The 57,671-nt window shown below is 37.8% G+C and carries 48 protein-coding genes and 1 pseudogene (2 of these 49 cut by a window edge); 29 read left to right on the top strand and 20 right to left on the bottom strand.

From position 1 onward, the window contains the following. The 10 genes from ACFINA_RS01680 to panB form a co-directional block, all read left to right on the top strand. On the top strand, positions 1 to 904 hold the 3' end of the coding sequence (locus ACFINA_RS01680; RefSeq protein ID WP_375606310.1) for a RelA/SpoT family protein. Its footprint begins 1,319 nt before the window's first position; the window shows 904 of its 2,223 coding nt (coding positions 1,320-2,223); its start codon lies off the left edge, out of view; the stop codon is at positions 902 to 904. 16 nt (positions 905 to 920) lie between these two features. Next, positions 921 to 1,499 (top strand): orotate phosphoribosyltransferase, encoded by a 579-nt coding sequence (pyrE, locus tag ACFINA_RS01675; protein WP_375606473.1) that lies wholly within the window; start codon positions 921 to 923, stop codon positions 1,497 to 1,499. 91 nt (positions 1,500 to 1,590) lie between these two features. Next, positions 1,591 to 2,181 (top strand): DUF2062 domain-containing protein, encoded by a 591-nt coding sequence (locus ACFINA_RS01670; RefSeq protein WP_375606309.1) that lies wholly within the window; start codon positions 1,591 to 1,593, stop codon positions 2,179 to 2,181. A 20-nt stretch (positions 2,182 to 2,201) separates the two neighbouring features. Further along, positions 2,202 to 2,603: a holo-ACP synthase gene (gene acpS, locus ACFINA_RS01665; RefSeq protein WP_375606308.1), complete on the top strand. Its 402-nt coding sequence runs from the start codon at positions 2,202 to 2,204 to the stop codon at positions 2,601 to 2,603. A gap of 78 nt (positions 2,604 to 2,681) precedes the next feature. Beyond that, on the top strand, positions 2,682 to 3,494 hold the full coding sequence (lepB, locus tag ACFINA_RS01660) for a signal peptidase I (RefSeq protein ID WP_375606307.1): 813 nt from the start codon (positions 2,682 to 2,684) through the stop codon (positions 3,492 to 3,494). After that, positions 3,475 to 4,182: a ribonuclease III gene (rnc, locus tag ACFINA_RS01655; RefSeq protein WP_375606306.1), complete on the top strand. Its 708-nt coding sequence runs from the start codon at positions 3,475 to 3,477 to the stop codon at positions 4,180 to 4,182. The genes lepB and rnc overlap by 20 nt, the downstream gene beginning before the upstream one ends. Next, positions 4,175 to 5,080, top strand: a complete 906-nt coding sequence (gene era / locus ACFINA_RS01650) for a GTPase Era (protein WP_012754937.1) — start codon at positions 4,175 to 4,177, stop codon at positions 5,078 to 5,080. Before rnc ends, era begins: the two co-directional genes overlap by 8 nt. 25 nt (positions 5,081 to 5,105) lie before the next feature. Next, positions 5,106 to 5,852, top strand: a complete 747-nt coding sequence (recO, locus tag ACFINA_RS01645; RefSeq protein WP_375610149.1) for a DNA repair protein RecO — start codon at positions 5,106 to 5,108, stop codon at positions 5,850 to 5,852. Positions 5,853 to 5,875: 23 nt separating this feature from the next. Next, positions 5,876 to 6,736 (top strand): pantoate--beta-alanine ligase, encoded by an 861-nt coding sequence (gene panC / locus ACFINA_RS01640; RefSeq protein WP_375606304.1) that lies wholly within the window; start codon positions 5,876 to 5,878, stop codon positions 6,734 to 6,736. Next, positions 6,733 to 7,548: a 3-methyl-2-oxobutanoate hydroxymethyltransferase gene (gene panB / locus ACFINA_RS01635; RefSeq protein ID WP_375606303.1), complete on the top strand. Its 816-nt coding sequence runs from the start codon at positions 6,733 to 6,735 to the stop codon at positions 7,546 to 7,548. The genes panC and panB overlap by 4 nt, the downstream gene beginning before the upstream one ends. Before the next feature lie 591 nt (positions 7,549 to 8,139). On the opposite strand, the gene ACFINA_RS01630 is transcribed toward panB, so the two are convergent. Next, the gene (locus tag ACFINA_RS01630) at positions 8,140 to 8,757 is read right to left on the bottom strand and encodes a YfbR-like 5'-deoxynucleotidase (RefSeq protein WP_375606302.1); all 618 of its coding nucleotides are present in this window, start codon (positions 8,755 to 8,757) and stop codon (positions 8,140 to 8,142) included. After that, positions 8,750 to 9,622: a YgfZ/GcvT domain-containing protein gene (locus tag ACFINA_RS01625; RefSeq protein ID WP_375606301.1), complete on the bottom strand. Its 873-nt coding sequence runs from the start codon at positions 9,620 to 9,622 to the stop codon at positions 8,750 to 8,752. Before ACFINA_RS01625 ends, ACFINA_RS01630 begins: the two co-directional genes overlap by 8 nt. 64 nt (positions 9,623 to 9,686) lie before the next feature. Here ACFINA_RS01625 and ACFINA_RS01620 point away from each other — a divergent pair, with 64 nt between their 5' ends. After that, positions 9,687 to 11,015 (top strand): dihydroorotase, encoded by a 1,329-nt coding sequence (locus tag ACFINA_RS01620; protein ID WP_375606300.1) that lies wholly within the window; start codon positions 9,687 to 9,689, stop codon positions 11,013 to 11,015. Positions 11,016 to 11,434: 419 nt separating this feature from the next. On the opposite strand, the gene ACFINA_RS01615 is transcribed toward ACFINA_RS01620, so the two are convergent. Next, positions 11,435 to 11,803 (bottom strand): TIGR02301 family protein, encoded by a 369-nt coding sequence (locus ACFINA_RS01615; protein ID WP_375606299.1) that lies wholly within the window; start codon positions 11,801 to 11,803, stop codon positions 11,435 to 11,437. 490 nt (positions 11,804 to 12,293) lie between these two features. Here ACFINA_RS01615 and cysS point away from each other — a divergent pair, with 490 nt between their 5' ends. The 5 genes from cysS to pssA all read left to right on the top strand — a co-directional run bounded on the left by cysS (position 12,294) and on the right by pssA (position 18,178). Beyond that, positions 12,294 to 13,802, top strand: coding sequence for a cysteine--tRNA ligase (cysS, locus tag ACFINA_RS01610; protein ID WP_375606472.1), 1,509 nt, complete (start codon positions 12,294 to 12,296; stop codon positions 13,800 to 13,802). Positions 13,803 to 13,842: 40 nt separating this feature from the next. Then, positions 13,843 to 14,514: a DUF421 domain-containing protein gene (locus ACFINA_RS01605; protein WP_375606471.1), complete on the top strand. Its 672-nt coding sequence runs from the start codon at positions 13,843 to 13,845 to the stop codon at positions 14,512 to 14,514. Positions 14,515 to 14,630: 116 nt separating this feature from the next. Beyond that, positions 14,631 to 16,514, top strand: coding sequence for an ABCB family ABC transporter ATP-binding protein/permease (locus ACFINA_RS01600; protein ID WP_375614967.1), 1,884 nt, complete (start codon positions 14,631 to 14,633; stop codon positions 16,512 to 16,514). Between the two features lie 117 nt (positions 16,515 to 16,631). Beyond that, positions 16,632 to 17,330 (top strand): phosphatidylserine decarboxylase, encoded by a 699-nt coding sequence (locus ACFINA_RS01595; RefSeq protein ID WP_375610157.1) that lies wholly within the window; start codon positions 16,632 to 16,634, stop codon positions 17,328 to 17,330. A gap of 8 nt (positions 17,331 to 17,338) precedes the next feature. Continuing rightward, a complete protein-coding gene (gene pssA / locus ACFINA_RS01590) occupies positions 17,339 to 18,178 on the top strand; it encodes a CDP-diacylglycerol--serine O-phosphatidyltransferase (protein WP_375610158.1) in 840 nt (279 codons plus the stop codon). A 70-nt stretch (positions 18,179 to 18,248) separates the two neighbouring features. Here the strand turns inward: pssA and ACFINA_RS01585 are convergent, their stop codons facing one another. The 10 genes and pseudogenes from ACFINA_RS01585 to rpsF all read right to left on the bottom strand — a co-directional run bounded on the left by ACFINA_RS01585 (position 18,249) and on the right by rpsF (position 28,601). Continuing rightward, on the bottom strand, positions 18,249 to 18,998 hold the full coding sequence (locus ACFINA_RS01585; RefSeq protein ID WP_375614966.1) for an SDR family NAD(P)-dependent oxidoreductase: 750 nt from the start codon (positions 18,996 to 18,998) through the stop codon (positions 18,249 to 18,251). A gap of 2 nt (positions 18,999 to 19,000) precedes the next feature. Then, entirely contained in the window at positions 19,001 to 20,494 is a 1,494-nt protein-coding gene (gene purF / locus ACFINA_RS01580) for an amidophosphoribosyltransferase (RefSeq protein ID WP_375614965.1), read from the bottom strand. A gap of 82 nt (positions 20,495 to 20,576) precedes the next feature. Continuing rightward, positions 20,577 to 21,152, bottom strand: coding sequence for a CvpA family protein (locus ACFINA_RS01575; protein WP_375606294.1), 576 nt, complete (start codon positions 21,150 to 21,152; stop codon positions 20,577 to 20,579). Between the two features lie 142 nt (positions 21,153 to 21,294). Beyond that, positions 21,295 to 22,671, bottom strand: coding sequence for a DNA repair protein RadA (gene radA / locus ACFINA_RS01570; RefSeq protein WP_375607710.1), 1,377 nt, complete (start codon positions 22,669 to 22,671; stop codon positions 21,295 to 21,297). A gap of 6 nt (positions 22,672 to 22,677) precedes the next feature. After that, positions 22,678 to 23,667, bottom strand: a pseudogene (locus ACFINA_RS01565) (DnaB-like helicase C-terminal domain-containing protein); the annotation flags it as partial. A 538-nt stretch (positions 23,668 to 24,205) separates the two neighbouring features. Then, entirely contained in the window at positions 24,206 to 25,696 is a 1,491-nt protein-coding gene (locus ACFINA_RS01560; protein ID WP_375610161.1) for a replicative DNA helicase, read from the bottom strand. 497 nt (positions 25,697 to 26,193) lie between these two features. Next, entirely contained in the window at positions 26,194 to 26,790 is a 597-nt protein-coding gene (gene rplI / locus ACFINA_RS01555) for a 50S ribosomal protein L9 (protein ID WP_273791080.1), read from the bottom strand. Positions 26,791 to 26,815: 25 nt separating this feature from the next. Continuing rightward, entirely contained in the window at positions 26,816 to 27,796 is a 981-nt protein-coding gene (locus tag ACFINA_RS01550; RefSeq protein ID WP_375614393.1) for a hypothetical protein, read from the bottom strand. 149 nt (positions 27,797 to 27,945) lie between these two features. Further along, a complete protein-coding gene (gene rpsR / locus ACFINA_RS01545; protein WP_375606469.1) occupies positions 27,946 to 28,194 on the bottom strand; it encodes a 30S ribosomal protein S18 in 249 nt (82 codons plus the stop codon). After that, positions 28,194 to 28,601 (bottom strand): 30S ribosomal protein S6, encoded by a 408-nt coding sequence (gene rpsF / locus ACFINA_RS01540; RefSeq protein ID WP_375606290.1) that lies wholly within the window; start codon positions 28,599 to 28,601, stop codon positions 28,194 to 28,196. The genes rpsR and rpsF overlap by 1 nt, the downstream gene beginning before the upstream one ends. 346 nt (positions 28,602 to 28,947) lie before the next feature. On the opposite strand from rpsF, the gene ACFINA_RS01535 reads away from it, so the two are divergent. From ACFINA_RS01535 to gmk, 7 genes are all read left to right on the top strand, one after another. Then, complete coding sequence (locus ACFINA_RS01535; protein WP_375614392.1) at positions 28,948 to 29,535, top strand: undecaprenyl-diphosphatase; 588 nt, start codon at positions 28,948 to 28,950, stop codon at positions 29,533 to 29,535. A gap of 77 nt (positions 29,536 to 29,612) precedes the next feature. Beyond that, a complete protein-coding gene (gene fabD, locus ACFINA_RS01530) occupies positions 29,613 to 30,557 on the top strand; it encodes an ACP S-malonyltransferase (protein ID WP_375614391.1) in 945 nt (314 codons plus the stop codon). An 18-nt stretch (positions 30,558 to 30,575) separates the two neighbouring features. Beyond that, positions 30,576 to 31,313, top strand: a complete 738-nt coding sequence (gene fabG / locus ACFINA_RS01525; RefSeq protein ID WP_375614390.1) for a 3-oxoacyl-[acyl-carrier-protein] reductase — start codon at positions 30,576 to 30,578, stop codon at positions 31,311 to 31,313. A gap of 260 nt (positions 31,314 to 31,573) precedes the next feature. Beyond that, positions 31,574 to 31,810 (top strand): acyl carrier protein, encoded by a 237-nt coding sequence (locus ACFINA_RS01520; RefSeq protein ID WP_004860281.1) that lies wholly within the window; start codon positions 31,574 to 31,576, stop codon positions 31,808 to 31,810. Positions 31,811 to 31,911: 101 nt separating this feature from the next. Further along, a complete protein-coding gene (gene fabF / locus ACFINA_RS01515) occupies positions 31,912 to 33,174 on the top strand; it encodes a beta-ketoacyl-ACP synthase II (RefSeq protein ID WP_375610164.1) in 1,263 nt (420 codons plus the stop codon). Positions 33,175 to 33,269: 95 nt separating this feature from the next. Further along, the gene (gene mltG / locus ACFINA_RS01510; protein WP_375606286.1) at positions 33,270 to 34,379 is read left to right on the top strand and encodes an endolytic transglycosylase MltG; all 1,110 of its coding nucleotides are present in this window, start codon (positions 33,270 to 33,272) and stop codon (positions 34,377 to 34,379) included. A 293-nt stretch (positions 34,380 to 34,672) separates the two neighbouring features. Then, positions 34,673 to 35,350, top strand: a complete 678-nt coding sequence (gene gmk / locus ACFINA_RS01505; RefSeq protein ID WP_375606285.1) for a guanylate kinase — start codon at positions 34,673 to 34,675, stop codon at positions 35,348 to 35,350. A gap of 29 nt (positions 35,351 to 35,379) precedes the next feature. Here the strand turns inward: gmk and rsmA are convergent, their stop codons facing one another. The 6 genes from rsmA to lptF all read right to left on the bottom strand — a co-directional run bounded on the left by rsmA (position 35,380) and on the right by lptF (position 42,919). Then, entirely contained in the window at positions 35,380 to 36,210 is an 831-nt protein-coding gene (gene rsmA, locus ACFINA_RS01500) for a 16S rRNA (adenine(1518)-N(6)/adenine(1519)-N(6))-dimethyltransferase RsmA (protein ID WP_375614964.1), read from the bottom strand. After that, complete coding sequence (gene pdxA / locus ACFINA_RS01495) at positions 36,201 to 37,214, bottom strand: 4-hydroxythreonine-4-phosphate dehydrogenase PdxA (RefSeq protein ID WP_375614963.1); 1,014 nt, start codon at positions 37,212 to 37,214, stop codon at positions 36,201 to 36,203. Before pdxA ends, rsmA begins: the two co-directional genes overlap by 10 nt. Further along, the gene (locus ACFINA_RS01490) at positions 37,214 to 38,170 is read right to left on the bottom strand and encodes a SurA N-terminal domain-containing protein (RefSeq protein ID WP_375606282.1); all 957 of its coding nucleotides are present in this window, start codon (positions 38,168 to 38,170) and stop codon (positions 37,214 to 37,216) included. Before ACFINA_RS01490 ends, pdxA begins: the two co-directional genes overlap by 1 nt. 109 nt (positions 38,171 to 38,279) lie before the next feature. Continuing rightward, positions 38,280 to 40,640 carry an LPS-assembly protein LptD gene (locus tag ACFINA_RS01485; RefSeq protein WP_375614389.1) on the bottom strand — a complete coding sequence of 787 codons (2,361 nt, stop codon included), beginning with the start codon at positions 40,638 to 40,640 and terminating at the stop codon, positions 38,280 to 38,282. Continuing rightward, complete coding sequence (gene lptG / locus ACFINA_RS01480; RefSeq protein WP_375610168.1) at positions 40,641 to 41,732, bottom strand: LPS export ABC transporter permease LptG; 1,092 nt, start codon at positions 41,730 to 41,732, stop codon at positions 40,641 to 40,643. Beyond that, a complete protein-coding gene (gene lptF, locus ACFINA_RS01475) occupies positions 41,729 to 42,919 on the bottom strand; it encodes an LPS export ABC transporter permease LptF (protein WP_375614962.1) in 1,191 nt (396 codons plus the stop codon). Before lptF ends, lptG begins: the two co-directional genes overlap by 4 nt. Before the next feature lie 397 nt (positions 42,920 to 43,316). Here lptF and ACFINA_RS01470 point away from each other — a divergent pair, with 397 nt between their 5' ends. From ACFINA_RS01470 to ACFINA_RS01460, 3 genes are read left to right on the top strand one after another with little or no spacing between them, the layout of a single operon-like run. Beyond that, a complete protein-coding gene (locus ACFINA_RS01470; RefSeq protein ID WP_375606278.1) occupies positions 43,317 to 43,763 on the top strand; it encodes a DNA polymerase III subunit chi in 447 nt (148 codons plus the stop codon). Then, positions 43,763 to 43,942 (top strand): hypothetical protein, encoded by a 180-nt coding sequence (locus ACFINA_RS01465; protein ID WP_375610170.1) that lies wholly within the window; start codon positions 43,763 to 43,765, stop codon positions 43,940 to 43,942. The genes ACFINA_RS01470 and ACFINA_RS01465 overlap by 1 nt, the downstream gene beginning before the upstream one ends. Next, on the top strand, positions 43,932 to 44,195 hold the full coding sequence (locus tag ACFINA_RS01460) for a hypothetical protein (protein ID WP_375606467.1): 264 nt from the start codon (positions 43,932 to 43,934) through the stop codon (positions 44,193 to 44,195). The genes ACFINA_RS01465 and ACFINA_RS01460 overlap by 11 nt, the downstream gene beginning before the upstream one ends. Here ACFINA_RS01460 and ACFINA_RS01455 read toward each other — a convergent pair. Beyond that, positions 44,192 to 45,481 carry an MFS transporter gene (locus ACFINA_RS01455; RefSeq protein ID WP_375614961.1) on the bottom strand — a complete coding sequence of 430 codons (1,290 nt, stop codon included), beginning with the start codon at positions 45,479 to 45,481 and terminating at the stop codon, positions 44,192 to 44,194. The two genes, ACFINA_RS01460 and ACFINA_RS01455, sit on opposite strands and share 4 nt — an antisense overlap. Positions 45,482 to 46,052: 571 nt before the next feature. Here ACFINA_RS01455 and bafA (ACFINA_RS01450) point away from each other — a divergent pair. From bafA (ACFINA_RS01450) to bafA (ACFINA_RS01440), 3 genes are all read left to right on the top strand, one after another. Beyond that, positions 46,053 to 51,617, top strand: coding sequence for a BafA family autotransporter (bafA, locus tag ACFINA_RS01450; protein ID WP_375614960.1), 5,565 nt, complete (start codon positions 46,053 to 46,055; stop codon positions 51,615 to 51,617). 360 nt (positions 51,618 to 51,977) lie between these two features. Further along, positions 51,978 to 54,542 carry a BafA family autotransporter gene (bafA, locus tag ACFINA_RS01445; protein WP_375614959.1) on the top strand — a complete coding sequence of 855 codons (2,565 nt, stop codon included), beginning with the start codon at positions 51,978 to 51,980 and terminating at the stop codon, positions 54,540 to 54,542. 830 nt (positions 54,543 to 55,372) lie between these two features. Beyond that, positions 55,373 to 57,671, top strand: partial view of a BafA family autotransporter gene (gene bafA / locus ACFINA_RS01440; protein WP_375614958.1) — the 5' portion only. It continues 269 nt past the right edge of the window; the window shows 2,299 of its 2,568 coding nt (coding positions 1-2,299); its start codon is at positions 55,373 to 55,375; its stop codon lies off the right edge, out of view.

Below are 57,671 nucleotides of genomic sequence, written 5' to 3'. Positions count from 1 at the left end.
ATTAAAAAATGGTGATGAGGTTGATATTATTCGCTCACACGCTCAAATTCCGCCAGCAGCATGGGAATTTCTTGTTGTCACAGGTAAAGCACGTTCAGCTATTCGACGAGCAAGTCGTGCAGCAGTACGTAAACAATATTCGGGTTTAGGATATCGTATTCTCGAGCGTTCATTTGAATATATGGGAAAGCAATTTTCAAAAGACCTTTTGAAGAAAGTTTTGCCACGTTTAGCACGTAAAGATGTAGAGGATGTATTGGCTGCTGTTGGGCGTGGAGAGCTGTTTTCCGCTGATGTGATTAAAGCAGTTTATCCTGATTATCAAGAGCGTGTCGTACAAAAGCCCTCTTTTAAGCCTGGGGAAGAAGGGTGGTTTAATATTGAAAATGCTCAAGGGATGATTTTTAAAGTTCCAGAAAATGAAAAGGATACAATGGTTGAAAATCATCAATCTAAAGCATTACCTATTCGAGGAACTCGTGGAGATATTCCTGTACGCTTTTCACCAGAAGGAGCTGTGCCTGGAGATCGGATTGTTGGTATTATGCAGCCAGGGGCTGGAATTGTTATTTATCCAATACAATCTTCAGCTTTGATGGCGTATGATGATCAGCCAGAACGATGGATTGATGTCCGCTGGGATATTGATGCCCAAATGAATGAACGTTTTCCTGCACGGATGAATATTTTAGTTGTAAATAGTCCTGGTTCTTTGGCTGAAATTACACAAATAATTTCTGCTAACGATGCCAATATCCAAAATTTATCTTTTATCCGTACAGCACCAGATTTTACAGAAATTATGATTGATTTGGAAGTGTGGGATTTAAAACATTTGAATCGTATTTTTTCTCAGTTAAAAAAGGCAGGTTCAGTAAGTACAGTACGGCGGGTTCATGGATAAAAAGAAAGATTTTGCAATGAATACACAAGATGTCATTGATATTTTTAAACAAGCAGATGCTATTCTAGAAGGGCATTTTATTTTAACATCGGGGCGCCATAGTGCGACTTATATGCAAAAGGCGAAAGTATTCATGCATGCTAATTTGACGGAAAAGCTCTGTCGTGGATTGGCTGAAAAAATAAAAGAATCTATCAAGGAATCAATTGATTATGTCGTTGGTCCCGCAATTGGCGGTCTTATCCCTTCCTATGAGACTTCACGTCACCTTGGTGTTCCTTCTCTTTGGGTAGAGCGTGTAAATGGCATCTTTGAATTGCGTCGTTTTGAAATCAAGAAGGGTGCACGGGTTGTTATTGTTGAAGATATTGTAACAACGGGTCTTTCCATTCGAGAGACTGTTGAAGCACTTGTTGCAGCAGGAGCAGAGGTATTGGCCAGTGCATGTATCCTTGATCGTTCTGGTGGTAAGGTCAATGTTGGAGTTCCATTGATTGCGCTTGCTGAATACGAGATAACCTCTTATGCTAGTGATGCACTTCCTGCAGATCTTTCTGTTCTTCCCGCGATTAAACCAGGCAGTCGAAATATTTAATTGTCGTTCTATTTTTTGTGCAAAAGCTTAAAAAGATTAATTTGGATGATATAGATTATTTCATCATCAAAAGATGTATATTGAGAGTCATATGCTTTTTCGTCGTCGAGAACCAATAGATTTTGTAACGCGTATTCGACTTTGGTTATGGCCACGTCGTTCATTTTCTCGCTCATTTTGCTACATACATAAACGTATTTTGCGTATATCAGCAACACCGCATGAAGTAGCATTAGGGGTTGCTGTTGGCGTTTTTTTAGCGTGTTCCCCTTTCTTTGGGCTGCATATTATTTTGGCAATATTTTTTTCTTGGCTTTTGCGTGCAAACTTTGCTGCCGCAATCATTGGGACGATTTTTTCTAATCCACTCACATTTTTATTGATTGTCATGGCTGATTATAAAGTAGGGTATTTTTGTTTATCACTTTTTAGCGATGTCAAAGAGATTTCTCTTTCGCAAATTCGTGCTCTATTTAATGGTTTGACATTGTCAAATCTCTCTCTCCTCTTTAAAGGCGCATGGGACACAATTATGAGTCCTATGATTTTAGGGGGAACTCTTTTAGGTATTGTTTTTGGTGGTTTATCTTATATAGGTGTTTACAGAGCAACGGTTCGTTTTAAACAAAAGCGATATCAAAAGATTATAAAAAAAAGGCGTTTAAAGAAGCGCTCATCGTAGGACAGATCGGGTAATATCTTATGATTATTGGTCTTGGAAATGATCTGGTTGATATACGACGTATTGAGAAAATGTTGGTTCGTTATGGTGAGCGTTTTATCCAACGGATTTTTACGGATATTGAAAGAAATAGATCTGAAAATCTCAAAAAAAGCTCCTCTTCCTATGCAAAAAGATTTGCTGCGAAAGAAGCATGTGCTAAAGCCTTAGGAACGGGAATCGCTTGTGGTATCAATTGGAAAGACATGGGGGTAGTTAATTTGCCATCTGGTAAACCAATAATGCAATTAACAAATCGTGCGCAAATGCAACTTCAAAAGTTATTACCTCCTCATCATGATGCAGTTATTCATCTTAGCATAACAGATGATTTTCCTTGGGCACAGGCATTTATTATTATCGAAGCACTTCCACGTGGATAGATGGCGTGAGAGATTGTGCTTTTGTTATTTGAATATTATGATGAAAAAATTATATCTGTGATGAGAAGGCAGTTGGTGATGATCCCAAAAGATAAAGTGCATAAAAAAGAAAAAAAAGGTGGGCTTCTTGAATTTATTTCTGTTTTAATACAGGCTTTGCTTTTAGCAGCGTTTATTCGGACACTTTTTTTCCAGCCGTTTAGTATTCCTTCCGGTTCAATGCGTCCTACTTTGTTGGTGGGAGATTATCTGTTTGTTTCTAAGTATGCATATGGGTATTCTCGTTTTTCCATCCCCTTTTCTCCTCCTCTTTTTTCTGGACGGATTTGGGCATCTCAACCTCAACGTGGAGATGTGGTCGTTTTTCGCTTACCAAGTAATCCGAAGATTGATTATATAAAACGCGTCGTTGGGCTACCGGGTGATCGTATACAAGTCCGTCAAAGTGTCCTTTATATTAATGATGAGGCTGTTTCACGTCACTTTATGGGGGAGATTGATAATTCTGATATAACAGAAGTGAACTATCCTGTTGAGGTTTATCGCGAGACAATGCCTAACGGTGTTAGCTATGATACACTTGATTTAGCTTTCATCCCCAAAGTTGACGATACAGAAGTCTTTGAAGTTCCTCAAGGACATTATTTTATGATGGGAGATAACCGCGACAATTCAGATGATAGTCGTTTGGATGTAGGCTATGTTCCAGAAGAAAATCTTATTGGTCGCGCGAGCGTGATTTTCTTTTCTATCAGTAATGGTTCAAGTGCTTGGCAGATTTGGCGTTGGCCATTTGATGTGCGTTGGAAGCGTTTGTTTTCTTTCATAAATACGGTTCATGATTTGCCGCTTATCAAGCAAGGAAACAACGATGAAACGTCTAATGATTGATCAGCTTGTCAAGCTGACGGGACATCGTTTTAAAGATGAAGAGAGATTAAAGAAGGCATTAACACACTCGAGTGTACAAGATTCGGAACAAGGAAATTATGAACGGCTAGAATTTCTAGGGGATCGGGTTTTAGGGCTTTTGATTGCAGAAATGCTGTATCAACTTTTTCCTCAGGCAAGTGAAGGTGAATTATCAGTCCGTTTGAATCATTTGGTCAATGCACAGACATGTGCTGATATTGCGCGCGAAATGAAGCTTCCTGACATGATCCACGTTGGTTTTGAGATGAAAAATTTCGAAGAGCGTCGACTCATCAATATGCATGCAGATGTCGTGGAAGCTTTAATTGCTGTGATATATCTCGATGGAGGATTGGAAAGCGTTCGCCCTTTTATTCAAAAATATTGGCAAAGTCGGGCAAAGAAAATGGATGCTGGTCGACGTGATGCCAAGACAGAATTACAGGAATGGGCGCATATCCAAGGCAATGCACAACCACATTATCAGGTTATAAAACGTTCAGGTCCAGATCACGATCCTGTTTTTATGGTAGAGGTAAATATTGCTGGTTTTGCTTCAGAGATTGGGCAGGGAAGCTCCAAAAGATATGCTGAAAGAATGGCAGCTGAAAAAATTTTGCGACGAGAGGGTGTATGGAAAACAGTGGGAAAAAATGATCATGAGTGACGTTATGAAAACGCGTTCTGGATTTGTTGTGCTTATTGGGATGCCTAATGCCGGTAAATCGACACTGGTTAATCAATTGGTTGGAACAAAGGTTTCAATTGTAACACATAAAGTACAAACAACACGAACTTTAATCCGCGGTATTGTCATTCATGATGATGTGCAAATTGTGTTGGTCGATACACCGGGTGTTTTTCGTCCCCATAAGCGCTTAGAACGAGCCATGGTCTCTGCTGCTTGGGGAGGGGCTAAGAGCGCTGATGTTCTGCTTGTTTTAATTGACGCTCAAAGTGGTCTTTCGGATGAAGTTGATATGATGTTAGATATTGTGAACAATATGAAACAAGAAAAAGTTCTTGTTCTTAATAAGGTTGATACAGTTGTTAAATCATCTCTTCTAGCGTTAACCACTAAAATAAATGAACGTGTAAAGTTTGCGCAAACATTTATGATTTCTGCTCTAAACGGTTCTGGTTGCAAGGATTTACTTCATGCGCTGAGTAACATGATGCAGGAAGGGCCATGGTATTATCCAGAAGATCAAATTTCTGATATGCCCATGCGTCATCTTGCTGCTGAAATTACGCGTGAAAAACTTTTTCTTCGTCTTCATGATGAACTTCCTTATTCCTCAACGGTTGAAACAGAAAACTGGGAAGAGCGTTCAGATGGTTCCGTTAAAATTAATCAAGTTATTTATGTCGAGCGTGAGAGTCAGAAAAAAATTGTCTTAGGAGCAAAAGGCGATACAATTAAAGCGATTGGTCAAGCAGCACGTAAAGAACTCATGGAAATTATGGATCAAAAGGTTCATCTTTTTCTCTTTGTGAAAGTGCGCGATAATTGGGATACCGATCCAGAACGTTATCGTGAAATGGGATTGGATTTTTTAAAATAAGATTTTTAAAAATAATTAAAGTAAAATGAAGTGGAAAGAACAAGCCGTTATACTTGGTACACGCCAATATGGTGAAACAAGTGTTATTCTTGAGATTATGACACGTGAACATGGTCGTTATATGGGAGTGGTAAAAGGGGGGCGCTCGCGTCGCATGGCTGCTCTTCTTCAACCTGGAAATTTTGTGGAGGCTGAATGGTGGGCTCGTTTAGACGAACATTTGGGACTTTTTCGGCTTGAAGCTCTTGATTTACATGCGGCACGATTAATCTGTCTACCAGAAGCACTTTATGCTTTGCAATTGATAGCTTTTCATTTGCGGCTTCTTCCCGAACGTGATCCGCACCCCATTTTATATGATATTTTACACCTTTTTATGCAGAATTTTGATGAACCATTTATCAATGCAGAATTGCTTGTACGTTTTGAAATGCGGCTTCTTGAAGAACTTGGTTTTGGTCTTGATTTATCTTGTTGTGCTGCAACAGGTCGTCAGGAAAGGCTTCATTACGTATCACCAAAATCTGGTCGGGCTGTCTGTGAAGAAGCAGGAGAACCTTGGAAAAAAAAGCTTCTCATTCTACCACAATTTCTTGTACAAAGAATGACTCGTCCTGCTGATTTTAGTGACATAATAAATGGTTTTATACTGACGGGTTTTTTTCTTATGCGTCATGTCTGGGAGCCACGAGATATAAAGCAGCCGTCAGTGCGCATGAATTTGATACAATTGTTTGAGCGCCAATTTGGTGTACAGGCATTAATTTGTTGATCTGATGATAATTGAATGGGAAAATGAGAATTTTAAAGACAATTGCTGAAGTTCGCCAATATACTTCAGAGGAACGACGTTTAGGTTTTTCGATTGGTTTTGTTCCAACAATGGGGGCATTGCATGATGGTCATCTTGCATTAGTACAGTATGCAAGAGCAATGTGTGATCGCGTAGTGGTTTCTATTTTTGTCAATCCAAAGCAATTTGGACCTCATGAAGATTTTTCTCAATATCCAAGAGATTTGAAGGGCGATTGTGCTTTGTTAAAAGAAGCAGGTGTTGAATGTGTTTTTGCTCCTTCTGTCGATGAAATGTGGCCACTGGGAAATGAGACAATTGTGAAGGTGGAAAAATTATCACGTATTTTGATAGGAAAATTACGTCCAGGGCATTTTTGTGGTGTAACGAGTGTTGTTGCTAAGCTTTTTAACATTGTCCAACCAGATAAGGCTTTTTTTGGGGAAAAGGATTTTCAACAAATTTTAATTATTCGGCGTATGGTTGAAGATTTGGCTTTTCCTATTGAGATTGTTGGAGTTCCTATTTTACGTGAAGCAGATGGAGTTGCGCACTCTTCACGCAATCAGTTTTTAACATTAGAAGATCGTAAAGCTGCCAAAATTATTCCTAAAAGTGGAAAAGCTGCTGAAAAGCTTTACCATGAAGGTGAACGGTCGGTTGATAAATTATGCAAAACTGTTCGTGATATTTTACAACAAGAAACGCGTGCAATCATTGAAGCAATAGATTTACGGGATATGGAAACTTTATGCGTGATCAAAGGAACATTGAATAAACCGGCGGTTTTACTCCTTACTGTCCGCTTTGGTGAGGTAAGACTTATTGATCAATATATATTGCAAGAGAAGGGTGGAAAATGAGTGTACATAAAACCGTAAAGCGTATGACATCTTCCGAAATACGTGCAAGAAAGGGACAACAGCCAATTGTTTCTTTAACAGCTTATCAAGCTTATACTGCGCGGATTGCTGATCCATATTGCGATATCCTTTTGGTTGGTGATAGCGTTGGGATGGTTGTGTATGGGTTTGAGACAACGCTTCCTGTTAATTTAGATATGATGATTTCACACGGGAAAGCCGTGGTGCGTGGATCTCAAAAAGCTCTTGTTGTTATTGATATGCCTTTTGGGTCTTATGAGGAAAGTCCAGAGCAAGCTTTTTTAAATGCATCGCGCATTCTTGCACAAACGGGGTGTGGTGCAGTTAAGCTTGAAGGTGGCGTTTATATAGCCGAAACAATAGATTTTTTGTGTAAACGTGGCATTCCAGTGATGGGGCATATCGGTCTTACACCCCAAGCAATGAATCGTTTTGGTGGTTTTAAAACACAAGGACGCAAGGAGAATGATTGGCAAAGAATTGAAGCAGATGGAGCAGCGATTGAAGAGGCTGGTGCTTTTGCTGTTGTTTTAGAAGCAATGGTTGAACCTTTAGCGGTGAAACTGACGGATAAACTTTCTATTCCTACGATTGGTATAGGGGCGTCCAATCAATGTGATGGGCAAGTATTGGTTATGGAAGATATGTTAGGTTATGGTGCCCATGTGCCAAAATTTGTTCGTCGTTATGGAAATCTTGAACAAGCCATGGAAATTGCAATCAAGAATTATGCAGAGGATGTTACCTCCCGTGCTTTTCCAGCGGATAATGAGGTTTATAAACTAAAATAAATTTCAGTTTAAGATCAGCAGTTTGAAAAGAGAACATTTGTTGTTTTGATAATGAGTGTCATTATTTCATGTATTTTGTATGCAATTTGAACTGTGATTTTTTCCATTTCTTTAATGAAGTCACGCTCCTCATGCAAAACAGAGCGCCATTGGGTCGCTAATTCAGGTGCTTTTTTAAAGAAAGCTTTCTAAGGCACCCAATCCTATTTCGCGACGGCGTTCGTGAATAGTATAGTGGTAACTCCCTTATGAAATGTATAAAATTTATAGAGCACTTCCGTCTTTACGCTTCATAAGAGAGCAAGCCGGTATCATCATACACTTTTCCAATTTTCAATGCTGCGACAGCGCTTAGCACTTGAGATGGTTCATAAGAAGCATTTTAACTCTTTCTTTAAAAAATTTTACTCACACGCCAGCCCCGCTTGTGGTGTGCAAGAGAATGATTTTGATTGATCCAATATAAACAGATTTGAAATGAGTGAAGCTTACGATATTAGGAGCTCTCATTCAAAATGAAAAAACAATGAATTATTATTATAAGTCAGTGTGATGAGTCTGTAATGACAAGGAATCAACAATGCGAAGGGGCTATAATCTTTGGACATCCAAGTCATTAAAGCGCGTTAAAAATGCGTTTTCAATGTGTTGGGTAGAATAGGAGGATAAATTCAGATCATCGGGTAAAATATTATTGGGAGAGCCAAAATAGCGAAGGGCTTCTTCTGTATTAAATCCAGCAAGCGTAATCGATTCATAATATGCAGCGATACGGTCGGCTTGTTTAATTTTTTTTAAAAGTTTTTGAGAAAGATCAACGGGAAGAGAAAAGCGCATGTGGATAGCATCTTGGATGCGCTTTTCAACGCGTTCATATTGTTTTCCTATGACAGCTTTAAAAGGGGAAATCATATCGCCGATGACATATTCTGGAGCATCATGAAGAAGGGCATAAAGACATTCATTGCTTCCCGATTGTGGAAAAAGTTTTTGAAATATTTGTTCAACCAAAAGTGAGTGTTGTGCAACAGAATAGGCGTGTTCTCCTCGTGTTTGACCGTTCCAACGTGCTACACGAGCAAGTCCATGGGCAATATCTTCAATTTCAACATCAAAAGGAGAAGGGTTGAGAAGATCAAGTCGCCTTCCAGAAAGCATTCTTTGCCAAGCACGTGCTTCTCCATTTTTTAATAATTCAGCTTTAGCCATGCGTATTTTCTACAGTATTTTCAGGAAAGGTAAAATTCATATTTTCAGCAATACTTATGGTGATAGGAATGTTTTTTACAGTAAAGGGGATGTTATGATCCATAGCATCTTTTACGTGGTCAATACGCAGTAAAGCAAGAGCTTCATTGTCTACACATGTTCCCAAGGATCCAAATACTTTTGTTCCTGCTTCAATGCTAGATTGAGGGGACAATTCATGCTGGCCTTTTACAATTAAAATACGGCGACGTGCTGCTTGGCGGTGGTGCATTCGTGAAACAACTTCTTGTCCAATATAACACCCTTTGTTGAATGCAAGTCCATTTATTTGATCGTAATTAATATCATGAGGAAAGACTTTACCAACTTCATAATCTTGACCACTTTCTGCAATTGCATAACGGATACGCAATTGATTCCACATGTTATGATATTCTGAAGCCAAAAAAGATGTTTTGCCATAGATTCGTATTATTTTTTCTTTTTCTGGGAATCGTTTATCAACAAAACTTGAATCAAAATTTAAAGTATCTGATTCATTTTTCCAAGAAACTGTAACAACTTCTTGGAATGGTTGTGTAATTTCTATTTTTTTACGCAGTTTATAAAGCAACAGACGCTTGTAGAGTATATCAGCTAAAGGCATGATAATATCAATCAAATAACCATCTTCTTTTTTGCCAATAAGAAAATCAGCAAGAACCTTTCCTTGAGGGGATAAGAGGGCTCCAGGGAAAATTTCTTGCGGGTTGATTTTTTTTACATCTGTTGTGATTAGGGATTGCAGAAAATCTGTTGCTTCTTCGCCTGTAATTTGAATAATTGCGCGATTTTTTAAGCAAATGGCATTTTGTTTTTCAATCATGGTTCTTGCCTTTCTGCTCAAAGTTACATAATCGATAAGAGAGGAATATGTAAGGAGCGTGGCTATGTTTAAAACATTTGATACAATTTTTAAAGGTGCAACACTTGTGAATCATGATGGAAGAAGCAAGCGTGATATTGGTGTTACAAATGGCCGTATTGCTGAAATTGGCGACCTTACATGTGCATCGGCAGGTGAGGTGATTGATTGTACGGGGCTTCATATTTTACCGGGAATTATTGATAGCCAAGTACATTTTCGCGAGCCAGGTAATGAATATAAGGAGGATTTGGAAAGTGGCTCGTATTCTGCTGTGTTAGGGGGGGTGACAGCAGTTTTTGAAATGCCTAATACCAATCCATTGACAACATCAGAAGCTACATTAAGCGATAAGGTTAAACGCGCATTTCATCGAATGCATTGTGATTTTGCATTTTGGGTTGGAGGAACGCGTGAAAATGCTCATGAATTGTCTGAATTAGAAAGACTTCCTGGTGCAGCTGGAATTAAAGTCTTTATGGGGTCTTCTACGGGTGATCTTTTGGTCGATGATGATGAAAGTGTACGCCTTATTTTGAAGAATATACGCCGTCGTGCGGCTTTTCATTCTGAAGATGAGGCGAGGCTCAAAGAGCGTAAAATACTGCGTATTGAAGGGGATGCATCATCACATCCGATTTGGCGTGATGAAGTTGCGGCATTAAAATGTACGCAGCGTTTGGTAAAAATTGCTCATGAGACGAAGGCTCGGATTCATGTGTTACATCTTTCGACAGAAGAAGAAATTGATTTTCTAAAAAAACATAAGGATGTTGCAACAATTGAAGTGACACAACACCATTTGACGCTCACGGCTGATGATTATAAGCAATTTGGTACATTAATTCAGATGAATCCGCCTATTCGTGAGCCGCGCCACCGTGAAGCTCTTTGGTACGGTGTTCAACAGGGGATTATTGATGTTTTAGGCTCAGATCATGCGCCTCATACTTTGGAAGAAAAGCTTCAATCTTATCCTTCTTCACCTTCAGGAATGACAGGGGTGCAAACAACAGCAGCAATTATGTTGACACATGTGAATGCAGGAAAGATATCTCTTGAGCGTTTTGTTGATCTCACGTCGCATGGCCCTAGTCGTATTTTTGGTATAAGCTGTAAAGGACGCCTTGCTGTTGGATACGATGCTGATTTAACAATTGTTGATCTTAAGCGAGAAGAAATTATTACGAATGGCTTAATTGGTTCGCGTGCCGGTTGGACACCTTATGATGGTAAAAAGGTTAAAGGTTGGCCTGTTGGGACCATTATCCGTGGTATGCGTGTGATGTGGGAAGGTGAAATTGTTACTTCTTCACAAGGAGAGCCTGTTAAATTTATAGAAACTTTGGTGTAAATAGATTAAACTTTATAGGTTTTATTTTATTATGCCATAAAACATCGCCTTTTAGAGCGGTGATATAAGGCATGCTAGCTTCCTTGGCACATAAGTATTTTTTTAAGTGTATGGTGAATATTTTTAGACTTGTTTGTCAAGCCTTTAGTACTTTTAGTTTAAGTAATAACATGGGTGAGAAGCCAAGAAGAATCTGTTCAACAAGAACCCAGCCTATTGATAAACAAGCTCTGAGGGTGGGCAGGAAGCCAAAGAACGATTTTGTTCAGGGGAAAGATGCTCACAAGAATAAAAACGTGTCGAGGAATTATTTTTCAAAAACTTCTCTATTTTCAGAGTAGATTTACAGCTCCCCTCATTTGTGAGAGAACATGGTTGATATTGCTGAAATTGAAGAAGACACTTTTTGTATAGATTAATTATTTATAATGCATGAGGAGGTTTTCGGATAAAGTTCTTCCTTCCTCAACGTATCTTTGATTGGCTTCAATTGCTGCTTGTGTACAATGATGATAATTTTCTGAGAAAGCACGGTATGCTTCATTAAACGCTTCATAAAAATAAGCGCGTCTTTGTGGGATAGGCTTTTCTGCTTCAATCAATGCGTTCATGTAGTCATACCATTGGTTTGTTGGAGTCTCGCAAAGATTTTGAAGAGAATGCAGAGATCCCAAAATTTCCGCTAGTCGGAGTAATTTTTTCTCATAAGGTGGAGATTGTTGCGCAAAGGTTGGCATTGAACTTACAATGAATATTAAAATAATGATGTTCATCAATCTATTACGCATTATTGTTATTGTTTTCCTTGGAATAAAACTCTGTACAAATAAAATAATTGTGTCATGAAAACGATGTCAAAAAATAGGGTTAATTGTTACATTATTCTCACTTACTTATAAAATATAGGGCGTAAGAGACAGTAAGGAAACCATAATGAAATATTGAAAATACTGACGGAGTTTTTTGTAGTGAAAAATTTAAGATTTGCTTCGTGCAATCTATTTTTCACATAAATTTATAGTGTAACGCCTATAGAATTTTTTAAAGCTCGTTTTCTTCAAGGAGAGAAAAAATCTCTATCTACAGAATGTTTTTGTCTAATCAAATAAAATAGATTGTTTTTACGATCAATGATGGATACAGCCGTGAATACAATGGGAAAATGATAAGAAAAATTTACTATAAGATAAAAGTTCTAGCCTAAACCGCATAATGCGATAATTTGAGGTAAGATACATTCAAAAAGAGCGGTGCGTGGTATCGTTCATGGAGCCAATGATGAAAGAGTTGCGATTTTATAATACGCTAACACGTAAAAAAGAAAATTTTACACCAATAGATGCGACAAGAGTACGTCTTTATGTTTGTGGACCGACAGTTTATGATTATGCACATATAGGAAATGCACGCCCTGTCATTGTTTTTGATATTTTATTTCGTTTATTGCGTCATGTTTATGGCAATGAGCATGTTCTATATGCACGTAATATTACAGATGTTGATGATAAAATTAATGCACGAGCAGCTTGCGAATATCCAAACTTGTCACTGAATGACGCTATTCGTCAATTAACAGAACGTACATATTCTCAGTTTCAACAAGATACAATAGCACTTGGTTGTCTATTGCCAACCAGTCAGCCGCGCGCAACCGAGCATTTAGAGGAGATGCGCTCTTTAATTGAAAGGTTGCTTGAAAAGGGGCACGCTTATGAAGCGGAAAATCATATATTATTTTCTGTAAGTAGTATAAAAAATCCTCCCCATTATGGGGCATTTGCAAATCGTTCTTTAGATGAAATGAGGGCGGGGGCACGTATTGATGTTGCTGCTTATAAAAGGGAAGAGATGGATTTTGTTTTATGGAAGCCTTCTGAGGAAGGAGAACCAGGTTGGAAATCACCGGGCGGAATTTCTGTTTTAGGTCGTCCAGGTTGGCATATTGAATGTTCTGCAATGTCAATGGCAAAGTTATTAGCGCCCTATGGTGGTGGTTTAACTTGTGATGATCCGACCGCCAATATTTTTGATATCCATGGTGGTGGACTTGATTTAATTTTTCCTCATCATGAAAATGAGATTGCACAAAGTTGTTCAGCTTTTGGGACGGAGCGAATGGCTAATTTTTGGATGCATAACGGCTTTTTACAAGTTGAAGGTAAAAAGATGTCGAAAAGCTTTGGCAATTTCATAACTATTCGTTCTGTTTTAGAGAATAATTTTTTGGAGTTTAATGGTATTTTATCCGATGAAATGAAGCAAAATTGGGCTGGTTTGTCTGCGCGTTTTTCGATGTTGCAAACACATTATCGTGAACCATTAAATTGGACAGCACAGCGTTTAATACAATCGAGCAGCGAACTGTATCGTTGGTATGAATTGCTTCGCAGCAAAAAGAGTGAGATGAAAAACAATGAAGTAGTTGATGATACTTTGATAGATGCACTTAGTGATGATCTTAATACTCCAAAAGCACTGACTCTTTTGCGAAAATTTTATAAAGAAGGAGATGCTTTGGCTCTTGTTAATGGGATGAATTTATTAGGACTGTTACGAAAAGAATGGATTAAAGAAATAGACTGCCCATTATTTACAAGAAAAACTTTTCTTGATTCAAAATTTATTGATCAGCGCATTGCCGAAAGACTACAGCTTATCCATAATAAAGAGTGGGAAGCTGCGGATATAATTCGTGATGAGCTTGCAGCTGAGGGGGTTCTTTTAAAAGATAGTAAGGATCCGCAGAGTGGTAAGCGCATAACCGTGTGGGAAATAAAGCGACACTAATGTCTCTATTCCAGCAGCTCTCATGAAAAAGGAGAATATGATGGAATTTTTATATCATTATGGGTATGTCGCACTAAAATTAGTTGTAGGCCTTATCGCTTTCCTCTTGATTTTAAGAACCACAGGTCGTGGTAGTCTTAGTCAAATGACGCCAGTTGATTTGGTAAGTAATTTTGTGATGGGAAGTATCATTGGAGGCGTTATTTATAGTCCGGATGTTAGCAGTATTCAATTATTGATCGTCTTATTTATTTGGCAGACTTTGGTCACCACTCTTAATTTTCTGATGCGCTATTCAGTTTTTTTTCGTCGTCTCATTGCAGGACGTCATATTGCATTGGTTTTAGACGGAGTATTTCAAGTGGATAAGATTAAAAACTTAGGTATCAGTGTGAATGATCTGATTACAATGTTGCGTATTAAAGGCTGTAGTTTACACGAAGCTGCTTTCGTTCGTTTAGAAACCAATGGCGATTGTTCCGTTATTAAAAAGGAAGAAGGAAAGAAGTCTATCATTTTAATACAAAATGGCGAAATTCTTGATAAGGGGCTGAAAGAGATTGGTAAAACAAAAAAGTGGCTTCATGCAGAACTGAAAAAAAAGCATGTAAAAGTTGAAAATTTATTTGCAGCAGAGTGGTATGAGAATACAGACCCAAATAATAAATTATATAGTGGATTATTTCTTGTTCCTCTTTCAAAAACAGTCTAACTTCAAACAACGAGTAGGTATAGCTTATTGGAAGCATAATGAAGAGATGAACCTATAAACAACCACAGGGGGGTGTTTTGCCTTTTTCGTGTGGATGATAGAGAAGTAAGGGCTTTATGAAACGTAATGAAATAACAAAAACTGTATCATCAGATACGGGGAAAACTCTGCGCACACTTTACAATTTATGGCCTTATATGTGGCCAGTAGATCGGCGTGATCTAAAAATGCGTGTGCTATGGGCAATATTTTATCTTGTTTTGGCCAAGTTCGTTCTCATATCTGTACCGTATTTCTTTAAATATTCTACGAATGTGCTTGATGCTAGCTTTCAATTACCTGAATGGTTTCCATCCAATTGGATTATTCCCATCATGCTCGTTTTGGCGTACAATGTTGCACGTATTATGCAGGCTGGATTAAATCAATTACGCGATTCTCTTTTTGCCACTGTTGGTCAATATGCTGTTCGTCAATTAGCTTATAAAACCTTTGTACATATTCATGAATTATCTTTGCGATTTCATTTGGAACGCCGAACTGGTGGGCTTTCTCGCGTGATTGAGCGTGGTACAAAAGGAATTGAAGCTATCGTAAGATTTTCAATTCTCAATACAATACCGACAGTTTTAGAATTTATATTAACAGCACTTGTATTTTACATAAGTTATGGGTGGTATTATCTTCTCATCGTTGTTGTAACGGTTGGGTTATATACCTTGTTTACCATTAAGGCGAGTGATTGGCGCATTCGTATTCGGCAACAAATGAATACAGCGGATACTGAGGCGAATACGCGCGCTGTTGATTCTCTCTTGAATTTTGAAACGGTCAAGTATTTTAGCAATGAAACTCTAGAAGCTGATCGTTTCAATGCTTCTATGGTATGTTATGAAAAAGCCGCAACAAAGATTTGGACATCATTAAGCTGGCTTAATTTTGGTCAGGCTCTTATCTTTGGTATTGGAATGACGATCATAATGCTGATGTCAGCTTATGAAGTTTATTATAAGACACAAACTTTAGGAGACTTTGTTTTTATTAATGCACTTTTAATGCAACTTTCTATTCCACTGAATTTTATTGGTTCAATTTATCGTGATGTTCGGCAAGGTTTAACGGATATTGAAGCGATGTTTGATCTTTTAGATGTTCAACAGGAGATTGTTGATAAATCGGACGCCAAACCGTTAGAGATAAGCGATGGAACCATTCGTTTTCATCAGGTAAAGTTTTCCTATGATTCGACGCGTCAGATTCTTCGAGATATTGATTTTGAAGTCCCTGGAGGAAAAACAGTCGCTATTGTTGGTCCATCGGGTGCAGGGAAATCAACTATTTCTCGGTTGCTTTTTCGGTTTTATGATGTTGATTCGGGCTCTATTACAATTGACGGGCAGGATATTCGTGATGTAACACAAAAAAGTTTGCGCGAAGCGATAGGCATGGTACCACAAGATACGGTGTTATTTAATGATACAATTGCCTATAATATTTGCTATGGGCGTCCAAGTGCTACAGATGAAGAGATGCGCAAAGCTGCTGAAATGGCACAGATCTCAAAATTTATTGAGATATTACCAGAAGGTTTTCAATCTATGGTAGGAGAGCGTGGTCTCAAATTATCAGGTGGTGAAAAACAACGTGTGGCTATTGCACGGACACTCTTAAAAGCCCCCCCACTTCTTATTCTAGATGAAGCAACAGCGGCTCTTGATACGGCGACAGAACAGGAAATTCAACAAGCATTGGATATTGTAAGCCGTGGACGTACAACATTGATTATTGCTCACCGTCTTTCTACGGTTATCAATGCTGATGAAATTTTGGTTCTTAAAAGTGGTCGTATTATTGAAAATGGGACACATACAGAGCTTTTACGCAAGAAAGGTCTCTATGCTTCAATGTGGAATAAGCAGCTTGAAGCATCGCAAGCTGAAGAAAAATTACGTAAAATGCGTGAAGAAGATGAGACGAGTGTTGTTAATCGTAAAAAATAAATAGAGCAAAATGTAATCTATATCTTTATATGGAGTGATTGATTAAATACATAAAAAGACACAAGAGGAACAAAAAGCTTTGTTGCTTGTTTAAGTTTACGATGAATAGGAAATTATATGAGTATTCTGCAATCTTTCCATAATAGCTTTGTACCGGTTCATAAAGAAGGTTATCCTTTTATTGTAGCGTTTTTTGTTATTTCGCTCATTCTTGGTTGGATATGGAGTCCGTTTTTTTGGTTTGGTCTCGTTCTCACGGTGTGGTGTATATACTTTTTCCGTGATCCAGATCGTGTGATCCCTTTGAATTCAAATTGGGTGATGTCGCCTGCTGATGGGCGTATTTCATGTGTGGAATCATGTGTTCCACCTGAAGAATTAGGTTTAGGGAAAGATGAAATGATCCGTATTTCTATTTTTATGGATGTTTTTTCATGCCATATTAATCGTATTCCTATCAGTGGTACAGTAGAGTCTATCGTTTATCATCCAGGTCGATTTACCAATGCTGACTTTGATAAAGCTAGTCAGTTTAATGAGCGTAATGGGGTGGTAATTGATAGCAAACATGGTAAAATTGGTGTCGTACAAATAGCGGGAATGGTTGCGCGCCGGATTGTTTGCTGGTCAAAAGAAAACGATGCCGTTATGACTGGTGAGCGATTTGGATTGATTCGTTTTGGTTCTCGCCTTGATACTTATATACCGACTGAAATGAAATTACGTGTTGCAGTTGGACAGACAGCAATTGCTGGAGAAACGGTTTTGGGTTCTTTTGATGATAAGAGTGCCACAACGGACTTCAGATACGATTAGGACTCACAATGAAAAATTTTTCGCCATTTTCTTCATTCAATCCTGAGGGGCAGCATGATGATGTTGCAAATCGGCGGCGTTCACCTACATCAATGCGGTATGTCATTCCTAATATCATTACTATTTTAGCAATTTGTGCAGGGATGAGCAGCATTCGTTTGGCTTTTGAACATCGCTATGAAGCTGCTATTTTAATGGTGCTTCTGGCCGCAGTTTTAGATGGTGCTGATGGTCGCATTGCCCGTTTAATAGATGGTAGTTCATCTTTTGGGGCACAGATGGATTCTCTTGCTGATGTTATAAATTTTGGTGTTACCCCTGCACTCATTGTTTATTCTTTTATCTTGAATCAAGCGAATCATATTGGGTGGGTTGCTGCCCTTGTTTATTGTGTTGCTTGTTGTTTGCGATTAGCACGTTTTAATGTGATGTTAGATAATCCCAATATACCTAAGTGGCAGAAAAGTTATTTTGTTGGTGTTCCAGCACCAGCAGGAGCATTATTGCTTTTATTGCCTACTTATTTAGGCACTCTTGGTTTGGTTCCCAATTGGGGGTGGGCATTATTTTTTAGTCTTTATACTGTAATTATTGCTTTTCTTTTGATTAGTCGTTTACCAGTATGGAATGCAAAAACAATTGACCAAAATTTAAGGCGCGATATCGTTATACCGTGCATGTTGGTCATTGTTATTTATGTCGGTTTTCTTGCGACTTACACATGGAAAACTTTATTGATTACAGCGGTTAGCTATATGATTTTTCTCCCCTGTAGTTTTATCGCTTATAATAAACGTGCTACTTTAGAAGAGAAAAAGACTGATGCTAAAGCTATCCAAGAATCATAAAGTGTCTCATTCTTCTGTTGAGAAGCACAGGAAAAAGAGAGAGTCAAAAGATTTACTTCTCATATGATGATCAATCAGGTATATGATAATCTACAAACCGATTTTTACGGACATTAAAGAGTTTTCCAGTTTCTTTTAATTCAGGTGATAACAAATGGATTATCTTTTTTGCAATCTCTTGTGGTGAAGGGAGAGTTTGTGGATCTTCACCGGGCATAGCTTCAGCGCGCATGGCAGTGCGTGTGGCACCAGGGTTGACACAATTAATCTTAATAGGGGTTTGTTTGAGTTCTTCTGCCCAACAGCGGGCAATCACCTCTAAAGCCGCTTTAGAGGCTGCATAAGCTCCCCAGAAAGGGCGCGCAGCATGCGCAACGGTTGAGGATAACAGGATGGCTCGTCCAGCGTCAGATTCACGTAATAAAGGCTCAACGGCTTTCATTAAGCGCCATTGGCTGAAAAGATTTATTTGAAAAACATCTTCAAATACTGTGTTTTCAATATGTGCTATTGGTGAGAGTGTTCCAAGAATTCCTGCGTTTGCGACGATAATATCAAGTTTTTTCCAGCGTTTGGCAATTGAGATAGCAAGGGTATCGATGTTTTCCATATGATGCAAGTCAAGGGGAACAAGGGTTGCATGAGCCCCTTTTTTTCGGATTTGATTATCTAATTCAGTAAGTCCACTGACTGTTCGTGCAAGAGCAATAATATGAGCGCCGCGTGCAGCAAGCTCGAGTGCCAAATAATAGCCAATCCCTCTTGATGCGCCAGTAACAAGTGCAACACGCCTATGGAGACTAAAGTCACGTTTTGTCATCATTAATCTCTTGTTTTTAGAACAGATGATTGATGAATTTTGGAGAGATTTTCTTGATCAACCAGATGCGTAGGATAATATCCAGTAAAATAATGGTCAGTAAATTGTGGATCGGCGTTATTCCGTTTTTCCCCTGCTACAGCAAGATATAATCCATCCGTTGAAAGAAATTCTAATGAATCCGCTCCAATAAAATCACACATAGATTTTAAATCTGGATATTGATTTGCTAAAAGGTTTTCAGCTTTAGGTGTATCAATACCATAAAAGTCAGGATAAAAAATCATAGGGCTAGAAATGCGCATATGAACTTCTTTTGCTCCTGCATCGCGAAGCATTCGTACAATTTTAAGGGATGTTGTTCCACGGACAATAGAGTCATCAACCAGAATAACACGTTTTCCTTCAATCACAGGACGGTTTGCCGAATGTTTTAACTTGACGCCAAAAGCGCGAATTTGTTGTGTTGGTTCGATAAAAGTGCGGCCAACATAGTGATTACGAATAATACCAAGCTCGAAGGGAATTCCAATTTCTTGTGCATAGCCAATTGCGGCAGGCGTTCCTCCATCAGGAACAGGAACCACAACATCACCCTCACAAGGGGCTTCCTGTGCTAAACGGATTCCCATATTTTTGCGTGTTGTATAAACACTACGTCCTCCAACGATTGAGTCCGGACGGGCAAAATAAACATATTCAAACAAGCAAAGTTTTTCTGGTTTTGTATTTTCTGGTTTTATAATTTTTTTCGTAATTTCCCCATTTTTTTGTATTTCACATATGATGATTTCTCCATTTTTAACATCACGGACATATTTTGCTCCAATAATATCAAGAGCACAAGTTTCAGAACAAAAGATAGGCTTACCATCAAGTTCCCCCATCACGAGAGGTCTAATTCCTGTTGGATCGCGTGCCGCAATAAGCTTTGTACGTGTGAGCGCTAACATAGCATACCCACCTTCTACTTGCCGAATCGCATCAACAAAACGATCAGAGGACGATTCATAACGTGAGCGGGCGATAAGATGGAGAAAAACTTCTGAATCTGACGTTGATTGACAGATAGCACCAGAAGCGATGAGTTCACGGCGTAATGTGAGACCATTGGTAAGATTACCATTATGCGCAATAGCAATACCTCCAACTTTCAATTCAGCAAAAAGGGGTTGAACATTGCGTAATGCCACTTCTCCAGTTGTTGAATAACGGGTATGTCCAATAGCACGATTTCCTGGTAAGCGCGCAAGTGTTGCAGGGTTTGTATAGTGATCGCCAACAAGACCTAAATGCTTTTCTTGATGAAATATTTTATTATGGTAAGAAACAATCCCAGCTGCTTCTTGCCCACGATGCTGAAGTGCGTGGAGTCCAAGAGCTGTTAATGTTGCGGCATCTTCATGCCCAAGAATACCAAAAACTCCACATTCTTCATGAAGGGTATCATCATCTAATAAAAATTCTTGACAGAAAACATCGCTTTTTATCATCATATTCTTTCAGTTGTGATATGGAGGAATCATTAATATCACATTTTACATCATTTAGTTTTCTTTCCTCATGAAAAACTATTCTCTATTTTTTGAAAATTATCTTTTCATGAGAGTGTTGCTCATACGTATGTTTATTGCTGTCTTTAAACAAATTTTCCGTCTTTTCGAGAACAGATCCAATATCTTTGGGGAGTATTTCCCAAACTTTTTGTCCCAATGAATCTAAAATAGGTCTTGTTTTTGCATTTTTTAACCAATTCGCTTGAAGATCGGGTTTAATCAGTGCATTAATCAGCAACATACCGATGACCATGATAAGTAAACCACGAAGTGCTCCAAAAATAAAACCAATAGCACGGTCAAGAATACCAATTCGACTATCAATAATAAAATCAGAGATCTTCATTGTAATAATTGAAGTAATAATGAGAACAATAATAAAAATTGTGACCAATGTTGTGATCAATGCAATCATTTTATTAGAGAGATATTGTTCAAAGAAAGGTAAGACAGGTTTGAATAAAAACAGTGTCGTAACAGCTGCAACTGCCCAAGAAATCAACGATAACACTTCACGTGAAAATCCTCGAAGCATAGCAAGAAAAGCGGACAACAGGATGATTACTACGACAATTCCATCAAGGATTGTTATGATCATTTGTTTGTTCCTTATACATAAAGTTGTGTTCTTTTAAGTCTGTGTGCAAATATATTTTTTGTTATGCCATTTTTTGTTCTTATAGCAAGGATCTTTTGTATTTTATAGAGTTTTTTCTATATTATCATATCTGTGGTACAGATCATTTTTTACTTACAGTAAGAGTAGCAACGAGTTCGGGAAGGTCGGAGAAAGTTTTTTGTTGAAAGTTGAGCGAATTCATCATTTCGGTTGTTGTTGTGGGGTGAAAGGCTCCCTGAAAGCCAAGTTTTTTTGCTTCATTGATGCGCTGTGCTGAATGTGCAACAGCGCGGGTAGCTCCTGAAAGACTGACTTCACCAAAATATACATAATTTGTTGGCAAAGGAATATTGGCAAGAGAGGATACCAAAGCAGCGGCTACAGCTAAATCAGCAGCGGGTTCTGATATGCGATATCCACCTGCCACGTTCAGATAGACATCATGCTGTCCAAAACGAATGCCACAATGGGCTTCTAAAACGGCAAGAATCATAGAAAGACGATTTCCATCCCATCCGACAACTGCACGTCTTGGTGTCCCAAGGGAAGAAGGAGCAACAAGCGCTTGAATTTCTACTAATATTGGGCGTGTTCCTTCCATCCCGGCGAAAACAGCAGCGCCTGGTGCTTTTTCATTACGTTCTCCTAAGAACAATTCGGATGGATTTATCACTTCGCGTAATCCTTTATCAGACATTTCAAAGACACCAATTTCATCTGTTGGCCCGAAGCGATTTTTTACAGTTCTAAGAATGCGATAATGATGTCCACCTTCACCCTCAAAATAGAGAACGCCATCAACCATATGTTCAACGACTCTAGGACCAGCAATTTGCCCATCTTTTGTAACATGACCAACAAGAACAACAGCAGCTCCTGTTTTCTTGGCAAAGCGGATCATTGCTTGAGCGCCAATACGTACTTGTGTGACAGTGCCAGGTGCTGAATCTGCTGTATCTGACCATAGAGTTTGAATCGAATCGATAATCACCATATCAAGGTTTTTATGTTCGCTTAAGGTTGCCAGAATATCTTCTACATTGGTTTCAGCGGCAAGTTTTACTTCTGTATTGTTCGCTCCAAGCCTCTGTGCACGCAGACAAATTTGCGCAATAGCCTCTTCACCTGAGACATAGATGACATGATGTCCTTTGCGGGATAAAGCAGCAGCTGTTTGTGTCAGCAATGTTGATTTTCCAATACCAGGATCACCACCAACAAGAAGTGCTGATCCACGGACAAAGCCCCCACCGGTAACACGATCAAGTTCCGCAATACCAGAATGAATACGTGGAGCATCTTGGATATCTCCAGAAAGAGATGTAAGGGCAACGATGCGTCCTTTACGCGTATTCTGCTTAGGACCACTTCCTATGCCGCCATTTATATTTTCTTCAACAAGAGAATTCCATTCTCCACAGGCGCTACATTTCCCTGCCCAACGAGAATGGATGGTTCCGCAATTTTGACAGATAAATTGAATACGGTTGCGTGCCATGGTGGTTTAGCCAATTTGCTCTGGAAGATAATTGCTATCAGCCAAATCACTAAAGCGTGTGAAGTCAGATTGAAAGGCAAGGGGAACGATTCCTGTCGGCCCATGGCGATGTTTTGCAATAGTAACATCAGCTTTTCCAAAAGCTTTGTCCATTATTTCTAGCCATTTCATATGTTCAAGGCTACCGAACTTTGGTTCTTCATTTTTGAGGTAATATTCTTCACGATAGACAAATAAAACGATGTCGGCATCTTGCTCAATAGAACCAAATCCACCTAAATCTAAAAGTTTTGGGCGTTTATCTGTTCTGTTTTCAACTTGATGTGAAAGTTGTGAAAGAGCAATAATAGGGATATTTAATTCTTTAGCTAAGGCTTTTAATTCTGCAGTGATTTCTTGAATACGATATTCAGATGTGTATTTTAAATCACTTGTCATGAGTTGGATATAATCAATAATTAAGACATCCAAACCATGTTTTTGCTTGAGACGCCGAGCACGGGCAGCCAGTTGTGAAACTGATATTCCTCCAGTTTGATCAATATAAAGGGGTGCCTTTTGGAGCTGATTTACCGTACGAATAATTTTTGAAAATTGTTCATCTGAAATATGACCACGTCGAATATCAGAAGAAGAGACTTCCGTTTGTTCAGAAATAATACGTGTTGCAAGCTGCTCTGAGGACATTTCAAGTGAGAAGAATCCTACAACGCTGCCTTCATTTTCTTGGATATTACCATTATGATTATAAGCATTGGCAATATTAAAGGCAATATTGGTAGCAAGTGAAGTTTTACCCATACCAGGGCGCCCTGCAAGGATAATTAAATCGGATGGTTGTAATCCTCCTATTTTTTCATCAAGTGTTTGAATATGAGTCGCTATCCCTGATATTTGCGAAGAGCGCTTTTTTGTAGCACCTGCTATATCAATAACTCTTTTAATAGCTTCATCAAGACTGTCAAATCCACTATCGCAGTCTTCTTTTTTTTCTAGCATAATTACACATTTTCCTTTTGTTATATATCAGTTTTTATACAATTTTATATCAAGAATATTTTGCATGTTATAGAATTTTCTCTGTGCTGTAGTATTTAAAACACTGCTTGTTTTTTATATTGCGGTAATTAGGGTAATTTTTCAGATAGATTAGAAAATATTTTTGTTAAAAGGTTAGAGATTGTCCTATAAAGAGGAAATTTTCTGATATTTTACATAATAGCCAGTCTTGCACAACATCAGCAATTATTTTTGAATTTAAAAACAAGAAAATGAGTGTCTTGTGAGAAGGAGTTTTTTTAAAGAAGGAACAATATAGAAAGATTTAGATTAGCTATAGATTTTGGATATATGTATCTTACTTGCAACGCTAAAAAGATGTATTATCTTCTCATATTATTAAGATTAATATTGTTCAAGAGCTTTTTAGATAGCAAATAATGACGGCCAAAATCATCCATTTTCCTGCCCAACGAGAATGGATGGTTCTGCAATTTTGACAGATAAATTGAATACGATTACGCGCCATGTCGATTTAACCAATTTGCTCTGGAAGGTAATTGCTATCGGCCAGATCACTAAAGCGTGTGAAATCAGATTGAAAGGCAAGGGGCACGATTCCTGTCGGCCCATGGCGCTGTTTTGCAATAATAACGTCAGCTTTTCCAAAAGCTTTATCCATTATTTCTTGCCATTTCGTATGTTCCAAGCTACCTAGTTTTGGTTCTTCATTTTTGAGATAATATTCTTCGCGATAGACAAACAGAACGATGTCGGCATCTTGCTCAATTGAACCAGATTCACGTAAATCTGAAAGCTGTGGGCGTTTATCTGTTCTATTTTCTACTTGACGTGAAAGTTGAGAGAGAGCGATAATAGGAATATTCAATTCTTTCGCTAATGCTTTTAATCCTGTGGTAATTTCTGTGATCTCTTGAACACGATTTTCTGATGAACGCTTTGAACTGCTTGTCATGAGTTGGATATAGTCAATAAACAAGATATCTAAACCATGTTGCCGCTTGAGACGCCGCGCACGAGCGGCTAATTGCGTAATTGATATTCCACCAGTTTGATCAATATAAAGGGGTGCCTTTTGTAGTTGGTTCACCGCACGAATAATTTTTGAAAATTGTTCATCTGAAATATTACCACGCCGAATATCAGAAGAAGAGACTTCTGTTTGTTCAGAAATAATACGGGTTGCAAGCTGTTCGGATGACATCTCAAGTGAGAAGAATCCCACAATGCCGCCTTCATTTTCTTGGATATTGGCATTACGATTATAAGCATTAGCAATATTAAAGGCAATATTGGTAGCCAGTGAGGTTTTACCCATACCAGGGCGGCCCGCAAGGATAATTAAGTCAGATGCTTGTAATCCTCCCATTTTTTCATCAAGTGTTTTAATATGGGTGGCTATCCCTGATAATTGTGAAGAGCGCTTTTTCGCAGCACTTGCCATATCGATAGCTTTTTTAATGGCCTCATTAAAATTTTCAAATCCACCTCCATATTTCCCTTTTTCTGCTAGCTCAAATAACTGATTTTCAACAGTTTCAATTTGTTGGGTAGGCGTGAGTTCTACAGGAGCATCAAAGGCTGTATTGACAACTTGAGTTCCAAGGTTAATCAAAGATCGTCGGATAAAGAGATCGTAAATGACGCGTCCATAATCTTCAGCGTTAATAATAGTGACTGCCTCTGTGGCTAAGCGAACAACATATTGGTATACAGTAATATCTCCAATTTTCTCTTCCATTTGGATATAGGGTTTGATTGTAACTGGATCTACACGTTTTCCTATTTTAATAAGGTGAGATAAAACATGATAAATTTTTTGATGCAATGGTTCAAAAAAATGTTCTGGTTTTAGAAAATCTGAAACGCGGTCAAGAGAATCATTGTTGATAAAGATGGCACCAAGCAATGCCTGTTCAGCTTCAATATTATGCGGAAGTTGCCGAAAAGAAGGAGAATCCTCTTTCTTTGAAGAGCTGACATTAACAACGTTAGTTTCTTCCATAATATTTTTCCACTAAAATTCTAAGTCTAGCTACTTTAGGTGATAAATTGAAAATCGTATAATTAAAAGAATAGAGCTACAAATCTTCATTTTAAGTTAAAATTATATAATTTTTTAAAACTCTCTTTCGTTCCTCATTTATCATTTGTGTATTATTTATATAATGTCTATCTATTTTATTTTATAATATGTGATTTTAAAGTGGAAGTTTTTCTACTCTAAATTTAAGTATTTTTAAGTTACTTAACCTTAAAATTCCAATATCTGTTTAAGTAGAATTATTTTTGTTTTATATGCTGGAAAACAAAAGACATTTCCTCTTAGTGATATTATCATTCTCGGCATGTAATTTTTAAATAGTATATTTCTAATTCTTTCATAAAAATTAGGTTCTTTATGTACGATAGCCATAAAATACTCACTTTTAAAGTGTGAGTATTTTATGAGCGATATTTAAAATGGAATAAAAAATATAAAACAGAAAGAAAAAATAGCAATTAAGCTTCTTGATGAGAACTGTTTATATCGTTGTCATTAATTTCTTCTGCCAATAATTCTTCCTGACTTTCTTCTAATAATTCTTCTTGAATATTATATATTTCTTTAGCCGAAGTGAGAGTTTCACCTTCTGCTTGGCGTTGTGCTTCACTGGTAGAACGCGCAACGTTAATAATCACAGAAATTTGAACTTCTGGATGTAAACTAAGAGTGATAGTGTGAAGACCGATCATTTTTATTGGATGATTAAGTTCGATTTGATTTCTTCCAATAGAAAAGCCTTCATCTGTTATGATTTCAGCAATATCACGTGTTGACACAGAACCATAAAGTTGTCCCGTTTCACCAGCAGAACGAACAACAATGAATGATTGTCCATCAAGTTTTTCAGCAATTTTTTGCGCTTCGCTTTTGCGTTCAAGATTACGTGCTTCAAGTTGTGCACGTTGTACCTCAAAATGTTTTTTATTAGCTTCATTTGCGCGTAAAGCTTTACCTTGAGGCAAGAGAAAATTACGCGCATAACCATCTTTAACTGAGACAATATCACCCATCTGACCAAGACGAGGAATGCGCTCAAGTAAAATAATATCCATAGTTTTTCCTTTCGAACAAATAAATTTAGTGGAGTTTTTTGCGTGATTGAAAATTGTATTGAATAGCAGCCCAAATTCCCATCAAAAGCATCATGAAAACAATAGGTGGAGTAAAAACGACTGTTAAAATAGCAATATAAACAAGAGAAAGTATAATAATCCGACCGTTTACCCCTTTTGTAATATTGTGAAGATATGCTAGACCGCTAATTAATATGATGACAGTGTATGCAGTACTAAAGACAAGTGTACTCAAGTTAAGAGAAGCGCTCAACTCAACCATCGATGCTATGCAAACAATAATAAAAATAATAATTCCAGAAATTGGAAGGCGGAGAGTTTGGCTCCAATCATCACGGGGTCTTTTCAGCCATTTCATATGTTGTGCTGCTATCATGGAAAAGTAAAGGTTACCAATGAGAAAAACCAAACTATAAATAGTCAAAGAAAAAGCAGTAAAAGTTGCTGTATGCGTCATTAAAAGCTCATTAAAAGCGCGTATATCGGCTTCCTTTATTGACTGTGTTTGTTGCAGAGTTTGTGCTATGTTTTCGGTGATTTTTTTTGCAACGATGGGTGTGGAAGGACGTGTTTGAACATAGAGCCCAATGAAAGTTGCTATAAGAGCGATAAAATTAGTTAAATGAAAAATAACCGATGATAATGGATACCACATCAGTTCGTTTTCTTTTTGCGCTGGTCGTGCAAGCCCAAGAAGCCAAGAAGCATAGACAGCAGGAAGGAAAAATAAGAACATAAAGCCAAAAGCAATATAGGTATTAGTGGTTATGATAAGAACAACAGTGGCACTTATGAGGGCGATGAGACTGGCTAATGTTCCTTGACCGAACGCAACAATAAAAATTGGCAATGAAAGAAAGCAGCCAAGAAGAAGAGAAAAAAAGGGCGCGATATTTGCAACACTGATGATTGCCATTCCTATCACAACAGCAAATAATCCTGCCAAAATACCGGTTAATATCTCATAAGTACGATTTTTTTTCATTTATTGCTGTCCTGCTTTCTGCAGTTAGAGGCGTGTCAATACCCCAACTTTGACATTTAATAGCTTAACATAGGATACAACAAGCTATTTTTTAACCATATAAGAAAAGCAACTGGATAAACTCTCCAGTTGCATAGCGTATTGATCGCTTACTTTATAACGTACGGAAGTAAGCCTAAAAAGCGAGCACGTTTGATAGCGTTAGCTAATTCACGCTGTCTTTTTTGACTAACAGCTGTAATCCGTGAAGGAACAATTTTTCCACGTTCAGAGATATAACGTTGTAACAATTTGATATCTTTATAATCAATTTTCGGTGCATTAACTCCTGAAAAAGGACATGTTTTGCGACGGCGATGAAAGGGGCGACGTGCAGAGTTTTGATTAGTATCAGTCATCATTCTACCCCTTCTATAGCATTTTCACGTTGACGACGCGGGGAACGAGAACGCTCCTCATCATGACCAATGTGGCTATTGCGATCAAGATGTGAGAGCATAGCAGATTTTTCTTTTTCATGTTTTTCTACACGAATGGTCATGTAACGCAAAACATCCTCATTGATGCGCATCTGACGCTCCATTTCAGCAATTGCTGTAGCTGGTGCATCAATATTGACCAATACATAATAAGCCTTACGGTTTTTTCGAATACGGTAAGCAAGAGGACGAAGTCCCCAATTTTCTACACGCCCAACTTTTCCACCCTGCGCTTCAATGACACCTTTGTAGAGACTCAAAAGTTCATCAACTTGTTGTGGTGCAATGTCTTGTCGAGCAAGGAACATATGTTCATAAAGAGCCATTGTTTTGCCTTTCTTCAATTAAATTCCACCGGTTTTAGCGCAAAGCCTCTGCGACTTGTCTTTTTTGGAAATCCAAAGAAGAAAGGACGCGTTTACAATTCGAGACATCTCAGAGCGGAGACACGGGAGGTCGGAAACATTGTATTTCCTACTGATTTCACAGCCCTCCGTTCAACCTCCAGCTAAAGTACCGGCAACGAACACTCCATATCTACAGGTTATCTTTAAAAATAGCAAGTTTACGCACATAAAAAAATTGATTTATTAAATCTTGATATATTTTCAATATATTTCCCTCTTCTACAAAGAGATAGTTCTGTAACACTATAAAAATAAGGAGAGAAAAATGGACTTTTTAAACCAGATTGATGTTTCACTCTTTGAAATGTTTGTCGGCAATCATCAATCTTGGTCGATTTTAGTTTTGTTTAGCATTTTTTGTGCAAAGTTTTTAATTTACATCATTCCTATTCATCTTTTTGCGTTGTGGTTTTGTGGTAGAGAAAGGGAACGATGTGTCGTGCTAAGCACTTGCATGAGCATTTGTACTTCTCTTTTCATAGGCTATCTCATTTCTCTTTTTTACTTTCATCCACGCCCATTCGTTGTAGGGCTGACAACACCCCTGATTCAACATCGTGCAACAGCTTCTTTTCCTAGTAATCATGCCTTGACCATTGCATCTTATACAGCTAACTTTTATTTTTACCGATACAAAGTGACTTTTAGATTTGCTGTGGTGTTTTTATTCTTAATCTGTTGGGCGCGCATCTTTGTGGGTGTACATTACCCTTTTGATATTTTAGCAGGTATAGTTTTAGGAAGTCTTATAAGTTTGAGTGTTATTCAGTTTATAGCACCATATTTTCCTAAGTTTTTATATCAAATTCCACCCTTAAAATATAATTTTAAGTGTGGTATTCGTTTTAAATAAAGGGCTTTATCTTGATTTGTGCGGATGAATAAGGTCAAAAGAAAATAATTTAATTGTACAGTTTTAGGAGTTGATAAATGGGTGCAGCTTTTGTTTTTCCAGGGCAGGGGAGTCAACTTGTTGGTATGGGGAAAGCGCTTGCAGAGCAATTTGTTGCGGCGCGGATGGTTTTCGAGGAAGTTGATGATGCTTTGGGTGAGAAATTATCAAAGATCATTTTTGAAGGACCAGCAAATGTTTTAACGTTAACAGCAAATGCACAACCGGCATTAATGGCTGTATCTATGGCTGTCATTCGTGTGATGAAACAATTAGGGCTTCGTATAGAAGAAAAGGTAAGATTTGTTGCTGGCCATTCTTTAGGCGAATATTCGGCTCTTTGTGCTGCTGGTACATTTACTCTCACAGATACGGCAAGACTTTTGCGTATTCGTGGCAATGCTATGCAGGCTGCTGTTGCGGTTGGTGAAGGTTCTATGGCTGCATTGATTGGTTTGGAAGAGCACATTGTGGAAGAAATTTGCGAAACTGTTTCTGGAGAAGGACTATGTCAGATTGCTAATGATAATGGTGGTGGGCAAATTGTTATTTCCGGTAAAGCAAAAGCAGTTGAGGCAGCGGTAGAGATTGCATCAATAAAAGGTGCAAAACGTGCACTTCTTCTTCCTGTTTCTGCACCTTTTCATTCATCTTTAATGCAACCTGCTGCTGATGCCATGAAGAAAGCACTTTTGACTGTTAACAAAATGTCCCCTATTGTTCCTTTGATTGCCAATGTTTCTGTTGCACCTGAGAGCAATCCAGAGCGTATTACTACTCTTCTTGTCCAACAAGTGACTGGGAGGGTGCGATGGCGTGAAACAATAGAATGGATCGCTGCGAATGGGGTTGATACGCTTTTTGAAGTTGGTTCTGGAAAAGTATTAACAGGTTTAACGCGTCGTATTAACAAAGATATAAAGGGGGTAACAATTGGAACAGTTGATGAAATAGAATCAGCGCTAGGCATGCTTGGCGTTTAATCTATAAGGAGTTAAAAAATGTTTAGATTAACAGGGCGTAAAGCTCTTGTAACGGGGGCTTCGGGAGAAATTGGTGAGGCAATTGCACGCTGCTTTCATGCACAAGGAGCCATTGTTGGACTTCATGGAACACGTGAAGAAAAGCTCAGAGAAGTGGCGGCAGAATTAGGGCAGAATGTTTTTGTATTTCCCGCTAATCTTTCTGAACGCCAATCGATTAAACAATTGGCTGAAGTTGCAGAGAGAAAAATGGATGGCGTCGATATTTTGGTTAACAATGCGGGAATCACTAGAGATGGTCTTTTTGTGCGTATGCAAGATAAAGACTGGGATGATGTTTTAGAAGTTAACCTAACAGCTGCTTCTCTTTTGACGCGTGAATTAATACATTCTATGATGCGCCGCCGTTATGGAAGAATTATTAACATTACATCTGTTGTTGGTGTTGTGGGAAATCCTGGACAAACAAATTACTGTGCTGCAAAAGCAGGCTTGATAGGTTTTTCTAAAGCATTGGCACAAGAAATTGCTTCGCGAAATATCACTGTCAATTGTATTGCTCCAGGATTTATTAAATCTGCAATGACAGACAAGCTTAATGAAAAGCAAAAAGAAGCCATTATGGCTGCGATTCCAATGAAGCGTATGGGAAGTGGGCAAGAAATAGCCACTGCTGCTGTTTATTTAGCAAGCGATGAAGCAGCCTATACGACAGGTCAAACACTCCATATCAATGGTGGAATGGCAATGATATGAGTATTTATTTTATTCCACATTGATTTATGAATTGTATTATTTTAGATAGTAACGATTGAAATGGATAGATGCATCTATTTCTTTAATATGGTCGTTAATCAATTGATGTCGGAATGTCAGATTGGTTCATTTTGTAGGGGATATCCACAGGATGTTTTAAATCATTACTAAAATCTTTTAAAGTAATGCATCTATTGCTTGATTAGATGAACCGATATAGTTAACCAAATTATAGGAAATATAAATTCGAGGATTTCAACATGAGTGATACAGTAGAGCGCGTTAAGAAAATTATCGTGGAACATCTTGGGGTTAATGCTGATAAAGTTGTAGAAAATGCAAGCTTTATCGATGATCTAGGGGCTGATAGCCTTGATACGGTTGAACTCGTTATGGCTTTTGAAGAAGAGTTTGGGGTAGAAATTCCAGATGAAGCTGCTGAAACGATTTTCACCGTTGGTGATGCAGTCAAGTTCATTGATAAAGCTTCTGCGTGATTACTAAAGGGCAAAGGCATAAATTGCTTTTGCCTATATTCTTCGGAGTTCTTTTGAAAAGAGAGCTTTGAGAGGTGAAGTTTAGTTCAAGGTTAGAAGTTATGAGACGTGTTGTTGTTACTGGTTTAGGATTGGTATCTCCATTAGCTGGTAATATTGAATATAGTTGGAAACGACTTCTTGAAGGAAGAAGTGGTGTCCGACGTATCACTGAATTTGATGTATCAGATTTGCCATGCCAGATTGCTGCGCGTATCCCCTTAGGGGATGGAACAGAGGGGACCTATAATGCTGATTTGTATATGGAACCTAAGGAGCAACGTAAAGTTGATGCATTTATTGTTTATGCAATGGCTGCTGCTAACCAAGCGCTTGCAGATGCCGAATGGTTTCCTAAGAGTGATGAAGATCAGATTTGTACAGGTGTGTTAATTGGTTCGGGAATTGGGGGAGTTGAGGGCATTGTTGAAGCTGGTTATACGCTTCGTGATAAGGGCCCACGTCGTGTTTCTCCCTTTTTTATTCCAGGTCGTTTGATTAATCTTGCTTCTGGTTATGTGTCTATTCAATATGGTTTACGGGGGCCTAATCATTCTGTTGTAACGGCTTGTTCGACAGGGGCGCATGCGATTGGTGATGCGGCACGTTTGATTATGTTTGGTGATGCAGATGTCATGGTGGCAGGGGGGACTGAATCTCCGATAAATCGGATATCTCTTGCAGGTTTTGCAGCTTGTAGAGCTCTTTCTACTTGTCGCAATGATGATCCTGAACGGGCGTCACGTCCTTATGATACTGATCGTGATGGTTTTGTGATGGGGGAAGGAGCAGCTGTTGTTGTTTTAGAAGAGCTGGAACATGCCAAAAAACGAGGGGCGCGTATTTATGCTGAGATTATTGGCTATGGTTTATCTGGTGACGCTTACCACATTACAGCACCTTCAGAAAGTGGTGAAGGGGCTCAGCGTAGTATGATAGCTGCTCTTAAGCGTGCACAAGTGAATGTGAGTGAACTTGATTATATTAATGCTCATGGTACATCTACGATGGCTGATTCCATAGAGCTAGCGGCTGTTGAGCGTGTTTTAGGGAGTTATGCACCACAAGTTTCTATGTCATCAACGAAATCATCTATCGGGCATTTACTTGGTGCAGCCGGTGCTGCTGAGGCTATTTTTTCTATTTTAGCTATACGGGATAATATAGCCCCAGCGACACTGAATCTTGACAATCCATCGATTGAAACAAAAATCGACCTTGTACCACACAAACCGCGTGAACGAAAGATTGATACGATTCTTTCTAATTCTTTTGGATTTGGTGGGACAAATGCATCGTTGGTGATACAACGTTTTAGAGGATAATAAGTATTTTTATTTAATTTCTTCTTTTGAGTTTTCTACTTTATTATAAGGTGAATGAGAAATTATAATATTATCCTTAATCGCTATGAGGGGTTATGTCCGATGTGAAAAATGGAAAACCATTAAAGGACGTAAGTGATTCCTCTTCGAATCATTTAGCAGATAGTTATGACATGTTAATACATAAAAAACGAAAGAAATCATCTATCGTCCGTAATCCATTGGTTGTTCTCGGTAATTTTTTTCTTATGCTGATTGTGATTATTCTTTTTGGCATAAGTATTCCTCTTTATATTGGAAAAAGTATTTTTGAAGAAAAGGGAAAAATTGAGGAAGAACAAATTGTTCTTATCCATCCTGGTACCGGAATTCGTGAAATTGCTTCATTGCTAGAAAAACGTGGTTTCATTCGATCATCAGATATCTTTGTTTATGGGGTTGGTTATCACCAAAAAACAACGCATCTGAAGGCTGGTGAATATTTAATTCCAGCTCATGCTTCGATGCAGGATATTATGGATATTCTTGTGAAAGGAAAATCTATAGAGTATACATTTACAGTACCTGAAGGTTTAACGGTTCAGCAAGTTTTCGATCGATTAGCTGCGAATGAAATTTTGATTGGAGACCTTCCAAAAATTTTGCCTCCAGAAGGCTGTTTAATGACGGATACTGTTCGTTTTATTCGGGGGACAACGCGTAAAGAGATTGTAAACAGATTGCGTGAAGGACAGACAAAATTAATTCATGCTATATGGGCTACGCGTTCACCTGATTTACCTATTAAATCAATTGATGAATTTGTTATATTAGCCTCAATTGTTGAGAAAGAAACGGGAATTGCAGCAGAAAGACCAATGGTTGCTGCGGTATTTTATAACCGCCTTACAAAGCATATGCGTCTTCAATCGGATCCAACAGTAATTTATGGTCTCTTCGGAGGAAAAGGAAAACCATCCGGTCGTGCGATTTATCGTTCAGATCTTGAGAAGGAAACACCATATAATACTTATAAAATTAATGGTTTGCCTCCAACGGCTATTGCAAATCCAGGTCGAGATTCTTTGAAAGCGGTAGCACATCCACCAAGCAGTGATGCACTTTATTTTGTTGCTGATGGTTCAGGAGGGCATGTCTTTTCTCGAACTTTAGAAGAACATAATATGAATGTTCGCAAGTGGCGAGAATTAAAGGCAAGACATTAAATTTATAATAATAACGTATCTGTTTGCATCGTAAAATGAAAATCCAAAGTATAGTAAAATTTTTTTATAAGAATTATAAAAATCATTTTCTTGTATGCTACAAGAGAGCTTAGCGTATGGATAAAAATATTTAAGAAAGAAATAAATATACTGCTAATAAATTATTTTAATGGAAGAACAGGATAACATTGAGATCTAGCTGCTAAAGCAAATACCATTGGTTGGGAGAAATATTGAGGTAATGTATTATTTAAATTTTGAAGAAAAATTTATAAACAAAGTAGAGTGGTGTGATGACAGCCTTTGAAAGTAAATTCAATGCCATAAAAACAAATCAACGCCGCGGTTTTTTATTTATTCTCTCTTCACCTTCAGGCGCTGGTAAATCAACAATTTCTCGATTACTTCTAAAAGAGGGACAATTAGAGCTTTCCGTAAGTATGACCACAAGGAAAAGGCGTCCTAGTGAAGTAGATGGGCTGCATTATTACTTTATTTCAAAGGAAGAGTTTGAATATAAGCGTGATAGGGATGAATTTATTGAGTGGGCAGAAGTTCACGGGAATTATTATGGCACTTTACGTGAAACTGTTGAAAAAGCATTGAATACCGGCCGTGATATGCTATTTGATATTGATTATCAGGGTACTAAGCAGCTGCAAAAAAAAATGCTAGGAGACACTGTATCTGTTTTTATTCTTCCACCATCAATGAAAGAGCTTGTTTCGCGTTTACATCGTCGAGCCGAAGATAGTCAAGATATCATCAATTTACGATTGGAAAATGCACGAACGGAATTAAAGCATTGGCATTCTTATGATTATGTTGTGATTAACGAAGATTTAGATCAATCTTTATCTTTTATTAAGTCGATTTATTTAGCTGAAACCAAAAAACGCGAGCGCTGTTCTTATCTTGCCTCTTTTGTTGATGGGCTTATTGCTGAAAAGATCGATAAATGCCTTTATTAAAAAAGAATGCAAAACAAAAAGTGCATTTTTTAGAGCACTAGATGCGCTAAAGTTACAAATTCAGAAACCGAGAGTGTTTCAGCACGGCGTCTTCCATCAATTCCAGCTTTTTCTAACAGCTCTTCACCTCCAAGTGTTTTGAGATTTTGACGAAGCATTTTTCGTCTTTGTCCAAAAGCAGTTTTTGTAATGAGGCTTAGTTTTTGTGCAGAGCAGGCAAGAGGGCGGGGGCGCGGAATAATATGAACAACGGAAGAGGTTACTTTAGGCGCTGGTATAAAGGCTTGAGGTGGAACATCAAAAGCAATTTTAGCAACGGTACGCCAGCCAGCTAAAACACTAAGGCGTCCATAGTGAGCAGAGTGAGGTTGAGCCGTAATCCGTTTGGCAACTTCACGTTGGAACATCAATGTCATTGACTCATAAAAAGGAGGCCATGGTTCAGACAAAAGCCAATTTAATAAGAGTTGTGTTCCAATATTATAGGGAAGGTTTGCAATAATGCGTGGTTTTTCTAGGCTTGTTTCAAAGAGTTTTGAGAAATTTTGCTTCAGAGCATCATTACAAATAAGTTTTAATTTTTGAGGATAGTGTTTTTCTATTTCTAAGAGAGCCGGTATACAACGCTCATCGCGTTCTATTGCTATTACAATGGCGCCCTTTGCCAGCAAGGCACGTGTGAGACCTCCAGGACCAGGCCCAACTTCAATAACAGGTTTTCCTTCTATATTTCCTGCTTGATGAGCAATTTTAGAGGTTAAATTAAGATCAAAAAGAAAATTTTGCCCCAAAGATTTATGTGCTTGTAATCCATATATATCAATAACCTCACGCAGAGGAGGAAGATTATCTATTGGCATGGGTTCAAACTATTTTTTGCAAGTTGATTTGCAAGTTTAAGAGCAGCAATAAAGCTTTCGGGAGAGGCTATCCCTTTATCAGCAATGTCAAAAGCAGTCCCGTGATCTGGAGACGTACGAATAAAAGGTAAACCTAATGTAACATTAACGGTGGTATCAAAGTCTAATGTTTTAACAGGGATAAGGGCTTGATCATGATACATACAAATGGCAACGTCATATGCCTTTCTTGCGCATTCATGGAACATTGTGTCGGCAGGCAGCGGGCCTGCAATATTGAGTCCTTTCTTTTTAAGATATTCAATAGCAGGAGTGATAACTTCAATATCTTCTTTTCCCATTGCACCTCCTTCTCCAGCATGAGGATTAAGACCAGCAACAGCTAGTCGGGGTGATGTTATTTTAAACCGTGTTTTTAAGTCACATTCAGTAATAAGTACCGTTTGAATAATTAAATCACGGGTAAGCTGTGAAGGAACATCTTTGAATGGAATATGAACAGTAATTGGTACCGTTTTTAATCGAGGTCCTGCTAACATCATAACGGGATGATAACATTTATGAAAAGCTTTATATGCCAAATCGGCTAAAAATTCTGTATGACCTGGAAATTGAAAACCAGCATCATAAAGATTTTTTTTTGCAATAGGACAAGTGATTAGTGCACATGCATGGCCACTTTGAATCAATTGAACACTGCGTTTAATCGCTTCAATGATTCCAGCAGCATTATTCGATGAAGGTATACCTAATTGATCACTTTGTTTGTTTTTTAACGGTATGATAGGAAGAGCGTTTTGAAAATTTTTTGTAGGATTATTGATTAAAACAGATTGCACCTCAACATCAATCTGTAAAAAACGAGCGCGCGAACGAATAACATCTGGATCAGCAAGAAGTACAAAAGGTGGAATTTTATGCGTAACACGCAAATTCCACGCTTTTAGTACTATTTCAGGACCAATTCCGGCAGGATCTCCACCGCTAACAACAAGAATAGCCATTATGAATTTTGAATACGCGCCACTCGGCGCAGTTCTTCTAAATATTTGTCGCTTAATTCTTCAAGTTTTTGCGGGCTTCTTTTTTTACTATCTTGAAGAGAAAAGATCAGCCGAGCGACATAATCATCAGAAACTCTCTTTATTTTGCAGACAGCAATTGCTTCGATTCCATCAGATGTTTCTTGTAATTTTGTCATTTTTCCAGCAGGTGTTGCAAGAATAGCTTGTTCCCATGCACTGGGGAGTTGGGGCTCCAGAAACTTTCCTAAGTGACGGATAGTAACGTCTAAAATACCTTTTGCTTGATTGTGAGCATTTGCACATCCACGGAAATGTGCGCGAAAATTACTTGCTTCTCTTTGACGTCTTTCAAAGATTTCTGAACGACGATGTGCTGGAATGACAAAAACAATTCTCTGTAATGTATATTCGTTGGTTGAAGGTTTTACACCACCATTTTTTAATATTCTGCGTACAGCTTCTTGTTCGCTAATCATACCTGTTTCAGATTGATAGCGTGCGCTAACAAGACGTCCCCATCCTATTTGTCCACGGATGTAATCTTTAAAGTGTTGCACAGTGATATCAGTTTGGATCAGAATCTGGTTGAGCTGATCAATCGTCATATTATTTTGTGTTGCAAAATTCTCAAAAGCTTTATCAACTTCATCATTGCTTACTTCAATATTAAGACGTTTTATTTCAATATTTTTTAGCTTTTCGTCAACAAGCTCTTTTTTAGCCTGTGCCACCAAATTGCCTTGCTTTTGTTGCAGTCTCAGAAAAGCAAGGCGCCTTTGTATATCATAATTTGTGATGGGGTTGCCATTAACTGTAACAACAATAGAAGTCTGCGCAAAGACTGTCGGAATCAAAAATCCATTTATTAACAGGCTACTTACGCTCAAAGACGCAATATAAAATAAAGCAAGAAAACGCTTTTTCAATTTATTCATATAAATAGGCTTTCGCATTGTTTATTAATTCTCATCAACAACTTAAAATACACGCTTTCTTTCATAAAAACAATGATAAGTTAAATGACTGATACATTCCCTTTATAAATTAATCTATCTTTTTTCCGATATCTGCAATCGTACGCAATGAAAGAGAGAAATTAAAGTTTTGCAAGGGTGCTTTCCTGCCTGGATTCGTTACCTGTTGATAACCGAATGTTAACCCGAAACATTCATCCATATAACTCAAGCTAATTCCTCGCTTTATAAATGTACCAGATACTAAATCATAACCGGCGTTGCTATTAATGGACCAATAATCTGCCAATTTAAGTCCTGTTTGAAAAGAAATTTCTTGGCGCTCTTGAGAATATTCATAATCTGGTTGCTTTGCGATATAGGCATATTGTAGAGCCGCCCAAAAATTTTGCCATTTTTGTGATGCTTCGATTTCACTACGGCGGATTTTTCCTGTTTTTTTGTCAAAGCGTCCACGCGTTTCTAAGGAAAAACCACTTTTATGGGTTGTACCAAACATTGCAACATAGTCTGAACGTTTTGCCTCTAAGCTAGAATGAGTACCGACATTGATAAAGTCCTTTTCTGCAAAAGAATTCTTTCCTGCTAGATGAAAGGATTGTCCAATGAGACCATAAAGAGACCAATTATCATTAAGGCTTCCAGAGTATCTTAGACCTATATTGGCTCTTGTGCCACCTTCTACACGATCATAACCAGAAAATTTATCCCGTTGAAAGAGAGTAGTTGCATCAAATACAAAGCTTTGAGCATCTTCATTAGGAATTTGTCCGATATATTGTTCATTATTGCGTATGAAAATTTGTGCGGTTGGTTCTATGATATGTGTAGAATGATCAGCTGTAATGAGAAAGGGATAGCGTAGTTCTAACCCTGCTGTTGCCATGCCACGAATTGCTGAACCACGAACTTCGGATAACACAGTGTTTTTTATAGAAGAATCATGATTTTCACGTACATTGGTTGTAATGATATCGGCTCGTAGAGAGAGGAGGGGGGTTAAGATGAGTCCATTGTGCGTGTTGAAGCGCTTTTTCCACTGAAGCTCGTTTGTTAACCGCAAACTATTTCCAGCTATACCAGAAAGTCTTACTATGTTGAGAGAATTTGCGTTCTTGTCGGGTGAACTGAAATCAGCATGACGACGATAAATTGATTGCATATTACTATGGAAGGTGAGCTCTCCATTATAAATGGGTTCATCTGGTGTGAAAGTATAATCGATGCGTGGTAGAACCCACGCTTGCCGAGAGTGACGTTCATAATGAGGATCATTCAATATCAAATCTTGAACTTTAAAATGATAAAAACGCATATCAAAATAATTTTTTCCTGCAAGACCATTCAGATAGATCTGAGAAAGTTGTGTAGGATTGTTATAGTTTTCAAGTTTATAGGCACGACTAAAATGCCGATCTGACTGTGCAAGAATATCCCATCCATAAGTCCAGTGTGAATTAATACGAAAGTCCCCTTTTGTTGCCAGCATATAACGATTTTTATACTGTGCATCAATTGTATCATTATCAAATTTATGCGGTTTTATTTGATATATATAAGCAAAGCGAATGTTATAACGGCCCGTTTTAAAACGTTGACGCCATTCCCCTTCGGTCAAAAGCCCTTGTTGGGTATAAACCGTAGAAGAAAGTGTGAAATCGTAATGAGGAGCGAGATTCCAGAAATAAGAATTCTTTATCCCCATGCCGAGATCATTGGTATAAAAAAAATGAGGAGTAAGCAGACCGCTAGCACGCCTGACAGTTGGATCATAGATCTCAAAATTTGGAAATTTTATAATCGGTACACCAAAAACTTCAAAACTGCTATTTTCAAACCGAATTTTTTTGACGCTATTATTCCATATGATCTTTCTTGCTTTAATTTTCCATAAGACGTCTCGATCTGGTTTATAAGAGCAAGGTTCACAGGCTGTATAGGTTGCATTTTCAAAGACTGTTATGTGATTGTGTTTGCGTGTAGCATTTTGGGCTGAAAAGTGAACATTGTTGGCTGTATCAATACGTAAGGCGTTTACAAAACCCTCGCCAAGATCTTTGGTCATATCAATTTGGTTGGAATAAATTTTATTACCATCCTTTTGAGTAATTTCAACGTTCCCTTGTGCTATAAGCCGTCCTGTTTTTTGATTGTAAATAATTTTTTGAGCGACAACTTTATTGCCATCATATTCGATTTGGACATTACCGTGTGCAGAAACAGTGTTTTCATCACGATTGTAGATGAGTTCATCCGCAGAGAGCAAAAGAGGAGGTTCCGGATTTTGAATGCGACTTTGAGAAGGAGATTGAAGGCTTTGAGCGTGCGCACAATAAGACAAAGCACCTCCTAAAATAACCCCCACAATACTTTTAAAAGCGAGAGCACTTAATTTTGTTAAAATAGTTTTTTTAAGTGTTAATGCCTTCACTTAGCCATCCTCTTTATGAAGCAAAAAAGAGATTCCTAAGAATAACGCAATAACAACGGGTGTCCAAGCTGCAATAATTGGTGGAATATATCCAGCATTACCAAAAGCTTGGACAAGTACGGAAATAACATAAAGCATAAACCCAGCTATCACGCCACCAAGAATCAACATTCTAGATTGCCCAAAACGTGTAAAATTTAAAGATACAGTTGCTGCAATGAGGGTCATTGCCACAAGCAATGCCGGTAATGCAATCAAAGATTGGAAATACATATCAAAATTATGAGCAGAATAGCCAAATGAACGTGCAATCATAATTTTTTGGGGCAATTGGTAAAATGGAATAGTTGCGGGATTCACTAAACGTTCCGTTAAAAATTCAGGTTTTAGATTGGTTTTTATTTGCAACATGGTAAATTTTTCAGGAGGATGCCCTATTTTATAGATTGTTCCATTTGTTAATAGCCAAAATCCATTAGTCAAAGTTGCTTTTGGGGCATTAATCCAATTTTTAACGGTTGCATTATCATTGTATTGTACAAAGGTTGCATCGAGAAGAGAAAGTCCTTGATCGGAGATAGATTTAGCACCAATGGTTGTTCTGCCTAAATTTGTACGTTGTGTTAACCAGTGGATACTTGTATTGTGAAGAGGTGTTAGTACATTGTGATTGCGCCATTCAGTCATCTTTTTTTCTGCTTGAGAAAATCCCCATGCAGCAAGTGGATTAATAAGAAGAATTGAAAATAATCCTAAAAGAAAAGCTCCAAAACAAGCTGGCATAAGAAATTGCCATGCAGACACACCGATTGAACGAGTCACCACAAGTTCAAGTTTTTTGTTGAGCGAGATAAGCGTTGCCATTGCAGAAAAGAGTGCAATGAAAGGGATAAGTTGTTGCATGATAAAAGGGATGCGTAAAACAGAGAGGAAAAATGCATCTTTTGCTGTATAATGCGCAAGGGAAGATAGCCTACCGGAATTCTCTGTGAAATCGATTAAAAGAGCAAGAACAAAAATGCTTCCCCAGAAATAACAAGTTATTTTAAGATAACGTATAAAAAAATATCGTCCAAGTGTCCACCCAATCATGATATTTTATCCGAGGAATCTTGAGATTTTCGATGTTCAAATTTGTTCATTATTTTTTGAAAAGCGATTTGAAGTATCTCATTAACTTTTGTGGGAAGCCCAATTTTATGATTCGTTAAAAGCATAAAAAAGACAAATGCACTTGTTCCTATAGGTATAATATAAAGGAAAGGAACGTATGCAAGATCGCTTTTTGCTTTTTCTGCGAAAAAATATCCTATCCAATATACCAGAAAAGAGAGGGCAATTGCCGAGAGATTTGCGGAATGACGAGCTTGTCGATGGGAGCGTACATCCCCTGCCGCTGCTAATGCAATAAGTGAAAAAACAATAGGGTAGAGCCATTGTGTTAATCTGCGGTGAAATTCAGCTTTATATTGGAGTGGTTTTCGTTGATAGTAGGGATCTTTTGGGTCAGGGTTTTGTAAATAAGAAAGAGACCGATCTTTTGGATAAAGAGTAGGTGTTTTATCACTGGGGATAAACTCTCCTAGGCTAAAAGTATATGAGCTAAATTGCACGATTGAAACACTGTTATTTTGATGATTGACTCTTTCTATTTCACCGTTATTGAGAACCAGAAAACTGCCGTTTTTATTGCTCACAATGGATGCGTCTGTTGCATAATAAAAAAGATCAGTCTTAGGATCACGCTGGTCGGCAATGAAAAGGCGTTCAAGTGTTCCATTTGGATTTCGTTCGCCAATTTCTATGTAAAGGTTATTGGCGAGTTTTTGAAAGCTCCCTTCACTAATGAATAGATTGATAAGATCAAAACGAGCGCTTGCTAGCATTTGTCGCATATGAAGACGCGCTTGAGGAACAACAAAATTAGCTATAGAAAAGGAGATACAGGATGCAACAATAGCAAGAAGAAGGATAGGTTTCCAGACAGTACTTTTAGGAAAACCAGAGGCATTGATGACAGCAAATTCTGAGTCTTGATGCATTGCTGAGAGGATGGTTGTAATTGCGATCACTAATGCAAACGGAATGACCAGAAAAATAACAGAAGGAACCAATGAGAGTGAAAATTGTAAGACTGTGAGGAGTGTTTGTTTACTTGTTGTGAGAAAGTTTATCCGTGCAAGAATTTGTATAGTCCAACTAACGCCCACTGCTGCAATCATGACAGAACTAAACAAAACAAGGACACGTTTCAGGATGTAGAACTCAATAATACGCATAAATTGGGGAAAATCCTCAGTTTTTAATTCGATAGCAAATATTCTTACTGCTTTCGGTTAAAATGTAATAAAGTTTGAAAAAATATCCTTTCATGAATTGGATATTTTTACCAAATAAATAATATAAAATTGCCTATGAGGTCCTCTTTAAATTTTCCGTACATTATATTTTATTTTCAACTATAGTCTACAAAGAATCTGGAAAATAACTTAAAAAACTTTTTTATTAACGTTGAAAATAAAAATTATTGTCTTTTAAAGATACGTGCAAAGAGATAATGCATCTCAATCAAAAAAGAGGGTTTATATCTTGAACCGTTTCCTTTGTATTAGGGGTATAGAAGTTTTTTTAAAAAGATATTAGCTTTTTTATAAAGAATGATGAAGGCTTAAGAGATTGGATATTTTATTCTATCATTTGACGCAGTCAACGCTGAAGGATATTTTGCCGACGCTTGTGGAGCGTGCATTGGCTCGTTTTGGTAAAGTAACAATACAGTGTGTGAGTAAAGAACAACGCGATTCTATAGATATACATTTATGGGTTTATACTGATGAATCATTTATTGGACATGGAACGGAGTGTGATCAATATCCAAACTTTCAGCCTGTATTTCTTACAACAGGACAAGAAAATCCGAATGATTCAAAGATTCGTTTTCTCATAGAGGGAGCTGTTTGTTCGGATATTGATGCTTATCAACGACTTGTCGTGATATTTGATGGTAAAAGTGAAGAGCAGTTGAATCTCGTTCGTGCACAGTGGAAAAAATATAAAATGGAAAATCATAATTTAACGTATTGGCAACAGACTGAAGATCATCGTTGGGAAAAACAAATTTAATGCGTTTCGTATCTGTTGTTCTGATTTTTATAGGAGTGGTAGGAATAGTAAATCCAGCACTTTTTATTACGGAAGGATCAGGGGGAGGGCGTTGGGTTTTTATTGTGATTTTTCTTTTAGGCATGTTAAATATATGGACTATAATTAAAAAAACGAAACACCATAATGATGATTATTGATCGAATTTTGCTTGTTTTATGGGCTGTGATGTTGGCCTTCTTTTGCGTTTCATGGTTGGGGACGACGCATATCTTATCAGAAATGTTTGCTGTTTCTTATATAAGCAATATTGCAGATTTTTTATTTTTCTTTTTGAGTGCATTGTTTGCGGGAATATTGTGGTGGAAGATACCTCAACCCATGTCTTTAAAAATGAAACTGGCAGCATTTTCGCTGCCAGTCCTTATTTTATTCTTCGTTATTATATTTTAGTTGGATATTTCATCCTCTGTAAATCCGACGAAGCAAATCAGTGAAATAAAAGAAGCAAAAAGCAAATAGTAGCCGAGATAAGACGTATCGAAATGTTGTACCAGATATTCTGCAATATAAGGTGCAAGAGATGCTCCTACGATAGCAGATAAATTGAAAGTGATAGAAGAACCAGTATAACGAATTGCTGTTGGGTACGGTGAAGCCAAAACAGCACCAAGAGGACTGTATATCATTCCCATGAGAGACAAGCCAATGACAGACATTGCAAGGACTCCCATAACTCCAGAATTTAAGAAATAAGGAATTGCGAAAGAATACATACCGGTGATGATTGTAATCCAAATCATCAAAGTTCTACGTCTAATACGATCAGCGAGTTTCCCAGTGATGACAGTAAAAATTCCACAGAAAACAGCACCGACAATTTCGACTTGAAGAGCTTGATGAAATGGCAATTGCAAATGGTTTGTTGAATAGCTTAACAAATATGTCGTGACCAAGTAAAATAAAACAAAAGTTGCCATACCAGAAAATATTCCAAGAAATAGGATTCGTGGACATTTTAAAAAGACATCTATGATAGGCACTTTGACATGTTCTTTACTTTCAAGAGTTTTTTTGAATTGCACAGTTTCATTGATTGAAAGACGAACCCATAATCCTATAATCATAAAAACAACTGAAGCAATAAAAGGAATGCGCCATCCCCAAGCTAAAAGTTCAGCGCGATCAAGGAAATGCAGCAGACCCAAATAAACAGCAATAGATAAAAACAAACCGATTGAAACGCCCAATTGGGGGAACATCGCATACCAGCCGCGCTTTTCTGGAGGGGCATTTTCTGTTGCGAGCAAAACAGCGCCTCCCCATTCTCCTCCTAATCCCATTCCCTGTCCAATACGGCATAAGGTTAACAGGAAAGGGGCAAACCACCCAGCCATTTCATAAGTAGGAAGAAAACCAATGATGACTGTTGAAAGTCCCATGGTGAGAAGAGAAGCGATAAGTGTTGCTTTTCTTCCAATTTTATCTCCAAAATGTCCAAAAACAACTGATCCAAAGGGGCGAGCAAAAAAGGCTGCTCCAAAGATCAGGAAAGATTGTAAAATGGCAACCTGATCATTTTGTGTTGGAAAAAACACATGAGGAAATATGAGAGCTGCGGCAGTGCCAAAGACATAAAAATCAAAGAATTCAATTGTTGGGCCAATAAGGCTTGCAAATAAAATTCGACGAGGGGAGTTTCTGTTGCTTGTAGCTTTCATTTCTGAGTTTATAGACATGAATAGAATGTCCCTTTCAGTATATGACAAATCAAATGACGAGTTAACTGACTATAACTATAGAAATTTCAAATCAGTGTCGAGTCAATATTATGACACTTCGTTATATATTAGAACAATGATTATGGACTGATGATTATGAATAAGTGGTCTATATATTATCCATATTGAACAAAAAAAGACACTGCTTTAAATGCTGTAGAAGATGGCAATAGGTGGCCATAAACGCAGCTCTCATTCACATTGCTGTTTCCTTTAAAGTTTAATGCCATTTTTATCTATTAAGGAATCAATCTTATTCGCAGATCAGTGTTTAGTGTCTCAAAATATTAAAAATATTTTTCATGGATGCAATTATAACACTTTTAAAGTGTATCTAAAGCAAATTAAATCTTTTAGTTGTGTGCGCATTTTAAAACACATGATGTATATTTGATCTGTCAGAGCTTAATCCATCGAATGCTTTGCTATCTTAAAAGACATGAGGTTGAGCAATTACGTTGTGTTGTTTTGGTCTATGCACTTTTTTCTAAATGGGAGAATTTAAATTTAAAATTATGGAGTGTAAATAATGCAACGCAAATTGAAATTAAGTTTTTGTGCGGTAATGGCCAGTAGTTTTTTTGTCAAGATTGCGAGTGCAGATGGAGTAGCTACACCAAGAGAAAAGTTATTAACACCAGTAAGTATAAGTGAACACCTAGAAGAGACAAGAAAGTTGTTATCGGAAGTGAGGGGACTAAAAGAAAAAAAGGTGGGATCAAAAAAGATAGAGAATAAACAGACAGTAGAAGGAAGTGATCTTTTAGAAGAGGAAAGGAAGAGATTAGAAAATCTGTCCTTTAAGGTACTCACCAATTCAATAATAAGCGATGGTGCTACTGTCTATATTACTAACCGAGACTCTGAAGGTTCTGAAATAAATAGCTTTAACTATAAAGATGCTGCCTATTCCATCAATAATACGGTTAGAGAGGGGGGAAAACTCTACATTGATGCAGCAAGTGTTAGCAGGGATACGACAATTGAGAGTGGTGGTATTGAATTCGTTCAAAATCTGAGCAGTTCGGAATATGCCGCTGTTAAAAAAGGGGGGAAACAAATTGTTGAGAGTGGTGCAAATGCAGAAGGGGCTCAAATCTATGGTGGTGAGCAGATTATTTTTGGTAAGGGTTTTCTTGGGGATGGTTTGTCGCGGAAAGATAAGGAAAGTAGTGCTTATGGCACTGAAATTCATGCTGCAGATGGAGTGCCAGGAATACAAAATGTCTATAGTGGGGGGCTGGCTGTTGACACAAAGATTATGAAAGGCGGTATTCAAAATATTGATGGTAAAGAGAATTTTCATAACGGTTTCTCAGAAGATGCTGATACAGTCGATACAGAAGATGAAGATTTTACAATTAATGAGGGGGCTTTTGCACTGAGTACCGAACTTTTTAAAAATGGTATGCAGAATATCTTTGCAGCAGGGAATGCGAGTGAAGTTACTTTATACGATAGAGCTATTCAGAATATATATGATTCTGGATATACGGATGATCTAACCATTAATCATCAAGCAAGGTCATGGGTTTTTGCTGGTGCAATATTAGATAAGGATACAAATATTCATGATTTTGGTAGTCTCTATCTTTATGCTGGAAATGGTGAAGCTGTCACGGAAGTAGAAAATCTTAATTTAAATGGAGAAGATACCAAGCTATACATTATTGCTGTTGAAGATAATGGCAAAAAATCTCAGGTTAATGTCCAAAATTTAACGGGAAGTGGCAGAGTTATTTTTACGTCTTTAGGGACTAATAAGCATTATTCTCAGCTTAATATTGATAATCTTTCAGGTTCTTTACATTTCAATTTTAATGTCAATTTTGCCAAGCACCTTAGTGATTATCTTGTCATTAAAGAAAGTGGTTCAGGTTATCATACAGTAAGTATTATTGATTCTGGGGGGGAGGTCACACCCCCTTCCCACAAAAGGTTTAAATTAATTTCTGATCATAGTGGAAACGCTTATTTTACTCTGGCAAACACTTTTGGTGAAAAAATCAAAGCTATTGATGCCGGAACTTACATGTACAGTTTGAAACATAGAAAAAATGAGAGCAATGGTAAAACTTGGTATTTAGATGCGAATTATGCTCTTGATGAGATAAATACCTCTTTGTTTTCTGATTTTAGCTTGCAACCATCTGCTATAGCTTCATTATCGAATGATCTCACAGAACGCACAATTGAAAAGGGAATGATTGTTACGATTGCTGATCCTAGCTTTGATAGTAACAGTGAGAAAGTTGAAAGCACTGGAGAAACTTCGATTAATAATACAGTTAAAGACGGTGGAAAGATCTCCGTTTATCACGGTGGTTTTAGCTTGTATACAACAATTCAAAGAGGCGGCACTGAGCTTGTTAGAGCACAGGGTCTTTCACAGGATAGTACAGTTAAGAAAGGGGGAAAACAAAAGGTTGAAGATGGGGGGAAAGCTGAAGGGGTTAAAATTTACGGTGGTGAGCAGTTTGTTTCAGGAAAGTCTGATATCAAAGGTGAAATGGTAAGAAGCAGTGCCTATGACACTATCGTTTCTGGTAAAAATGGAGTGCGAGGATATCAGAATGTGTACGATGATGGAGAGGTTTTTAACACAAAGATCATGGAAGGAGGGATACAAAATCTTTATGTAGAAGAGGATCTAGACCATTATAGCAGTTTTGCATTTGATACGAAGATCTTTTCTGGTGGAGAACAACACGTTTTAGCGGGAGGAATCGCGATTGGTGTTCTCTTACAAGGGAATGCTTTCCAAGCAATAGATTTAGGAGGCTATGTAAAAGATTTAACCGTTAAGGATCAAGCACAATCGTGGTTACATTATGGTGCAACATTAGAAGGGAACACCATGATTCATGATTCTGGACGGATTTATCTTTATGCTGGTACTGAGCGATCTCGTACTGAAGTAGAAAAAATTGTTTTAAATGACAAAGATACCACATTATACTCTATTGCTTCCAAGATGGACGGTGAAAGCTCTTTGATTGAGGATTTAAGCGGGAATGGACACGTTATTTTTACTTCTACCGTGTTTAATCCACATTATTCTAAACTTGAGGTTGGTAATCTTTCAGGTAATTTACATTTTAGGTTTAATACTAATTTTGTAGAACAGCGCGGTGATTATCTTCTGATAAAAAGAGGAGCAGGTCATCACACCATAAGCGTTATCGATTCTGGTGTTGAAATTACCAATTCTCCTCTACAAGATCAGAATTTAGTTTTGGAGCTTGATTTAATTCATGATCAAAGCGGAAATGCGCATTTTACTCTGATAGATTTTTGGGGTGAAGAGATAGCTACTGTTGATAATGGAGTCTACATGTACGCTCTCAAGAAAAAAGATCATAACGGTGGAAAGATTTGGTCTTTATCGACACCATCTATGCCAGAAAAAAATTTTTCTCCTATCTTTCCTCCATCTCATATGGAGTTGCCTATAGCTGAATCTTTTGAGCAAGAAAAGTATGGTTCTCCTTTGGAAGATTCTATAGCCAATTCTTATAAAGGTGATTTCAGTTTTTATGCAGAGGATTTCATTACTGGTACACGTGAAAAAATTTTGCAAAGCTCCGTGCTCGGTGACAATAGCATAGTTTATATTGCTGGTGATGGAGAAACGGATGATTTTAAATTATCCATTAATAATACGGTTCCAGAAACTGCAACACTCTATGTTGAGACTGGTGGTTTCAGTAAGAATACGACCATTGAAAATGGTGGTGTTGAGATTGTAGGGGAACAAGGGATTTCAGAATTTACGATTATTTACGAGGGTGGAAAACAAAGAGTGGAGGGAGGAGGAACCGCATTGAAAGCTGAAATTTATGGTGGGGAGCAGCTTGTTTTCGGAGATGGTTATGTAAATGGTGGAATTGTGGGGAGCAGCGCTTATAACACGACACTTTATGGTCAAGGTGATACGCCAGGACAGCAGAATGTATATGATGATGGGATGGCTGTGGGAACAAAAGTGATGAGTGGAGGAATACAAACTCTTGCTAAGTGGTTCGCAGATGATGATGATTTTATACAAAAGAGTGGTGGTTTAGCTGTGAATACTGAGGTTTTCGCGGGTGGTGTACAGCGGGTATTAGCAGGGGGAGAGGTGAACATTGTGACTTTACACCGCCATGCTGCTCAAGAAGTTCATGCTGGTAGCATTGTAAAAAATCTAACAATTAAAGAAGGAGCCAATTCATGGATTTTTGCTGGTGCGGTGTTGGAAGGAAAAATAAAGATTCATGATTTGGGACAAGTCCATCTTTATGCTGGAAATAATAGCTTTTATACTGAATACAAAAATTATCACACAACAGTAGACGATATTAATTTAGAGGGAGAAAACGCTAAATTATACTCTATTTCTAATGGATATGGAAACACAGAAACTTATATTAAGAAGCTGAGCGGTGTGGGAAATATTATTTTTACTTCTACAGAATCCGATTTACATTACTCTAAGCTTTATATTGATAATCTTTTGGGGAGTCTACATTTCGATTTTAATGTCAGCCTTGCAGAAGGAGAAGGTGATTATCTCTTTATCAAAAATGGCCGTGGTTCTCACACAATAAATATTTTAGATTCCGGTATTGAAATTGTTGATCCTTCTTCAACAGAACTTGATTTAATTGTTGATCAAAGTGGAGGCGCACATTTTACCCTGAGAAGCTTTTCTGGTGCAAATGTTAAAACTATTGATGGCGGAACCTATACGTATGGTTTAAAACAGAGAATTGATGAGGATGGGGGCGAAAAAGTTTGGTATTTATCTGCAGTATTTATTGATAATGTTTCATTTCTCAACAGTTTACCACGTAGTAGAAGCAGATCTGTGCGGCATTTAAATCAAAATCAATCGGTTTCTTCTCTTTCAACGATTGCAGCACCACAAGCGCATGTTATTAAATTGCCACGTCGAAGAGAGAACTGCCAAAACTTAAGGCAAAAATCTCAGGCTTCTGTATCTCCAACTGTTTTCTCTCTTGGAAGTCACGTTATTGAAGTTTTAGGTTCAGGAAGTTCTCATCCTCTTTCTGATGAAAAACAACAAACTGCTGTTTCAGAATCTTCTCACTCTTTAGCCGATCAAATGATTGTGCGTCCAGTTCATAAAGAACAACCTTCTTCACAATTAAGCGAGACGTTTTCAGTTTCTCACTTTTTGACCACTCCCTCTACAGATGCGGTATTGTCTATGTCTGTGGCTCCAGTGTTGGTTTTTCACAATGAAATGCAAACCGTACGTGCGGGAAGAGGAGTTCTAGATAAAAGTAAAAAGAATGCAGCTTTATGGACTTATGCGATTAAATCTAAAGAGAGCATTGCGACAGAGCATATAGATTTTAAACTGGATCAGACCGGTATCGTTTTGGGGATCAATGGTTTAAGCGAGTGGGAAAATGGAGAGTTTTATATAGGTGGTTTTGGCAGTTATGATCGTGCCCGTGTTGCGCATGCACGGGGGGGTAACAGTGGAATCAATACTTATGGTATTGGCGCTTATGTCACTTATTTTGATCATAGTGGATGGTATCTCGATGGTATTTTAAAATACAATCATTATCAAAATACTCTAAAAGCCGTTTCAACGAATGGTTTAGAGATTGAAGGAACATATACTCAAAGGGCATTGGGAACTTCCTTTGAAGCTGGTTATCGACTTAAGACGTCAAAGAACAGTTGGTTGCAGCCTTATGGACAATTTACATGGTTGCGTGTTGAGGGTAAAGAAATCAAGTTATCGAATGGCATGACAGGTGACATGCGTCCATTTACTTCATTACGCAGTGAGGTTGGCTTATCTTTAGGATATGAATTTGGTTCTCACATGGATTCCTCATCGTTTGCGTATATTACAGCAGCATGGTTGCGTGAGAATAAAGATGACAATCAAACGTTAATTAATCAACGTCATCCATTTACCACGGACTTATCGGGCAATGCAGGTAAGTTAGGATTAGGTTTAAGCAGTTTTGTGAGTGAGAAGTTAAAGTTATATGGTGAGGCCCATTATGTTAAAGGACATAAAACAAAACAGTCCTTTCAGGGTATTTTAGGTGTACGCTATAGTTTCTAACGATATGGTTATTTTTTAGTTATCTTTAAATGTATGATTAGTTTTTTTAAGTTTTTAATGCAGCATCAGAGAACAATTTTTCAGAGCACGCAGCTTCGTTGTTCATGATAAACTGTATACCCTTATATACTTGATTATGCATTACTTTTTTTTGATAAGAAAATTCTGAGGAAATGCTAAAGAAGCACTATAAAAACGCCCTTATATTCTTGATCAAAAAAGTATTAAAAAAACTGTAAAGAACGGTTTTTTATGAAATAAGGAGGATTTTTAAGAAGGATTGTTGCAATCTAAGGTTGAAAATATGTTTTGTAGAGCTAATTACGTTCAGTGTCTATGCAGGCGTGAAGGGGGGAGGATATGGCTCTACAATATAAATGGAAACGACATTGTTGGATACTCATGTTGAGCAGCTGTTTTGTGCAAGCTGCTGCTGCAAATGAGGGAAGAGCAGCACTTTTTTGTCAATCTTCAAGTTATGAAAATGATAAGGTATTTCACGATCAATACAATGAGGATATGAAAACAGGCAGATGCATACTTGGAGCCTCTCATGATGTCATGATAAGAACGCGCAATGAATTAGACTTTTTGAAAAAGCCTAGCAATTTTATCATGGATAAGGGTGCTAGAGTGTTTGCGAGTCAACAGGCGCTTGACAGCAGTCATCGTGACAATGCTGGATATAATGCACAAGAACAAAATACTGCGTTTCTTAAAAAGCCTGAACTTATTTCCATTAAAGATGGGGCAATATTAGAAAATTATATCCTTGATAATGAAGGTAAAGCATACATTTCAAATGATGGTGAGATTGATAGTCCAGGGCGGTCCATTAATAACACTGTAAGGAATGGTGCAGAGCTTTATGTGTATGCAGGAGGACTCAGTGAGAATAGTAAAATTGAACATGGTGGAATTGAAAATGTTCAGGCTTTAAAAGGAAAACAAGGTTTTTCGAAAAATGCTGTTGTTAAAGAAGGCGGGCACCAAAGTGTTGGAAATGGAGGGAAAGTAGAGGGGACTAAAATTTATGGCGGTGAGCAGCTTATTTTCGGCGAGGGGGATATTGGAGGAGAGATTAAAGGCAGTAGTGCTTCTCACACTATCATTTATGGTCAAGATGAAACACTAGGCCAACAAAAAGTATATGATGGCGGAAAAGTTTGGAATACAAAAGTTATGCAAGGGGGTGTCCAAGAGGTTGGACAAAAGTCTCAAAGTGCAAAAAATGGTGGTTTTGCATTTGACACAGAAGTTTTTGGTGGTGGTAAACAACGTATCTTAAAAGGTGGTCAGTCCATTGGAGTCACTTTAAATGAGAATGCTATTCAGGAAATAGATACTGACGGATCTGTAAAAAATCTAACAATGAATGATCAAACAAAATCATGGGTGCATGCTGGAGCAACATTAGAAGGCAAGACACAGGTAAACCATTCTGGGCAGATCCATCTTTATGCTGGGAATGATCAACAACGCACCACAGTAGAAGATATTATTTTAAATGGAAAAGATACAAAACTATACTCTATTACTGATGAGTTTGATGGAAAAAGTTCTTTGATACAAAAATTAAGTGGTGAAGGGAGTATTATTTTTTCGTTTACAGGTTCTGATCCATATTATTCTCAGCTTCATGTGAATAATCTTTCAGGAAATTTACATTTCGCGTTCAATACTACGATTGCCCATAACCGTGGTGATTATCTCTTGGTTGAGAAAGGCGCTGGGAAACATACAATAAGTGTTGCTGATTCTGGCGTTGAAATCACGGATCCTTTTTCAAATAAGCGTGATTTAATTACGGATCAAAGTGGTGGAGCGCATTTTACGCTGACAGATCTTAAGGGTGAAAAAATTAACGCCATTGATGGTGGAACTTATATGTATGATTTGAAAGAAAGAAAGGATGAAAATGGAAAAGTTTGGTTTTTATCGGCAGACCGCCTCAGTGGACCAGAACCTTCTATGCCAGATCCGACAAATCCTTTTTTTCCTGGAGAAACATCAACAACCCCCTCTACAGATGCAGTGTTAACGTTGTCCGTAGTTCCTGGGCTTATTTTTAATAATGAGTTGCAAATTATACGGAATGGTAGAAAAATTTGGGACAGAAATAAGAAAGATATCGAACTATGGACTTATGGGATTAAGAGCAGAGAACGTGTTGCGACAGGCCATACACACTTTAAACTTGGGCAGACAGGTTTAGTCTTTGGTGCTGATCAGTTGAGTGAATTAGGGCATGGAGAGTTGTATGTTGGTGGTTTTGGGAGTTATGATCAAGCACGTATTTCTCATGCACGAGGTGGTGACAGCAATTTGAGCTCTTATAGTATTGGAACTTACGCAACTTATTTTGATCATCGTGGATGGTATATGGATGGTGTTTTGAAATATAATTATTACCGAGATAATTTGAAAGCCATATCAACGAATGGTTTAGCCATTCAAAGTCATTACAATCAGTGGGCAATAGGTGGATCATTTGAGATCGGTTGTTATTTTGAACCGGCACAGAATACTTGGATGCAGCCTTATATCAAACTAACAGGTTTGCAGGTTGAAGGTAAAAGAATAAAACTTTCAAATGGAATGATAGGTGATCTAAGCCCATTAACTTCATTCCGCAGTGAAGTTGGATTGACTGCAGGACATGAATTTTTTGTGAATTCAGAAACGTCATTAACAGCTTACATTATGGCAGCTTGGTTGCGTGAGAATATAAATAATAATTATACGACAATTAATAACCAGTATAAATTTATTACAGATTTATCAGGCAGTGCGGGTAAATTGGGAATTGGTTTAAATGGTTCGGTCAATGATAAACTAACACTTTATGCGGAAGCACATTATCTAAAAGGACATAAGATTAAGAATGCTCTTCAAGGTATTTTAGGATTACGCTATAGTTTCTAAATATGTGTGCATGGCTGATTAACTTTACAAATGTAATTGTTTTGCAAACTTAAACAGATAACGTTCGGCTATGTCTTCTCGAGAGTGTAGGGACTTTCTCAAATAGTAGGAATGTCTTTATACTCTCTCTTTTAAAGGCAACATACTGAATTTATAATAATAATTCATTTCTATGCATGTTGAATAAGAGTCGCGAAAATCATAGGATTCTCTCATTCCAAATCTGTTTATGTTGAATCAATCAAAATTATTCGCTTGGCACATCGCAAACGGGATGAAGGTGTGTATAAAAACTATACAAAAAAGAAGTAAAAATGTCTCTGATGAATCGTCTCTAGTGTCAAGGGCTGTCACAACATTGGGATGGCAAAGTGTATGATGATATCGGCCCGCTTCTTCATAAGCGTAAAGATTGGGGGCCAATGGCTTTACCGGTATATCATTCATGGATGACGTTACGAAATGGGCTTGAGTGCATTGAGAGATGTCTCTTTAAAACAAGTGCGTGAATGTACAACCGAATGGCGTTTTGTTTTACGTGAAGGGGGGGGCCATTAAAGGGCACGAGCATTTTTTTCATCTATAATTCCAGATATGCAAATTATTCCTTGAATTTAAGTAAACATTTTGAATTTTATTCAATTTTTCTGCCTTAAGTTAGAGTTTTTAGTGGTTTATAGATAAGCAACTTAAAGTTGTTTAAATTAAAAAAAATACACTAAAAAATTGTATTTAGACATAAATAAAACACATTATGATACAATCTAAAACAAGCTACCTATGTAGCCGCGGGGTATTTTTCTAAATAATTGAAGAGTGGAGTGTGGATAATGCGGTATAAATACAAATTAAGTTTTTCAGTATTGATGATCAGTAGTTGTCTTTTGCAATCTGCAAGTGTAGTTGAGAGTAGGAATAGAGTGCTAACAAGAGCAACAGATGTGGGAAATAGAGAAGAGGAAGAAAAAAATTTAGAACTGATTGCTAGTTTTTTCAGAAATAATATTACGATTGAATATGGTGATGTAGAGCTTGTTGAGAATGGAAAAACTTCCGTGGGGTCCACTATTAAAAAAGGAGGGATGCAAATAGTTACACGAGCAGGAATTGCAATGAGCGCCAAAATTTTGGGAGGTCAGCAGTTTATTCATGAAGAGCCATATATTGATCTTACAAGCGTGGAGAGAAAAAGTAGTGCATATAAATCTACAATTTCTGGTGGCGGTGGAGCAGTTGGACAGCAGAATGTGTACGATGGAGCGTGGGTTTGGTATACGAAAGTGGGAGATAATGGAGAACAAAATCTTTATGCAGGACAAAGAAAAGAGGGAGGGAAATCAATGTATGCTGAGGTTTCTGGGAATGGGAGACAGCACGTTTTAGCGTTAGGAGAATCTCTGAAAACTACTTTGAAGGATCGAGCTACTCAAGTTGTATATCCTATGGGATTTGTAGATACTTTAACAATTACGGATTTTGCTAAATCGTGGTTCCATGTTGGTGTACAAGAAGTCGTTGGAGAAGTAAGGATCAATGGTGGCGGAGAACTTTATTTATTCGCTGGCGATAGGACAAATCATACAACTAAGAAAAAAATTCCTATAGAAGAGAGCGTGGATGAGATAATATTTGAGGTTGGTGAACGAAAGATAGGAGAAAAACCTCAGATTAAAATTAAAGATTTAGGGGGGCAAAATGGGACTGTTATTTTTACTTCTATACCGTATGATCCACGACATATTTCACTTCATGTTGAGAAACTTTCAGGGAATTTACATTTTCGATTCAATATTAGTGCTACGGGGAATTCGAGTGATTACTTATCGATTGATGAGGGCGCAGGTAATCACAAAATAAGCGTTGCAGATTCTGGTCGTGAAATTACAGGTCTTTTTTCACAAAAGAATAGTTTGGTCACAGGGATTAATTTAATTACTGATAGAAACCACAATGGAGGCGCTAATTTTACTCTGGCAGACCTTTCGGGTAAGGACATTACAACTGTCGATGGAGGAGCCTATCAATATCAATTGCTGAAGAGAGATAGATGTGCTGATTCTAGTGGTAGTGCTACAATTTGGTATTTAGGAAGAGCCTCTGGAGGTACGACACATTCGAATACTGAAGCACAGTGTGTAAACAAGAAAACGAAGGTTCCTCTTGCATTGTCTGATCAATCTCCCTCTTCTGGAGGGAAAAATACCAGTCCTCGTCCACCTACTAAAAAAGAGATGCCCAAACAACGCCCTCCACGTCATTTAAGAGGGGCACAGAATGTTTCCAGTGTTTCGGTATCTTCCTCTCAAGAAAATCAGAATCTTGTAACGTTACCTCCATCAGGTCTTCATCCTCTTTCTGATGAAAAACAACAAACTGCTGTTTCAGAATCTTCTCACTCTTTAGCCGATCAAATGATTGTGCGTCCAGTTCATAAAGAACAACCTTCTTCACAATTAAGCGAGACGTTTTCAGTTTCTCACTTTTTGACCACTCCCTCTACAGATGCGGTATTGTCTATGTCTGTGGCTCCAGTGTTGGTTTTTCACAATGAAATGCAAACCGTACGTGCGGGAAGAGGAGTTCTAGATAAAAGTAAAAAGAATGCAGCTTTATGGACTTATGCGATTAAATCTAAAGAGAGCATTGCGACAGAGCATATAGATTTTAAACTGGATCAGACCGGTATCGTTTTGGGGATCAATGGTTTAAGCGAGTGGGAAAATGGAGAGTTTTATATAGGTGGTTTTGGCAGTTATGATCGTGCCCGTGTTGCGCATGCACGGGGGGGTAACAGTGGAATCAATACTTATGGTATTGGCGCTTATGTCACTTATTTTGATCATAGTGGATGGTATCTCGATGGTATTTTAAAATACAATCATTATCAAAATACTCTAAAAGCCGTTTCAACGAATGGTTTAGAGATTGAAGGAACATATACTCAAAGGGCATTGGGAACTTCCTTTGAAGCTGGTTATCGACTTAAGACGTCAAAGAACAGTTGGTTGCAGCCTTATGGACAATTTACATGGTTGCGTGTTGAGGGTAAAGAAATCAAGTTATCGAATGGCATGACAGGTGACATGCGTCCATTTACTTCATTACGCAGTGAGGTTGGCTTATCTTTAG

It is taken from the genome of Bartonella sp. AC10YNML (assembly GCF_042196825.1).
GTDB lineage: Bacteria > Pseudomonadota > Alphaproteobacteria > Rhizobiales > Rhizobiaceae > Bartonella.
This window is presented reverse-complemented; position numbering and strand designations above follow the sequence as displayed.

Coding starts and splice junctions, on each gene's coding strand:
- pyrE (WP_375606473.1), top strand. CDS start 921: ATGAATACACAAGATGTCATTGATATTTTTAAACAAGCAGATGCTATT.
- ACFINA_RS01670 (WP_375606309.1), top strand. CDS start 1,591: ATGCTTTTTCGTCGTCGAGAACCAATAGATTTTGTAACGCGTATTCGA.
- acpS (WP_375606308.1), top strand. CDS start 2,202: ATGATTATTGGTCTTGGAAATGATCTGGTTGATATACGACGTATTGAG.
- lepB (WP_375606307.1), top strand. CDS start 2,682: ATGATCCCAAAAGATAAAGTGCATAAAAAAGAAAAAAAAGGTGGGCTT.
- rnc (WP_375606306.1), top strand. CDS start 3,475: ATGAAACGTCTAATGATTGATCAGCTTGTCAAGCTGACGGGACATCGT.
- era (WP_012754937.1), top strand. CDS start 4,175: ATGAGTGACGTTATGAAAACGCGTTCTGGATTTGTTGTGCTTATTGGG.
- recO (WP_375610149.1), top strand. CDS start 5,106: ATGAAGTGGAAAGAACAAGCCGTTATACTTGGTACACGCCAATATGGT.
- panC (WP_375606304.1), top strand. CDS start 5,876: ATGAGAATTTTAAAGACAATTGCTGAAGTTCGCCAATATACTTCAGAG.
- panB (WP_375606303.1), top strand. CDS start 6,733: ATGAGTGTACATAAAACCGTAAAGCGTATGACATCTTCCGAAATACGT.
- ACFINA_RS01630 (WP_375606302.1), bottom strand. CDS start 8,757: ATGGCTAAAGCTGAATTATTAAAAAATGGAGAAGCACGTGCTTGGCAA.
- ACFINA_RS01625 (WP_375606301.1), bottom strand. CDS start 9,622: ATGATTGAAAAACAAAATGCCATTTGCTTAAAAAATCGCGCAATTATT.
- ACFINA_RS01620 (WP_375606300.1), top strand. CDS start 9,687: ATGTTTAAAACATTTGATACAATTTTTAAAGGTGCAACACTTGTGAAT.
- ACFINA_RS01615 (WP_375606299.1), bottom strand. CDS start 11,803: ATGCGTAATAGATTGATGAACATCATTATTTTAATATTCATTGTAAGT.
- cysS (WP_375606472.1), top strand. CDS start 12,294: ATGAAAGAGTTGCGATTTTATAATACGCTAACACGTAAAAAAGAAAAT.
- ACFINA_RS01605 (WP_375606471.1), top strand. CDS start 13,843: ATGGAATTTTTATATCATTATGGGTATGTCGCACTAAAATTAGTTGTA.
- ACFINA_RS01600 (WP_375614967.1), top strand. CDS start 14,631: ATGAAACGTAATGAAATAACAAAAACTGTATCATCAGATACGGGGAAA.
- ACFINA_RS01595 (WP_375610157.1), top strand. CDS start 16,632: ATGAGTATTCTGCAATCTTTCCATAATAGCTTTGTACCGGTTCATAAA.
- pssA (WP_375610158.1), top strand. CDS start 17,339: ATGAAAAATTTTTCGCCATTTTCTTCATTCAATCCTGAGGGGCAGCAT.
- ACFINA_RS01585 (WP_375614966.1), bottom strand. CDS start 18,998: ATGACAAAACGTGACTTTAGTCTCCATAGGCGTGTTGCACTTGTTACT.
- purF (WP_375614965.1), bottom strand. CDS start 20,494: ATGATGATAAAAAGCGATGTTTTCTGTCAAGAATTTTTATTAGATGAT.
- ACFINA_RS01575 (WP_375606294.1), bottom strand. CDS start 21,152: ATGATCATAACAATCCTTGATGGAATTGTCGTAGTAATCATCCTGTTG.
- radA (WP_375607710.1), bottom strand. CDS start 22,671: ATGGCACGCAACCGTATTCAATTTATCTGTCAAAATTGCGGAACCATC.
- ACFINA_RS01560 (WP_375610161.1), bottom strand. CDS start 25,696: ATGGAAGAAACTAACGTTGTTAATGTCAGCTCTTCAAAGAAAGAGGAT.
- rplI (WP_273791080.1), bottom strand. CDS start 26,790: ATGGATATTATTTTACTTGAGCGCATTCCTCGTCTTGGTCAGATGGGT.
- ACFINA_RS01550 (WP_375614393.1), bottom strand. CDS start 27,796: ATGAAAAAAAATCGTACTTATGAGATATTAACCGGTATTTTGGCAGGA.
- rpsR (WP_375606469.1), bottom strand. CDS start 28,194: ATGACTGATACTAATCAAAACTCTGCACGTCGCCCCTTTCATCGCCGT.
- rpsF (WP_375606290.1), bottom strand. CDS start 28,601: ATGGCTCTTTATGAACATATGTTCCTTGCTCGACAAGACATTGCACCA.
- ACFINA_RS01535 (WP_375614392.1), top strand. CDS start 28,948: ATGGACTTTTTAAACCAGATTGATGTTTCACTCTTTGAAATGTTTGTC.
- fabD (WP_375614391.1), top strand. CDS start 29,613: ATGGGTGCAGCTTTTGTTTTTCCAGGGCAGGGGAGTCAACTTGTTGGT.
- fabG (WP_375614390.1), top strand. CDS start 30,576: ATGTTTAGATTAACAGGGCGTAAAGCTCTTGTAACGGGGGCTTCGGGA.
- ACFINA_RS01520 (WP_004860281.1), top strand. CDS start 31,574: ATGAGTGATACAGTAGAGCGCGTTAAGAAAATTATCGTGGAACATCTT.
- fabF (WP_375610164.1), top strand. CDS start 31,912: ATGAGACGTGTTGTTGTTACTGGTTTAGGATTGGTATCTCCATTAGCT.
- mltG (WP_375606286.1), top strand. CDS start 33,270: ATGTCCGATGTGAAAAATGGAAAACCATTAAAGGACGTAAGTGATTCC.
- gmk (WP_375606285.1), top strand. CDS start 34,673: ATGACAGCCTTTGAAAGTAAATTCAATGCCATAAAAACAAATCAACGC.
- rsmA (WP_375614964.1), bottom strand. CDS start 36,210: ATGCCAATAGATAATCTTCCTCCTCTGCGTGAGGTTATTGATATATAT.
- pdxA (WP_375614963.1), bottom strand. CDS start 37,214: ATGGCTATTCTTGTTGTTAGCGGTGGAGATCCTGCCGGAATTGGTCCT.
- ACFINA_RS01490 (WP_375606282.1), bottom strand. CDS start 38,170: ATGAATAAATTGAAAAAGCGTTTTCTTGCTTTATTTTATATTGCGTCT.
- lptG (WP_375610168.1), bottom strand. CDS start 41,732: ATGATTGGGTGGACACTTGGACGATATTTTTTTATACGTTATCTTAAA.
- lptF (WP_375614962.1), bottom strand. CDS start 42,919: ATGCGTATTATTGAGTTCTACATCCTGAAACGTGTCCTTGTTTTGTTT.
- ACFINA_RS01465 (WP_375610170.1), top strand. CDS start 43,763: ATGCGTTTCGTATCTGTTGTTCTGATTTTTATAGGAGTGGTAGGAATA.
- ACFINA_RS01460 (WP_375606467.1), top strand. CDS start 43,932: ATGATTATTGATCGAATTTTGCTTGTTTTATGGGCTGTGATGTTGGCC.
- ACFINA_RS01455 (WP_375614961.1), bottom strand. CDS start 45,481: ATGTCTATAAACTCAGAAATGAAAGCTACAAGCAACAGAAACTCCCCT.
- bafA (WP_375614960.1), top strand. CDS start 46,053: ATGCAACGCAAATTGAAATTAAGTTTTTGTGCGGTAATGGCCAGTAGT.
- bafA (WP_375614959.1), top strand. CDS start 51,978: ATGGCTCTACAATATAAATGGAAACGACATTGTTGGATACTCATGTTG.